At 69.8% G+C, this 56,368-nt stretch carries 53 protein-coding genes, 1 tRNA gene and 2 pseudogenes (1 of these 56 cut by a window edge); 32 read left to right on the top strand and 24 right to left on the bottom strand.

Annotated elements, in window-relative coordinates:
* Window positions 1-182 precede the first annotated feature (182 nt).
* Entirely contained in the window at window positions 183-1,919 is a 1,737-nt protein-coding gene (locus ACLQ25_RS14235; RefSeq protein ID WP_425731349.1) for a metallophosphoesterase family protein, read from the bottom strand.
* 144 nt (window positions 1,920-2,063) lie between these two features.
* On the opposite strand from ACLQ25_RS14235, the gene ACLQ25_RS14240 reads away from it, so the two are divergent.
* Window positions 2,064-2,137, top strand: a tRNA-Thr gene (locus tag ACLQ25_RS14240).
* Between the two features lie 379 nt (window positions 2,138-2,516).
* Here the strand turns inward: ACLQ25_RS14240 and ACLQ25_RS14245 are convergent.
* A pseudogene (locus ACLQ25_RS14245) lies at window positions 2,517-2,651 on the bottom strand (site-specific integrase); the annotation flags it as partial.
* A gap of 657 nt (window positions 2,652-3,308) precedes the next feature.
* Between ACLQ25_RS14245 and ACLQ25_RS14250 the strand changes: the two are divergent.
* Window positions 3,309-6,440 carry an ice-binding family protein gene (locus ACLQ25_RS14250; RefSeq protein ID WP_425731350.1) on the top strand — a complete coding sequence of 1,044 codons (3,132 nt, stop codon included), beginning with the start codon at window positions 3,309-3,311 and terminating at the stop codon, window positions 6,438-6,440.
* Window positions 6,441-7,151: 711 nt separating this feature from the next.
* On the opposite strand, the gene ACLQ25_RS14255 is transcribed toward ACLQ25_RS14250, so the two are convergent.
* On the bottom strand, window positions 7,152-7,607 hold the full coding sequence (locus ACLQ25_RS14255; RefSeq protein ID WP_425731351.1) for a tyrosine-type recombinase/integrase: 456 nt from the start codon (window positions 7,605-7,607) through the stop codon (window positions 7,152-7,154).
* A gap of 620 nt (window positions 7,608-8,227) precedes the next feature.
* On the opposite strand from ACLQ25_RS14255, the gene ACLQ25_RS14260 reads away from it, so the two are divergent.
* On the top strand, window positions 8,228-9,085 hold the full coding sequence (locus ACLQ25_RS14260; protein ID WP_425731352.1) for a hypothetical protein: 858 nt from the start codon (window positions 8,228-8,230) through the stop codon (window positions 9,083-9,085).
* Window positions 9,086-9,407: 322 nt separating this feature from the next.
* Here ACLQ25_RS14260 and ACLQ25_RS14265 read toward each other — a convergent pair whose 3' ends face one another.
* From ACLQ25_RS14265 to ACLQ25_RS14280, 4 genes are all read right to left on the bottom strand, one after another.
* A complete protein-coding gene (locus ACLQ25_RS14265; RefSeq protein ID WP_425731353.1) occupies window positions 9,408-9,596 on the bottom strand; it encodes a DUF397 domain-containing protein in 189 nt (62 codons plus the stop codon).
* 225 nt (window positions 9,597-9,821) lie between these two features.
* Entirely contained in the window at window positions 9,822-10,088 is a 267-nt protein-coding gene (locus ACLQ25_RS14270) for a hypothetical protein (protein ID WP_425731354.1), read from the bottom strand.
* The gene (locus ACLQ25_RS14275) at window positions 10,085-10,267 is read right to left on the bottom strand and encodes a hypothetical protein (protein WP_425731355.1); all 183 of its coding nucleotides are present in this window, start codon (window positions 10,265-10,267) and stop codon (window positions 10,085-10,087) included. The genes ACLQ25_RS14270 and ACLQ25_RS14275 overlap by 4 nt, the downstream gene beginning before the upstream one ends.
* A 148-nt stretch (window positions 10,268-10,415) precedes the next feature.
* Window positions 10,416-11,627, bottom strand: coding sequence for a helix-turn-helix domain-containing protein (locus tag ACLQ25_RS14280; RefSeq protein ID WP_425731356.1), 1,212 nt, complete (start codon window positions 11,625-11,627; stop codon window positions 10,416-10,418).
* Between the two features lie 136 nt (window positions 11,628-11,763).
* Between ACLQ25_RS14280 and ACLQ25_RS14285 the strand changes: the two genes are divergently transcribed.
* The 4 genes from ACLQ25_RS14285 (at window position 11,764) to recD2 (ending at window position 18,948) form a co-directional block, all read left to right on the top strand.
* Window positions 11,764-12,174, top strand: coding sequence for a winged helix-turn-helix domain-containing protein (locus tag ACLQ25_RS14285; RefSeq protein ID WP_425731357.1), 411 nt, complete (start codon window positions 11,764-11,766; stop codon window positions 12,172-12,174).
* A 135-nt stretch (window positions 12,175-12,309) separates the two neighbouring features.
* Window positions 12,310-12,933, top strand: a complete 624-nt coding sequence (locus ACLQ25_RS14290) for a hypothetical protein (RefSeq protein WP_425731358.1) — start codon at window positions 12,310-12,312, stop codon at window positions 12,931-12,933.
* Window positions 12,934-13,319: 386 nt separating this feature from the next.
* Window positions 13,320-16,670 (top strand): DEAD/DEAH box helicase, encoded by a 3,351-nt coding sequence (locus tag ACLQ25_RS14295; RefSeq protein ID WP_425731359.1) that lies wholly within the window; start codon window positions 13,320-13,322, stop codon window positions 16,668-16,670.
* A gap of 73 nt (window positions 16,671-16,743) precedes the next feature.
* Entirely contained in the window at window positions 16,744-18,948 is a 2,205-nt protein-coding gene (gene recD2, locus ACLQ25_RS14300; RefSeq protein WP_425731434.1) for an SF1B family DNA helicase RecD2, read from the top strand.
* Between the two features lie 479 nt (window positions 18,949-19,427).
* Here recD2 and ACLQ25_RS14305 read toward each other — a convergent pair whose 3' ends face one another.
* Window positions 19,428-20,258, bottom strand: coding sequence for an AraC family transcriptional regulator (locus ACLQ25_RS14305; protein WP_425731360.1), 831 nt, complete (start codon window positions 20,256-20,258; stop codon window positions 19,428-19,430).
* 127 nt (window positions 20,259-20,385) lie between these two features.
* Here ACLQ25_RS14305 and ACLQ25_RS14310 point away from each other — a divergent pair, with 127 nt between their 5' ends.
* From ACLQ25_RS14310 to ACLQ25_RS14365, 12 genes are all read left to right on the top strand, one after another.
* On the top strand, window positions 20,386-21,540 hold the full coding sequence (locus ACLQ25_RS14310) for an MFS transporter (RefSeq protein ID WP_425731361.1): 1,155 nt from the start codon (window positions 20,386-20,388) through the stop codon (window positions 21,538-21,540).
* A gap of 18 nt (window positions 21,541-21,558) precedes the next feature.
* Complete coding sequence (gene rarD, locus ACLQ25_RS14315) at window positions 21,559-22,497, top strand: EamA family transporter RarD (protein WP_425731362.1); 939 nt, start codon at window positions 21,559-21,561, stop codon at window positions 22,495-22,497.
* 186 nt (window positions 22,498-22,683) lie between these two features.
* Complete coding sequence (locus ACLQ25_RS14320; RefSeq protein ID WP_425731363.1) at window positions 22,684-23,019, top strand: hypothetical protein; 336 nt, start codon at window positions 22,684-22,686, stop codon at window positions 23,017-23,019.
* Window positions 23,020-23,036: 17 nt separating this feature from the next.
* Window positions 23,037-23,339, top strand: a complete 303-nt coding sequence (locus ACLQ25_RS14325) for a pore-forming ESAT-6 family protein (RefSeq protein WP_355049252.1) — start codon at window positions 23,037-23,039, stop codon at window positions 23,337-23,339.
* 38 nt (window positions 23,340-23,377) lie between these two features.
* Window positions 23,378-23,737, top strand: coding sequence for a DUF6507 family protein (locus ACLQ25_RS14330; protein ID WP_425731364.1), 360 nt, complete (start codon window positions 23,378-23,380; stop codon window positions 23,735-23,737).
* The gene (locus ACLQ25_RS14335) at window positions 23,734-26,106 is read left to right on the top strand and encodes a hypothetical protein (RefSeq protein ID WP_425731365.1); all 2,373 of its coding nucleotides are present in this window, start codon (window positions 23,734-23,736) and stop codon (window positions 26,104-26,106) included. The genes ACLQ25_RS14330 and ACLQ25_RS14335 overlap by 4 nt, the downstream gene beginning before the upstream one ends.
* On the top strand, window positions 26,103-26,792 hold the full coding sequence (locus ACLQ25_RS14340) for a hypothetical protein (RefSeq protein ID WP_425731366.1): 690 nt from the start codon (window positions 26,103-26,105) through the stop codon (window positions 26,790-26,792). Before ACLQ25_RS14335 ends, ACLQ25_RS14340 begins: the two co-directional genes overlap by 4 nt.
* Window positions 26,793-27,002: 210 nt before the next feature.
* A complete protein-coding gene (locus ACLQ25_RS14345) occupies window positions 27,003-27,659 on the top strand; it encodes a hypothetical protein (RefSeq protein WP_425731367.1) in 657 nt (218 codons plus the stop codon).
* A 19-nt stretch (window positions 27,660-27,678) separates the two neighbouring features.
* Window positions 27,679-27,975 (top strand): hypothetical protein, encoded by a 297-nt coding sequence (locus ACLQ25_RS14350; RefSeq protein WP_425731368.1) that lies wholly within the window; start codon window positions 27,679-27,681, stop codon window positions 27,973-27,975.
* A 42-nt stretch (window positions 27,976-28,017) separates the two neighbouring features.
* On the top strand, window positions 28,018-28,368 hold the full coding sequence (locus ACLQ25_RS14355) for a hypothetical protein (RefSeq protein ID WP_425731369.1): 351 nt from the start codon (window positions 28,018-28,020) through the stop codon (window positions 28,366-28,368).
* A gap of 50 nt (window positions 28,369-28,418) precedes the next feature.
* On the top strand, window positions 28,419-29,258 hold the full coding sequence (locus ACLQ25_RS14360; protein WP_425731370.1) for a helix-turn-helix domain-containing protein: 840 nt from the start codon (window positions 28,419-28,421) through the stop codon (window positions 29,256-29,258).
* Window positions 29,259-29,322: 64 nt separating this feature from the next.
* Entirely contained in the window at window positions 29,323-29,904 is a 582-nt protein-coding gene (locus ACLQ25_RS14365; RefSeq protein WP_425731371.1) for a dihydrofolate reductase family protein, read from the top strand.
* Between the two features lie 26 nt (window positions 29,905-29,930).
* Here the strand turns inward: ACLQ25_RS14365 and ACLQ25_RS14370 are convergent, their stop codons facing one another.
* Genes ACLQ25_RS14370 through eccCb form a run of 3 tightly spaced genes read right to left on the bottom strand, consistent with a single transcriptional unit; the run spans window position 29,931 to window position 33,660 of the window.
* Window positions 29,931-30,890, bottom strand: coding sequence for a DUF6177 family protein (locus ACLQ25_RS14370; RefSeq protein WP_425731372.1), 960 nt, complete (start codon window positions 30,888-30,890; stop codon window positions 29,931-29,933).
* Window positions 30,887-31,246, bottom strand: a complete 360-nt coding sequence (locus ACLQ25_RS14375; RefSeq protein ID WP_425731373.1) for a hypothetical protein — start codon at window positions 31,244-31,246, stop codon at window positions 30,887-30,889. The genes ACLQ25_RS14370 and ACLQ25_RS14375 overlap by 4 nt, the downstream gene beginning before the upstream one ends.
* Window positions 31,246-33,660 (bottom strand): type VII secretion protein EccCb, encoded by a 2,415-nt coding sequence (gene eccCb / locus ACLQ25_RS14380; protein ID WP_425731374.1) that lies wholly within the window; start codon window positions 33,658-33,660, stop codon window positions 31,246-31,248. Before eccCb ends, ACLQ25_RS14375 begins: the two co-directional genes overlap by 1 nt.
* Before the next feature lie 16 nt (window positions 33,661-33,676).
* On the opposite strand from eccCb, the gene ACLQ25_RS14385 reads away from it, so the two are divergent.
* Entirely contained in the window at window positions 33,677-33,844 is a 168-nt protein-coding gene (locus ACLQ25_RS14385; RefSeq protein ID WP_425731435.1) for a VOC family protein, read from the top strand.
* Window positions 33,845-33,882: 38 nt separating this feature from the next.
* Window positions 33,883-34,440: a DUF4240 domain-containing protein gene (locus ACLQ25_RS14390; RefSeq protein WP_425731375.1), complete on the top strand. Its 558-nt coding sequence runs from the start codon at window positions 33,883-33,885 to the stop codon at window positions 34,438-34,440.
* A gap of 4 nt (window positions 34,441-34,444) precedes the next feature.
* Here ACLQ25_RS14390 and ACLQ25_RS14395 read toward each other — a convergent pair whose 3' ends face one another.
* Entirely contained in the window at window positions 34,445-35,062 is a 618-nt protein-coding gene (locus tag ACLQ25_RS14395) for a pyridoxamine 5'-phosphate oxidase family protein (protein WP_425731376.1), read from the bottom strand.
* Between the two features lie 165 nt (window positions 35,063-35,227).
* On the opposite strand from ACLQ25_RS14395, the gene ACLQ25_RS14400 reads away from it, so the two are divergent.
* From ACLQ25_RS14400 to ACLQ25_RS14410, 3 genes are read left to right on the top strand one after another with little or no spacing between them, the layout of a single operon-like run.
* Entirely contained in the window at window positions 35,228-35,728 is a 501-nt protein-coding gene (locus ACLQ25_RS14400; RefSeq protein WP_425731377.1) for a DUF2231 domain-containing protein, read from the top strand.
* The gene (locus tag ACLQ25_RS14405; protein ID WP_425731378.1) at window positions 35,725-36,273 is read left to right on the top strand and encodes an Hsp20/alpha crystallin family protein; all 549 of its coding nucleotides are present in this window, start codon (window positions 35,725-35,727) and stop codon (window positions 36,271-36,273) included. Before ACLQ25_RS14400 ends, ACLQ25_RS14405 begins: the two co-directional genes overlap by 4 nt.
* A gap of 8 nt (window positions 36,274-36,281) precedes the next feature.
* Window positions 36,282-37,388, top strand: coding sequence for a glycosyltransferase family 9 protein (locus ACLQ25_RS14410; RefSeq protein ID WP_425731379.1), 1,107 nt, complete (start codon window positions 36,282-36,284; stop codon window positions 37,386-37,388).
* Here ACLQ25_RS14410 and ACLQ25_RS14415 read toward each other — a convergent pair.
* Together ACLQ25_RS14415 and rfaE2 are read right to left on the bottom strand one after the other, a co-directional pair.
* On the bottom strand, window positions 37,378-38,253 hold the full coding sequence (locus ACLQ25_RS14415; protein WP_425731380.1) for a glycosyltransferase: 876 nt from the start codon (window positions 38,251-38,253) through the stop codon (window positions 37,378-37,380). The genes ACLQ25_RS14410 and ACLQ25_RS14415 overlap by 11 nt on opposite strands.
* Window positions 38,250-40,046, bottom strand: coding sequence for a D-glycero-beta-D-manno-heptose 1-phosphate adenylyltransferase (gene rfaE2 / locus ACLQ25_RS14420; RefSeq protein WP_425731381.1), 1,797 nt, complete (start codon window positions 40,044-40,046; stop codon window positions 38,250-38,252). The genes ACLQ25_RS14415 and rfaE2 overlap by 4 nt, the downstream gene beginning before the upstream one ends.
* Window positions 40,047-40,170: 124 nt before the next feature.
* Between rfaE2 and ACLQ25_RS14425 the strand changes: the two genes are divergently transcribed.
* Both ACLQ25_RS14425 and ACLQ25_RS14430 read left to right on the top strand, forming a co-directional pair.
* Window positions 40,171-40,713: a type 1 glutamine amidotransferase domain-containing protein gene (locus tag ACLQ25_RS14425; RefSeq protein WP_425731382.1), complete on the top strand. Its 543-nt coding sequence runs from the start codon at window positions 40,171-40,173 to the stop codon at window positions 40,711-40,713.
* 131 nt (window positions 40,714-40,844) lie between these two features.
* Window positions 40,845-42,521 (top strand): MDR family MFS transporter, encoded by a 1,677-nt coding sequence (locus ACLQ25_RS14430; RefSeq protein ID WP_425731383.1) that lies wholly within the window; start codon window positions 40,845-40,847, stop codon window positions 42,519-42,521.
* 147 nt (window positions 42,522-42,668) lie between these two features.
* Here the strand turns inward: ACLQ25_RS14430 and ACLQ25_RS14435 are convergent, their stop codons facing one another.
* Window positions 42,669-42,869 carry a hypothetical protein gene (locus tag ACLQ25_RS14435; protein WP_425731384.1) on the bottom strand — a complete coding sequence of 67 codons (201 nt, stop codon included), beginning with the start codon at window positions 42,867-42,869 and terminating at the stop codon, window positions 42,669-42,671.
* A 246-nt stretch (window positions 42,870-43,115) separates the two neighbouring features.
* On the opposite strand from ACLQ25_RS14435, the gene ACLQ25_RS14440 reads away from it, so the two are divergent.
* Window positions 43,116-43,340, top strand: coding sequence for a GntR family transcriptional regulator (locus ACLQ25_RS14440; RefSeq protein WP_425731385.1), 225 nt, complete (start codon window positions 43,116-43,118; stop codon window positions 43,338-43,340).
* Window positions 43,341-43,354: 14 nt separating this feature from the next.
* Here ACLQ25_RS14440 and ACLQ25_RS14445 read toward each other — a convergent pair whose 3' ends face one another.
* Window positions 43,355-43,846, bottom strand: a complete 492-nt coding sequence (locus tag ACLQ25_RS14445) for an NUDIX domain-containing protein (RefSeq protein ID WP_357123791.1) — start codon at window positions 43,844-43,846, stop codon at window positions 43,355-43,357.
* Window positions 43,847-43,917: 71 nt separating this feature from the next.
* On the opposite strand from ACLQ25_RS14445, the gene ACLQ25_RS14450 reads away from it, so the two are divergent.
* Window positions 43,918-45,552, top strand: coding sequence for a long-chain fatty acid--CoA ligase (locus ACLQ25_RS14450; protein ID WP_425731436.1), 1,635 nt, complete (start codon window positions 43,918-43,920; stop codon window positions 45,550-45,552).
* Between the two features lie 186 nt (window positions 45,553-45,738).
* Here ACLQ25_RS14450 and ACLQ25_RS14455 read toward each other — a convergent pair whose 3' ends face one another.
* The 6 genes from ACLQ25_RS14455 to ACLQ25_RS14480 all read right to left on the bottom strand — a co-directional run bounded on the left by ACLQ25_RS14455 (window position 45,739) and on the right by ACLQ25_RS14480 (window position 51,091).
* Window positions 45,739-46,761, bottom strand: coding sequence for an NADPH:quinone reductase (locus ACLQ25_RS14455; RefSeq protein ID WP_425731386.1), 1,023 nt, complete (start codon window positions 46,759-46,761; stop codon window positions 45,739-45,741).
* A 73-nt stretch (window positions 46,762-46,834) separates the two neighbouring features.
* A complete protein-coding gene (locus tag ACLQ25_RS14460) occupies window positions 46,835-47,488 on the bottom strand; it encodes an HAD family hydrolase (protein WP_425731387.1) in 654 nt (217 codons plus the stop codon).
* A gap of 32 nt (window positions 47,489-47,520) precedes the next feature.
* Window positions 47,521-48,345 (bottom strand): SCO6745 family protein, encoded by an 825-nt coding sequence (locus ACLQ25_RS14465; protein WP_425731437.1) that lies wholly within the window; start codon window positions 48,343-48,345, stop codon window positions 47,521-47,523.
* A 189-nt stretch (window positions 48,346-48,534) separates the two neighbouring features.
* Complete coding sequence (locus tag ACLQ25_RS14470) at window positions 48,535-49,257, bottom strand: FKBP-type peptidyl-prolyl cis-trans isomerase (RefSeq protein ID WP_425731438.1); 723 nt, start codon at window positions 49,255-49,257, stop codon at window positions 48,535-48,537.
* A gap of 101 nt (window positions 49,258-49,358) precedes the next feature.
* Window positions 49,359-49,997 carry a DUF4241 domain-containing protein gene (locus tag ACLQ25_RS14475; protein ID WP_425731388.1) on the bottom strand — a complete coding sequence of 213 codons (639 nt, stop codon included), beginning with the start codon at window positions 49,995-49,997 and terminating at the stop codon, window positions 49,359-49,361.
* A 71-nt stretch (window positions 49,998-50,068) separates the two neighbouring features.
* Window positions 50,069-51,091: a Ku protein gene (locus ACLQ25_RS14480; RefSeq protein WP_425731389.1), complete on the bottom strand. Its 1,023-nt coding sequence runs from the start codon at window positions 51,089-51,091 to the stop codon at window positions 50,069-50,071.
* 85 nt (window positions 51,092-51,176) lie between these two features.
* On the opposite strand from ACLQ25_RS14480, the gene ligD (ACLQ25_RS14485) reads away from it, so the two are divergent.
* Both ligD (ACLQ25_RS14485) and ligD (ACLQ25_RS14490) read left to right on the top strand, forming a co-directional pair.
* Window positions 51,177-52,118, top strand: coding sequence for a non-homologous end-joining DNA ligase (gene ligD, locus ACLQ25_RS14485; RefSeq protein ID WP_425731390.1), 942 nt, complete (start codon window positions 51,177-51,179; stop codon window positions 52,116-52,118).
* The gene (ligD, locus tag ACLQ25_RS14490) at window positions 52,108-53,019 is read left to right on the top strand and encodes a non-homologous end-joining DNA ligase (RefSeq protein WP_425731391.1); all 912 of its coding nucleotides are present in this window, start codon (window positions 52,108-52,110) and stop codon (window positions 53,017-53,019) included. Before ligD (ACLQ25_RS14485) ends, ligD (ACLQ25_RS14490) begins: the two co-directional genes overlap by 11 nt.
* A gap of 47 nt (window positions 53,020-53,066) precedes the next feature.
* Here ligD (ACLQ25_RS14490) and ACLQ25_RS14495 read toward each other — a convergent pair.
* Window positions 53,067-53,910: pseudogene (locus ACLQ25_RS14495) on the bottom strand (alpha/beta hydrolase).
* Window positions 53,911-54,059: 149 nt separating this feature from the next.
* Between ACLQ25_RS14495 and ACLQ25_RS14500 the strand changes: the two are divergent.
* On the top strand, window positions 54,060-54,578 hold the full coding sequence (locus ACLQ25_RS14500) for a SigE family RNA polymerase sigma factor (RefSeq protein ID WP_425731392.1): 519 nt from the start codon (window positions 54,060-54,062) through the stop codon (window positions 54,576-54,578).
* A gap of 5 nt (window positions 54,579-54,583) precedes the next feature.
* The gene (locus tag ACLQ25_RS14505; protein ID WP_425731393.1) at window positions 54,584-55,468 is read left to right on the top strand and encodes a hypothetical protein; all 885 of its coding nucleotides are present in this window, start codon (window positions 54,584-54,586) and stop codon (window positions 55,466-55,468) included.
* Window positions 55,469-55,526: 58 nt separating this feature from the next.
* Here ACLQ25_RS14505 and ACLQ25_RS14510 read toward each other — a convergent pair whose 3' ends face one another.
* Window positions 55,527-56,368: the 3' portion of an NAD(P)-dependent oxidoreductase gene (locus ACLQ25_RS14510; RefSeq protein ID WP_425731394.1), read on the bottom strand. Its footprint extends 58 nt past the window's final position; only the last 842 of its 900 coding nucleotides appear in the window; its start codon lies beyond the right edge, outside the window; it ends in the stop codon at window positions 55,527-55,529.

A 56,368-nucleotide genomic window follows, 5' to 3' on the forward strand; every position in this document is an offset into this window, starting at 1 on the left:
AACGACGTCAGCGAGCGACCAACACGATTTTCAGCCCGGAACGGGCCACCTCGCCAGAGGCGACAAGGACTAACCCCACCCGCCCCCACCCCCGGGGTGGCCCCGTTGATCATGAAGTTATCGCCATCGCGGTCGGCGTGTCGGAGCAATAACTTCATGATCAACGGGGCTTTGGGGGTCCGTCAGGTGAGGACTACTGGGGGTTCCGTTAGGTGGGGGGTCAGGGGGGTTTTGGGGGTCAGCCAGCTTGCCGTCGGGGACTGGTCGGGGTTGACCTGCCAGTTTCGGGATACCCGGTCGACGCCGATGGCGTACACGGTCAGCGTGCCGTCCGCGTCGATGCGCAGCCGCAGGAACGACTTGGAGTCCTCGATGCCCTGGCCGGCGAACAGTTCGTTGACGTTCACCCCGAAGGCGCCCGCCACCAGCAGGTACGCCGCGACCAGCTGACTCGCCACCAGCCCGATGGCCGGGCCGTACACCACCACGGCGGCGACCGCCGGCAGCGGCCACGGCCAGTCGTAGAACGGCAGCGCCAACCAGACCCAGGTGCCGCCGGCGGCCAGCGCCACATGGGCCACGCCGTGGCCGACGCCGAGGAGCCAGTGCCGGGCGTGCCGCTTTCCGCTGGCGCTGGGCGGCTTGGCGAACAGGATCGCCGCGATCACCGTCACCAGCACCATCAGCACCAGCGGAACGCTGAACAGCCGTTGGTCGCTGCTGTCGCCCCAGTTGGCCGTCGCGCCCGCCATGGCCAGCATCAGCAGGGTGTGCAGGGTGCCCAGCAGAGTCGCGAAGCCCGGGTTGCGGAACGGCAGTCGTCCGAAGATGCCCCAGCCGTAGCGGCGCGAGCGGGCCGCGTCTGGATAGCGGGCCACCAGGTCGTACGGCTGGGTGCGGCTGGCCCGCCGGGCCAGCGTGTCGCGCGGTGGCACCTCGAGGCGCTCGGGCAGCTTGTGTGTGGGGTACAGGTACGCCCCACCACCGCCGCAGGTGATCAACTGTCGGTCGTGCCCGGCATAGCGGGCGTAGTGGTGCAGGTCGCCGGAGAGCAGCAGCCGCACCCGTGCCCCGGTCGGGTCGATGATCGTCCGGACGAAGTAGTCGACCGAGTCGTACGCCGTCGGGTCGTCGGCGGCCTTGACCCACGTCGGCGACGGCGTCGCGATGATCACCTTTGACTCCGGGGTGAGCCGCCGGGCCACCTCGTCGAAGTAGGCCAACTGCGGATCGTCGAGGTACGAGCCGGACTGGTCGTCCACGCCGAGCAGCCACCAGCCGGCCGGCAACTCCACGGCGAAGTACGACCGCGACTGCCCGGTACGCCAGCCGGCGAAGTTACGGTCCCGGGAGCGGACGAACAGCCGCAGGAAAGCGGTCAGGCCGTCGTACCAATCGTGGTTTCCCGGCACGGCGAACAGGGTGGGACGGTCGGGCGGCGTGGCCGGCAGCGCCGCCTGGTAGGGACCCTTGCAGCGGTTCTCGTACTCCGCGTAGGCCGCCGACGGGTAGACCTGGTCGCCGCCCATCACCAGGGTCTGCGCCCGGGGCAGCCGGTGCCCGTCCACGGTCAGCTCCGGCTGCGCCAGCAGGTACGCGACGGAGTAGGTGGCGTGGAAGCCGTCGCCGAGGTCGGCCACATAGTCGAGCCAGAGCCCACCGTCCGGCCCGGCCTGGCGGAAGATGTCGTCGCCGAAAGCGTTCTGCAACTCGCGCTTGTCGAGGTACGCGCCGAAGAGGATCGCCAGCAACGTCCGGATGCCGGTGCTGATCAACAGGAACGGCGCCAGCCACGGCACCGGCTTGCGGGGGGTGAAGCCCAGTTCCAGCGGGTCGGTGGAGCGTGGGCGGCGAGGAGCCGGCTCTCCGTCGGGTTGCGCGTCCGCCGGTGCCTGGTGATCGTCGCGTTCGTCAGTCACCCGCCGCAGCGTAGTACCGGTCTGCGTGCGGTGCTGTCCGGTAATTGGCCGGATGGCGGTGCTTGTCCGTTTGACGGCGGCGGGAGCGTCGGGGGTATCCCGCTCCGCCCAGAGGTACGGGGTGCCGTACACTTGCTGATCGTTGCCGCCTTAGCTCAGTCGGCTAGAGCGACGCACTCGTAATGCGTAGGTCGACGGTTCGATTCCGTCAGGCGGCTCAAGGAGAGGCCCTGACCGGCGGGTTCGCTGGTCAGGGCCTCATTTTCATCGATGGGGTTTTGAATCGCCCCCCGAAAACCCCACCGGCGATCAGGTTCCGCGCACCTGCCAGCGGAGGTGCAGGGTCTACTTGGCCCGGCGCCTCCCACGATCTTGAGGCGTAGGGCCAGTTGTCTCCGGAGCTGTCGCCGCCGCCCAAGCGAAAAGGGGGCACCGAATCCGATGACAGCCCCATCCCTCTCACCCTCGGCGAGGTCCGCTAGTACCTATATCTGTCGGAGGCGGAGGGTTCTTGACCGGCTACTTCTGGCAGTGGTGCTCCGGCAGCTACCAGGCCCACCTGTCGGCGTGCAGGTCCGACTACAGAATCAGGTACGGCGCCTCCTTGTCGATCAGGGTGGCGACGGTCTTGCGGAAGGTGTGCGGGATGACCCATTCGGGGCCGGCGTCGGCGCGGGCTTGAGCCCACTGGCGGCGCACATTCTGCGGTGACAGCCGGCTGCCGTTCCGGGATGGGCCTTGTCCGGCAGGTCGAGCTGCACCTCGTGGGAGAGGGGTGGGTCGATGTCGAAGAAGCCGAACACGACGGCGGGCAGGGTGTACTCCAGGTCTGCTGTCCGCGGGTCCGCCCGGAGCAGGCCGTTGTCGGCGAGTACAGCCAGGTAGTCACGAGAGGGCAGCTCTGCAGCTTCAGCGGCCTGAACTCGTCGACGCAGACCCCCTGCCGTCGGCGGGTGGGTGGTCGTAGAGGTCCAGGATCCGGCGCATCTTCGACGTGATGTCGGGGCCTGTGCTGGCCTTCCACGTCTTCATGGCCTGCCACGAGATTGCGCGTTCGTGCTGGACGCTACGGACGGTCTCAAGGCTGATGGTCGTGACGTGGGTCAGCGCGCCGGCTAGCTCGGAGGTCGCAGCACAACTCGCAGCCTTGGAGAATGCAGGCTAGCCAACCTCAGAGCTTTATGCCAGTTCCATCCATATTATCCGTTTTGCCAGGATACTCTGCGAGCGAGGTGTTTCGGGCGTTCGTCACCCGGCAGGGCGCGAGCTGACAGCTTGTGCGCGCTGCCTCCTGCCGGGGACGGGATCTTGATTGGCGGGGGAAGTTCAGTGTCGGTGATTCGCTTGGCTCGCGCGTGTCGCGTACGCCGTCGTCGTACGGCCTTGGTGATGGCGGGGGCGGTCGCAGCCACGACGATGATGGTCGGGCTCGTCGATTCGCCGGCCTGGGCCCAGACCGCGGTCCCGCTCGGCACCGCCGAGACCTACGGGGTGTTGGCCGGTCAGGCGGTCACCGACGTCCCGCCCCCGGTCGGTCCTTCGACCATCAACGGGGACCTGGGGGTCTGGCCGGGCACGTCGGTCACCGGCGCTCCCGTGGTCAACGGCGCGATCCACGTCGGTGACACCCAGGCGATGCAGGCCCAGTCCGATCTGACCACCGCGTACAACTTCGCGGCGGCGGAGCCCACGACCAGTATCGTGAGCGCCGACCTCGGCGGCCAGACGCTGGTCCCCGGGGTGTACACGTCACCCGCCACCATGTCGCTGACCGGCACCGTCACCCTCGACGGGCAGAACGATCCCGACTCGGTGTTCATCTTCCAGGCGGGATCGTCCCTGATCACGGCCGTCGACAGTCGGGTCAGCCTGATCAACGGCGCCCAGCCGTGCAACGTGTTCTGGCAGGTCAGCAGTTCGGCGACGCTGAACACCCGGACCGTCTTCGTCGGGACCATCCTGGCGTTGCAGTCGGCGACGCTGGGTGAGGGAGCAACCGTCGCCGGGCGGGTCCTGGCCCGCAACGGGGCCGTCACCCTGATCCACAACACGATCACGCGGCCGTTCTGTGCCGCTGCCGTCGCGCCGCCGACCATCGCGAAGGCGTTCGATGACGCGATCATCCCGGCGGGCGGGACGACGGCATTGAGCTTCACCCTGGCCAACCCCAACGTGGGTACGGCGTTGACCGGCGTCACCTTCACCGACGCGCTTCCCGCCGGCCTGGTGGTCGCCACCCCCAACGGCCTGACCGGCTCCTGCGGTGGTGGCACGATCGCGGCGACCGCCGGTGGCGGCAGCATTAGCCTGACCGGCGCGACCCTGCCAGCCGGTGGGAGCTGCACCTTCTCGGTGAACGTCACCGCCACCACCAGCGGCACGAAGGTCAACACCAGCGGCCCGGTGGACTCGACGGAAAGCGGCCCGGGTGCCCCCGCGTCGGCGACCGTCGTGGTCGGTGCGGAGGTCGTCGCCCCGCCCACGATCGCGAAGGCGTTCGATGACGCGATCATCCCGGCGGGCGGGACGACGGCATTGAGCTTCACACTGGCCAACCCCAACGTGGGTACGGCGTTGACCGGCGTCACCTTCACCGACGCGCTTCCCGCCGGCCTGGTGGTCGCCACCCCCAACGGCCTGACCGGCTCCTGCGGTGGTGGCACGATCGCGGCGACCGCCGGTGGCGGCAGCATTAGCCTGACCGGCGCGACCCTGCCAGCCGGTGGGAGCTGCACCTTCTCGGTGAACGTCACCGCCACCACCAGCGGCACGAAGGTCAACACCAGCGGCCCGGTGGACTCGACGGAAAGCGGCCCGGGTGCCCCCGCCTCGGCAAGCGTCACGGTTGCTGCCGCCGTACCGCCGACGATCGCCAAGGCCTTCGGGGCGACGACCATCGCTGCGGACGGGACGACCTCGCTGAGTTTCACCCTCAGCAACCCGAACGTGAGCACGGCGTTGACGGGGGTCGGTTTCACCGACACGTTGCCGGCCGGCCTGGTGGTCGCCACCCCCAACGGTCTGACCGGTTCCTGTGGTGGTGGCACGATCTCGGCGACCGCCGGTGGTGGGAGCATCAGTCTGGCCGGTGCGACGTTGCCGGCTGGCGCAGACTGCACCTTCTCGGTGAACGTGACTGGCACGACCAGTGGGACGAAGGTCAACACCAGCGGTCCGGTGGACTCGAACGAGAGCGGCCCGGGAACCCCCGCCGCAGCGAGCATCACGGTCAGGGTGGCCGCCGCACCGACGTTCACCAAAGCCTTCCAGGATTCCACCATCCCGCTCGACGGGACGACGACGGTGGGCTTCACCCTGACCAACCCCAACACGAACACCACGCTGACCGGTGTCAGCTTCGTCGACAATCTCCCTGCGGGGCTCGTGGTGGCCACGCCCAACGGCGCGCAGACCACCTGCGCCTCCGGCACGATCGTGGCGACTGCCGGTAGCAGCAGCATCAGCCTGTTCGGCGCGACCCTGCCAGCCGGCGCGACCTGCACCGTGTCGGTGAACGTCACCGGTACGACCACTGGGACCAAGGTCAACACGACGCTCCCCGTCACCTCGGTCCAGAGCGGCCCAGGTGCCCCTGCCTCGGCAAGCGTCGCGGTCGGCCCAGCCGTCATCGCAGCGCCGACGATCTCGAAGGCGTTCGGGGACGCGACCATCCCGGCGGGCGGGACCACGTCGCTGAGCTTCACCCTGACCAACCCCAACGTGGGCACCGCGTTGACCGGGGTCACCTTCACCGATGCACTTCCCGCCGGCCTGGTGGTGACCACTCCCAACGGTCTGACCGGAACCTGCGGTGGTGGCACGATCTCGGCGACCGCCGGTGGCAGCAGCATCAGCCTGGCGGATGCGACCCTGCCGGCTGGCGCAGACTGCACCTTCTCGGTGAACGTCACCGGCACCACAAGCGGAACGAAGGTCAACACCAGCGGCCCGGTGGATTCGAACGAGAGCGGCCCGGGCGCCCCCGCCTCGGCGAACCTCATCGTCGGGGCTGTCGCCGCACCGACGATCACCAAGGCCTTCCGGGATGCCACCATCGCCCTCCACGGGACGACGACGCTCAGTTTCACTCTCAGCAACCCCAACGGGAGTGTGCCGCTGACCGGAGTCGGCTTCGTCGACAACCTTCCTGCAGGGCTGGTGGTCGCCACTCCCGCCGCAGCGCAGTCCACCTGCGCTTCCGGCACGGTCACCGCAGCTCCCGGCGGCAGCAGCATCAGCCTGGCCGGGGCGACCCTGTCGCCCGGCGGGACCTGCACGGTGTCGGTGAACGTCACCGGCAAGACCACCGGAAAGAAGGTCAACACCACGGCCGCCACCTCGGTCGAGAGCGGCCCGGGTGCTCCTGCCTCGGCAAGCCTCACGGTCCGTAAGGGCATCCTGCCCGTCACCGGAAGCGACAGCGCGAGCTACGCTACCGTCGCACTGGCCATGATCGGCCTCGGTGCGGTGCTGATCGGGATGAGCTACCGTGCTGCCCGGCGTCGGCGCCACGCAGCCTAGGCACGGGTCCGAGTCACGAGTGCATCATGTCCGTGATCAGAGGCGAGCCTCGTCGACCGGACGCACCGGTGCCACGCCCTGTGCCTGGGCAAGGTCGTCCAGGCTCCCGGCTCGGCAGTGTCGATTCTTCGCAGGCGGGCGACTCTCGCCACCGGCGCCGCAGCCGCAGCGGTGGTGTTCGCCATCGGCGGTACGGTCGCCTTCGTCGCCAGCCACCGGCCTACCTGTCAGCGACACCCGCAGCCGCCCCCAGCAGTGCCGGATCCAGGAACCCGATTGTCCATCGATTGAAACCTACGGGGACCTGGTCGAACTGCCGTCGGACTGGTCCTTCGCGTCCGCAAGGGTGCAGTGCGCGGAGACCTGGGCGGCAGCCGACGTGAAGAGCCCTGACCGCCGGCGGCAGCGGGACATGCATGTTTCCCCGTTTACCCCCCGAAAACCCCTGCGAAGCATCGACCGAAAGTGAGAAGTGCTGACCGGTTGCCGGCTGGATCTGAGCAGGTCAAGGCTCAGATCTGACGATCAATGACAAGCTTCACGCCATCACTTTCGGTAGGCGTAGGTCGACGGTTCGATTCCGTCAGGCGGCTCGGAAGACGAAGCCCCTGGTCAGTTCGCTGACCAGGGGCTTCGTCGTGTCCGGCTGGCGAACGCCGGATCATGCCTATCGGCCGATCTGGATCTGAGGACAAAGCTGAGGACACACCTTCACCCGGCCGCCTTGCGAGCCCGCCGTTCAGCAAGATCCGACACCGGCCTGAACAGGACCCGCTCCGCCGTCTGCGCGGCCTGCCGGCTGAGCTTCTCCGACGGCGTCGCGTACCGGCGCGCCGTCCGAATGTCGGCCCAGCCCATCACCTTCTGGACCGTCGCCGAGTCGTGCCCGGCGTCGAGCAGCATCGTCGCCGCCGAGTGCCGCGCCACGTGCGTGCCGCTGCGCGGCAGACCCGCCATAGCGAGGATCTCGTACCAGTCCTCCAGGTCCCGGCGGGGGTCGATCGGACGGCCGTCCGACTGGCAGAACACCAGCCCGTGATCCCTGTACTCGTCACCCAGCGCCTCGCGGGCCAGGTCCTGCTGCCGCTTGAGCTTGCGTAGCTCGCGGACCAGCGTTCGCGGCAGCGCGACCACATCGGTGGCCACCTCGTCCTCGTCCGGCTCCATCCACGTCTTCGGGCGCGACAGCTGCAGCCCACCCCCCTGGCGCTGGGGGCAGCGGGCGGCGTGCCGGTCACACCCGGCCGGACACGGCTCCGGACAGGCCCGCTGATGCCGCGAGCACCGCTCGCTGCGGACCCGGTCCGGACATCGCCACGCCGGGATGAAGCTGGCCACACACCGAGCGGCCGGCCGGCCAGGGCGAGCCCGGTTGCACCGGTGACACGGCTGTCGAGAACCGCGACTTGCTGCTCGAGTAGCCGGCAGAGCTGGATTCCCGGGTCCGTCTCGTCGACCACGCCCGCCGGGCGGCCGCGCAGGGCAGCCCATGCCGAGCGGACCCGGCCGCCGGTGCGGCGAGCCTGCTCGGTGGCGCGCTGCGCGTGGTAGCCGACCCACGCCTGCCGGGGGCCACGCACGTTGTGCTCGATCGACCACCGCTCGGCCTTCCAGGTGCGGATCGGGAACGCGCGGCGGCGCTTGCGGTCGAACACGGCCCCTGTCTCGTCGACGAGGTCCTTGCGGAGCAGCTGCACGTGCTGGGCGCGGCGGGTGTGTAGGCCCCACAGCCACGGGGACAGCAGTGACGCCATGCCGGAGCCGACCGCGAACGGCGTCGGCGTCCAGTGCTCGGCGTTGAAGTGGGAGTAGTTGAGGGCGGCGACGACGCCGGCGATGAGGTACGCGCGTCGCCGCATCTCGGCTGCGGTGCCGGTCGCGCCGAGCAGCAGGGCGTCGTGGGCGTGCCAGTTGACGTAGAGGGAGATGGACTCGACTGTCGCGGCGCAGACCAGAGCGACGCCGGCGCGGATCAGCGGATGCCAGCTGTCGGGGGTGCGGGTGAACGCGTACGCAGTCTGCCCACCGACGGCGGCCGCGTTGACCAACAGCAGCGGCCCGACCGTGCGGGCGGAGCCTGCGAGGGCGGCGAGCTTGCGCCGGCGGCGGGCCCACACCTTGGCCTTGGTTTTGCGGCGCTTGCGGTCGGCGCGTTCCTGCTCGCGCTCGGCCTCACGGCGGGCGGCCCGGTTCGCGGCCGCCTGGTCGCGAGCGAACTGGTCGTCGAGGCGGCGGGCTTCGTCCGCAGCACGAGCGGCGTCGGCCATCTCGGCGGCGGTGAGCCGCCGACGGAACATGGTCATACGCCCATCTTGGCGCGTCTGGCATTCCTGGCGCAACTGGCGTTACAGTCACGGCATGTCGGTGCGGGTATCTCCGGCGTGTCTGGCGTGAGATCATCCCCAGATGGGACGAGCAGGGGGCGCAGGTTGAGCGGCGGCAGCGTGTGGGTGAGCCCGGCGGAGGCGGCCAAGCTGCTGGAAATCTCGCTGCGTCAGGTGCAGCGGTCCCTGCAGGACGAAGAGCAACGCGCCCACGAGTGGGGTCCGGAGGGGACGGGCTGGCGGTTCAAGCCGCTGTCGACCCGTGGCGCGTACCAGCTGCGGCGTAGCGCGGTGATGCGCAAGGCCGGCGAGCCCGAGTAGTCGTACGGCGAAGCGCCCCCGTTTACCGTGATCCGGTGGTCGGGGGCGCTTCGTCGTGCGGGTCGAGTCTTCGGGTGGCTCGGCCCTTGCCTCGGCGGTAAAGCTGCAGCGGTGTCGGCTCGGTCGGCCACTCGCCGGCTTGCCGTTGCCGGCACTGTGGGCGGGGGCAGTCGCACCACCAGCCAAGGTCCTCGGCGAGGATCCGGTCGCCGCCGCAGTCGTGTAGGGAGTTGGCGAGGATCCGGGGCATGCAGCCCATGCACCGTGATGGGCCTTGCGTGAGGGGCCGACCGGCGGTGGTGTCGATTGGCCCCTCCACCGGTCAGAAGGTCTGGCCGGCCTGAACGCTGGCGACGAACGTCGACCACTCGGCCTCGTCGAAGATCACCTGCTCGGTCGGTCGCTGCGAGTTCCGCACAATCCGGTTGCGGTCGGCGTCGACGCCAACCTCAACGCAGTTGGGGCCGGAGTTGTCGCACCGGTTCGGACGAACGAACGTGAGCTCCTTCAACGTGTTGCTCCTTTCCTGAGCCGGCCGTCGGGTGCGGCCGGTCGTCGGTGAGGGGTGGTCCGAGGTGCCACAGGTCGTGGGCGACCAGCTCGCCGAACGCGTCCGCCCACGACCAGCACCGGCCCCGGGTGCCGCAGCGGGGACAGCGGCCGTTGACGGGCCGGTGCGTGGTGATCGTCTGCCACCAGCGGCGCGCCGACGGGGCCGTGGGCGCGAGGGCGGTGCTCACGGCCGCTCACCGGCGGCGGTGGCGGCCAGGACGTCAACGCCGACCAGAACCTCGTAGCACCACGGGGCGGTGCAGTCCGCCGTGGCCCAGCTGCACTCCACGCCGTGGCCGTGCACCCAGGCGAAACGCGGGTCGTCGGAGTCCTGGATGTTGACGATGACGATGTCGTGGTAGGTCTGGCCCTCGATGCCGGGGCTGGGTTGCCACTCGCGGGGTGCCACCGACACGCGGGTGCCGGGCTCGGGCATGGCCTGGTCGGTCATCGGCCCGGCCGATCGTGGCCGCTGGCGCGGTGGTGCGCCTGCGTGATGAGCCGGGCCTGAGCCAGGAGCAGCCGCTTGGCCCGTTCCTGCTCGGCTTCCTGGATGCGCTGGCCGGTTCCGGGTGGGACGGGCGGCGGGGTCGGGGTGAGCAGCCGCCGCAACCTTCGGACGATGTGCACGGTGTCGCCTCCCTCGCCAGTAAGGCGGTGGCGGCAGAGCGAACAGCCGTCCTACGCCGCGCGACTCCCTGCCGCCACCTTGCGATGACGCTAAGCAACCACGAGGGTGGCAGGGGGTACGCGGCGTACCCAGTGACTCGGTGTACCCCTACTGGTCGGGGGCCGCGATCCGGCGAGCCAGCTCGGCTGCCTCGCCCCGGATCGCCGCCGGAGCCTCTCGGGCTAGCCGGCCGGCCATGTCCTGCGCGGCCGGCGAATACCGGACCGTCTCCGGAGACGTCGCCTCGGCCCGCGTCAGCAGGTGCAGCGTCGCTTCCCGTGCGCCTTCCATGTCTGCGGACCGTGCCAGCTCGACCAGGTGACGGCCGCGGCGCTCGACCGACGGGATCGTCGCTGGATCCAGGGCGTGGGCCCGGCGCTGCGCCTCATCCGGGTCGCCGAGGTCCACGGCGCACATCACCGCGTAGACGTCAACCAGCGGCCGGGACACTCGGGTACGCAGCCCCACGTACCCGTCGGGCAACGCACGCTCGACGACACGACGGGCGGCATCCCAGTCCGACCACGCGCCCTGGTCGCCCGTCCGTGCACGCGTGAGCGCCGAGCACAGGTGCAAGTCGGCCAGCATCTCCGCCCACTCGGTGCCGCCGTCGGCGACTCGGGGCTCGATCAGGGACCGGGCTTCGCCCAGGCGGGCGAGCGCTTCGTCACCGCGGCCGACGGCGCGGAGCAGGTGCGCGGCGTACCAGCTGGACTGAGCGATGGCCAGGGGATCGTCGGCGTCGAGAGCGGCCGCCATCCCGCGGTCGACGGTGAGCCAGCACAGTTCCCGGTCGCCGTGCCACGCCAGGTACGCCTGGGCGAGGTGGTACGCCTGGGCGAGCAATGCCAGCGAGGTCCGACGGTCCCGCCCAGTGTGAAGGCGGGCGGCGCGCTGGGTGGCGTCGAGCAGGCCCGGCAGGATGATCCCCGCCTCGGTGCGCTGGTGCCGGGAGGTGTGCCAGGTCTGCCAGGCGGAATCGACGGCGCCGCGTAGGTACTCGGGTGACTCGGGCTCGCCGGAGATGGTGATGTGCCAGGCGGTCAGCGCCTTTCGGACGTCCTCGACCGCGGGGTGGCTGGGCCGGCCGTCGAGGGACAGCGTGACAGTGGGACCGAATAGGTCGCCGAGGTCGTGGACGCCGAGGTGCGGGGCGATCTTCTGCGCCGTGTTCAGGGTCAGCGACCTGCGCCCGTTCTCGATGAACTTGATGGTGGTCGCACCGAGGCCGGCGAGGCCGGCGAGCTGTTCGCGGGAGAGTCCGACGCCGCGGCGGAGCCGCTCGACGCGTTGACCGGGGGTGGGCTGCTGGTCGACCATGGGGCACCTCGCCGGGTCGGGGGTACAACGTGTACCCACCGTACGCCGGAAGGTCAATGCAGGCGCGGAAGCGCTCACGGTTCGGATAGTCAACTACCTGTCCTGACATGTGTAAGTTGCCGCCTACCCTGCGGCGGTGATCTACCCATCGCAGGAGCCGGTCGGTTACCAGGACTTGGCCGAGCTGCTGCGTGCCCGGATCACGTCTGGGCAGCTCAGGCCGGGTGATCGGCTTCCGTCCGAAAGGGAACTGGCGCAGACGTACGGAGTGGCGCTGATGACCGCCCGCGCGGCGGTGAAGCTGCTGCGCACAGAGGGCCTAGCCGAGGCGGTGCGGGGGCGCGGCGTGGTGGTCCGGACGCCGATTGAGGTCGAGCAGGTGACCGTCGAGGTGGGGGCGTGGGTGTCGGCGCGGAACCCGACGCCGGCGGAGCGGCGGACGTACGGGGTGCCGGAGGGTGTGCCGCTGCTGGTGGTGACGCACCCGGACGGTTTGCAGGATCTGTACGCCGCGCATCGACACAAGCTGACCTTCCGGGTGGGTTGAACCCCCCGTTCGGGTCGTTGATCTACACCGAAGGTGAACGGCCTGTTAACCGTTGACGCGGCAACGTTTCGCCATGTGCAAGATGCGGCGGGTGATCATTGCCTCACCCCCCGTCCCGCCCGCGAGACTCCCACGATGGAAGACACCAGGGGGACCGTAGAACAAAGGTCCGAACCACCCGGGGGAACGTCGCGCGCTGAGCTGGCGTTCTTCGCGATCGGCACCGTCGGGCTGACCGTCGCCGCTGTGCTGTGCCTCGTCGAGCACGTCGCCGGGGCGCCCATACCGCGCGGGGTGTACGCGCTCCTGGCGGCGGCGGGGGTGATCGGCCTGAACGGGTGGATGATCGCCTGGTCGTCCGGACGCGCGGAGCGCCGGGCGATGGCCACGGCGCAGGCCGAGCTGAAGCTGCTGCGCGAGGGGCAGGCGGAGGTGTCCCGGGCGCTGGCGGAGCTGACCAGCGTCGTGGAGGACCTTCGCCGACTGGCACCCCGGCCCGCCGTGGCCGTCGCGTCGTGCCGGTCCGGTGGTCACATGTACCTCGGCGGCCAACTGGAGACCGTCAACTTGCGGTCGCCCGCCGTGGACGGTCCGACGGATCCCTCGGGCGCGGTGTTCGGAAAGGCCCGGGAGGGCGTGACGTGGCTGCCGACACCCGAGACGCTGCGGGCGGCGCGCAACTTGGCGAGCAGGGTGATCGCCACCGAGCAGCATCGGACTGAGGACAATCCTGAGGACACGGGCGGAATGCGAATCTGACGGAAGAGGGCTACACAAACGCCCCCACTGCTGGTGAACGTAGGTCAGTTCGCAGCCGTTCCGACAGGCACCGATCACTCGTAATGCGTAGGTCGACGGTTCGATTCCGTCAGGCGGCTCAGGGTGATGCCCTGACCAGCAGATCTGCTGGTCAGGGCATCAATTTCATCGTTGAAGATTTGAGTCGCCCCCCGAAAACGCCCCTGGTGCCGGCTGAGTGGAGTCAGATCGGGACGTTGTGCGAGCGTGGGTGGCCGGCGGTGACGATGCACCGCGGACGATGCGTGAGGTGCGGACGCAGTTCCGAGTAGGCCATTGGTCACGTCGTCCAGCCGGACCAGAAGTTCCCACCAGCCGGGACCGGACTGTGGTTCCGGTTTTCTCGGATGGGTGATGCCCGGATCGGCAGCGCCTGGTCGCTCGGTAGCGTTGATGTCCGATCACCGATCTGGCGGAGGTTCATTGTGAGGCGGCTGGTGCTGACGGCTGATGAGGCGGCGGTGTGTGAGGCCGTCGGGGTCAGATCGTTTGTGCAGGCGCGTTCACTGGTGGCGAGCGGCGCGCTGGTCGAGGTGAGCTGGGACCCGCGTTCCGGCCGTGGGCGGGCCGCCGTGCAAGGCGAGAGATCTGGTTGGGTGACGGTGTCGGTCGTCGTCGGCGTCGACGGCGCGCTCAAAAGCGTCAGTGGCGCGTGCACGTGCTCGGCAGCTCCCGTGTGCGCGCATCCGGCTGCCTTGGCGTTGATCGCCTGCACCTCCGAGGCGTCCAAGCCGCAGCCGCCGTCGTCGTCATGGGAGTTGGCGTTGACTGACCTGGTCAGCGCCGACAGCCCGGCCGTCGTGCCAGGTTCTCCGGAACTGGCGTTGCAGTTCGAGCTCGAAGACGGCGACGGCCGTGGGAAGTGGCGAATCGGGCTCCGGCCAGTAGTGCCGGGCAAGAGGGGCTGGATCCGTAGCGGTGTCTCGTGGGGGACCCTCGGCTTCGGGTACGTCCCTGATTCACCGCACACGCAGCAACATGTGGATCTCTTGGCGGAGTTGCTCGCGCTGGCGGACAACGAGGGGGGTGACCCGTACGGATACCGCTACTACGGCTCGGGTCAGCGCGTCGTCTACCTGGATGAGTTCCGTAGCCGGCGGGTGTGGGACGTTCTGGCCGAGGCGCGGGAGGCGGGGCTGCCGCTGGTGCAGAGCGGCCGGGCCGCGTCACCGGTTCAGGCATCGGCACGTCCGGTGCGATTTTCGGTGCGGGCCGATCGAGTCGCAGCGGGCCTACGGCTACGTCCGGCGCTGGCCGACGGCACGGAGACGATCGATCCCGAGAAGCTGATCGTGGTCGGGCAGCCGGCGCACGGCGTCGCCTGGTGGGGTACGACGGGGCCAGGTTCCTCGACTGATCCGGGTACTCTGCGGCTCGCGCCCCTGGCGAGACCGTTGAGCGCGCGGGTCACGGAGGCACTGGCTGCTCCAGCGATCGTCGTTCCGGCCGTCGAAGAGCCCCGTTTCCTGCGGCAGTACTATCCGGGGCTCGTCCGTCAGGCCGATGTAGTGCCGGTTGACGAGACGGTGGGTCTGCCTGAGCTCGGGAAGGCGACGCTGACGCTGTCGGTGCGGCCGCTACCGGAACATCGTATGTCGTTGTCCTGGGATTGGGTCACCGTCGTCGGGTTGGGAAACCAGGTGGAGCCACTGCACGCCGGTGTGCACCACGATCCTGACCGGGCCGCGACGCTGCAAGGCATCACCGCTCTGGTGGCGGACCCGGCGTACGGGCTGACCGAGCCGTACCCAGCCGGACGGCGGCTGCTGGAGCATGCTGTTGTTGCCGACGACGCGATGCTGCGGCTCGTACGCGACGTGCTTCCCCGACTCGTCGAGATGGACGGCGTCGACGTGGCCGTCAAGCCGCATGACGACGTTCCGGAGTATGTGGAGACGCAGGAAGCCCCGGTCGTTTCGTTTGCGAGCGCGACCGAAGCCAGCGCCGGCACGCAGGACTGGTTCGACCTGTCCGTCCGGGTCACCGTCGATGCTGAGGAGGTCGGCTTCGAAGGGCTGTTCCTCGCGCTCGCCGCTGAACAGGAGTTCATGATCCTGCCCAGCGGTCGCTATTTCCGGCTTGAGCAGCCAGAGTTCCGGCAGCTGCGCGACCTGATAGCGGAGTCCCGTGAGTTGGAGGACGCCCCGCCCGGTGTGGTGCGGGTCGGACGCTTTCAGGCGGGCCTGTGGCAGGAGCTGTCCGAGTTGGGCGAGGTCACCGGTCAGGCGGCGGTCTGGCAGGAGTCCGTGCGCGCGCTCAGCGACGCGAAGGTTGGTCCCGCCGACCCGCCACCGGTGGGGCTAGACGCTACCCTCCGGCCGTACCAGCTGGAAGGCTTCCGATGGCTCGCCACCCTGCACCGGCATGATCTCGGCGGGGTGCTGGCCGACGACATGGGGCTGGGCAAGACGGTACAGGCGCTGGCTCTGATCTGCCGCGCCGTCGAAGAGACGCCCGTCGGTGCCCCGTTCCTGGTGGTCGCCCCCGCCAGTGTCGTCAGCAACTGGGCTCACGAGGCGGCGCGCTTCGCCCCGCATCTCAGCGTCACCCCCATCGTCCAGACCGGCGCGCGTCGGGCCCGAACGCTGGAACAAGCGGTCACCGGATCGCACATCGTGGTCACGTCCTACACCCTGTTCCGGCTTGAGTACGACGATTACGCCGCGCTGCCGTGGACCGGTCTGATTCTGGACGAGGCGCAGTTCGTCAAGAACCCCCAGTCGCAGACGTACCGATGCGCGAGACAGCTACCAGCCGCCTTCAAGCTCGCGATCACCGGTACGCCGATGGAGAACAACCTGGCTGAGCTCTGGGCCCTGCTCTCCATCACCGCCCCGGGCCTGCTGCCTCGGCTCGACCGTTTCACCGACTATTACCGGCGGCCGATCGAGAAGGACAACGACGAGGCACGGCTTGCGCAACTACGTCGCCGGATCCGCCCGCTCATGCTGCGCCGCCGCAAGGCTGAGGTGGTCACCGAGCTACCGGCAAAGCAGGAGCAGATCATCGAACTGGATCTGAACCCCAAGCATCGCCGGATGTACCAGACCTATCTGCAGCGGGAACGGCAGAAAGTCCTCGGCCTGCTCGGCGACATGCAGAAGAATCGCTTCGAAATCTTCCGCTCGCTGACCCTGCTGCGCCAGGCCAGCCTCGACCTGACCCTGATCGATCCGAAACACCACGCCATCGCGTCGACGAAACTCGACGCGCTCTGCGACCAGGTCACCAATCTCGCCGCCGAGGGGCACCGGGTTCTCATCTTCAGCCAGTTCACCCGTTTCTTGACCACCGCCCGGCAACGCCTTGAGGAGGCCGGCGTCGCCTGCTGCTATCTCGACGGCAAGACACGGCGGCGGGCGGAGGTCATCGCCGACTTCAAGAATGGGACGGCGCCGGCCTTCCTGGTCAGCCTCAAGTCGGGCGGCTTCGGGCTGAACCTGACCGAGGCCGACTACTGCATCCTGCTCGACCCGTGGTGGAACCCGGCGACCGAAGCCCAAGCGGTCGACCGTGTTCACCGCATCGGTCAGACCCGCAAGGTCATGGTGTACCGCCTGGTTGCCAAGGACACCATCGAGGAGAAGGTCATGGCGCTACAAGCCAGGAAGGCCGAGCTGTTCAGCAGCGTCCTCGACGGCGGTCAGTTCGCCTCCGCCGAACTGACCGCCGCTGACATCCGCAGTCTGCTCGACTGACTTTCGACGAGGTCGACCACACGCCGGGAATTGGTATCCAAGCATCACCAACGGCACGATGGTCTGCGTGCCCATGACTGCCTCTTCTCGCCCGTCTCCGCATGTCGTTGAGGCGGTGCTGGAGCGGCTGACGTATGTCAACGAGGACACCGGGTACACCATCGCCCGAGTGGCGACCGGGCGTGGCTCGGATCTGCTGACCGTGGTCGGCGCGCTGCTGGGGGCGCAGCCCGGTGAGAGCCTGCGATTGCAGGGTTGGTGGTCGTCGCATCCCCAGTACGGCCGCCAGTTCGAGGTCGTCTCCTACACCACCGTGCTCCCCGCCACGATCCAGGGCATCCGCCGCTACCTGGGTTCCGGGTTGATCAAGGGCATCGGGCCGGTGTTCGCCGAGCGGATCGTCGAACATTTCGGCCTGGACACGTTGCAGATCATCGAGGACGAGCCGGGCCGGCTGGTGGAAGTGCCGGGCCTCGGCCCGAAACGCACGGCGAAGATCACCGCCGCGTGGGCGGAGCAGAAAGCCATCAAGGAAGTAATGATCTTCCTGCAAGGCGTCGGAGTGTCCACCTCGATCGCGGTACGGATCTACAAGAAGTACGGCGACGCGTCGATCAGCGTCGTGAAGAACGAGCCGTACCGGCTGGCCGCCGACGTGTGGGGCATCGGGTTTAAGACCGCTGACACGATCGCACAGGCGGTTGGGATCCCGCACGACAGCCCGCAGCGGGTCAAGGCCGGGTTGCAGTACACGCTGTCGCAGGCCACCGACAACGGTCACTGCTACCTACCGACCCCACAACTGGTCGCGGACGCGGTGAAGATCCTCGACGTACCCGCTGAGCTCACCATTCGCTGCCTCGACGACCTGATCGGTGAGGACGGCGTCGTCCGCGAGCTGCTACCCGGGGCGGACGGGTCGGTCCCGGCGATCTATCTGGTGCCGTTCCACCGCGCCGAGCAATCGCTGGCCGGATCGGTGTTGCGGCTGCTCGGCGATCGTGCGGACCGGATGGCGCAGTTCACCGATGTCGACTGGGACAAAGCACTGGCTTGGCTGAAGGCACGTACCGGCACCGACCTGGCGCCGGAGCAGCAACAAGCCGTCCGCTTGGCGTTGACGTCGAAAGTCGCCGTCCTGACCGGCGGCCCCGGCTGCGGGAAAAGCTTCACCGTCCGCTCGATCGTCGAACTCGCCGTCGCCAAGAAAGCGAAGATCCTACTCGTCGCACCGACCGGCCGGGCCGCGAAACGGCTCGCTGAACTGACCGGCCAACCAGCAGCGACGGTGCACCGGCTACTGAAACTGCAACCCGGCGGTGAACCCACCTACGACCGAGACACGCCTTTGGATGTCGATCTGCTGGTGGTCGACGAGGCATCGATGCTCGATCTGATCCTGGCCAACAAACTGATCAAGGCCGTCCCACCCGGGGCGCATCTGCTGCTGGTCGGTGATGTCGACCAACTTCCGTCCGTCGGTGCTGGGGAGGTGCTGCGAGATCTACTCGCCGCGAACACGGTTCCCCGGGTCCGGCTGACCCAGGTGTTCCGCCAAGCCGCCGACTCCGGGGTGGTCAGCAACGCCCACCGGATCAACGCCGGCCGACCACCGATCCTGCAGGGCATGAGCGACTTCTTCCTCTTCAGTTGCGACGACACCGAAGCCACCGCCGCTCTCACCGTCGACGTCACGTGCACCCGCATCGCGAGACGGTTCGGGTTGGACCCGCGCCGCGACGTGCAGGTCCTCGCCCCGATGCACCGCGGCCCGGCCGGGGCTGGTGCGCTGAACACTCTATTGCAGCAGCAGCTCACCCCGGCCCGGGAAGGACTGCCGGAACGGCGGGTCGGCGGCCGGGTGTTCCGAATCGGCGACAAGGTCACTCAGATCCGCAACAACTACGACAAGGGCGCCGCCGGGGTGTTCAACGGCACCGTCGGCGTCGTCACCGCCCTGTCCACCGACGAGCAAACCCTGACCGTCCGCACCGACGAAGACGAGATGGTTGAGTACGACTTTGACGAACTCGACGAGCTGGCTCACGCGTATGCGATGACAATCCACCGCTCGCAGGGCTCGGAGTACCCGGCGGTGGTCATCCCGATCACGACCAGCGCGTGGATGATGCTGCAACGCAACCTGCTCTACACCGCCATCACGAGGGCGAAGAAGCTCGTCGTGCTCGTCGGCTCCCGCCGGGCGCTCGCCGCCGCCGTGCGCACCGTCGGCGCCGGCCGCCGCCACACCGCCCTCACCCACCGACTCGAGCCATAGCCGGCCATTAGGTGACGTTCCGATCGCCCACTCGAACGCGAATCCCGATCCCGCGTTTGGTAATCGGTCAGACACGGCGCGCTTCCTGGTTCGGTGGCATGTCGCCGATAGGGCAGCACCCTGCTGGCACCTGGCATGCATCGTGGCCCCCGTATACCCCCCCGAAAACCACCGCCAAGTATCGACCGTCAGTGACAAGCCTTGACCAGTCGCCGGCCGGATCTAACCAGGTCAACGCTCGGATGCGGCGATCAATGGCAAGCTCCGGACCGTGACTTTCGGTAAGCGTAGGTCGACGGTTCGATTCCGTCAGGCGGCTCGGCACGGAAGCCCAGGTCATCGACCTGGGCTTCCGCCGTTTCCGCGCCCATCGCTCGAGCTGCGGGAAGCCCTGACGGCTGGTGTGCGAGGTCGACGGGTCCAGTGTGCTGCCGGCCCCGTCGCGGCGGCCGACCTGACCGCGATCCGGGCCGCGCCGGTCAGCCGGGGGTCGAGGACCATGTCGTGACGGCGGCCGAGAAATTTGACGATTCGCTCAGTTCGCGGGCGGGATAGGAATTGTGCCCCTCTCGGCTCCGGCAATACTCGCCCGGCGTCATCCCAAAGTAGGCCCGGAAAGCCTGAATGAACGCGCTCGGGCCGCTGTAGCCGCTGGCCGTGGCGGTCGTGGTCACCGACTCGCCCTCGGCGATCAACCTGAGCGAGTGATGCAACCGCAGCTGCGTCCGCCAGTGCGGGAACGACATCCCGGTCTGCTCCCGGAACAGCCGGCTGAGGGTCCGCGCGCCGGCTCCCACAGCCGTGCCCAGTTCGCTGAGGGTGCGACGGTCGGTGGGATCCTCAAGCAGGATCTCGGCGACGTCGCGCAGCCGGGAGTCGGCGGGGTAGGGCAGCCGCAGGCGCAACGTGGTCGCCCGTTGTAGCTGGTCGAGAGCCACGCGTTCGAGGTTGTCCCGTTCGCCGTTGGTCAGCTCCTCACCCTCGGTGAGGCTGACGATCACCTCGCGCAGGAGCGGAGAGACGGCCAGGGCCATCGGTTGATCCACGCCCAGCGGGTTCAGGGGGCGGTCGAACATGATCGCGCGCATGTCGGTGGGCCCGTAAGCCCGATGCGCGTGGGCGACACCGGCCGGAACCCATACCGCCCGGTCCGGTGGCACCGTCCACATTCCCGTCGGCGTCGATACTCCCAGCACGCCCTTGCGGGGGCAGACGAGCTGGTGGCGCTCGTGGTTGTGCCAGTCGATCCGGTCGCGGTCGGCCAGGGGCACCCGGGCGGGACCGTCCACGTCGTGGCTGCTTGGCGACATAAGTCGGCAGGATATCGATAGCCGGCAACTGGGATGACAGGGCATTCTTCCTTCGGCCCCCGGAACGGGAGAGTTGATGGTGGACGAGACGAGTCGCCGAGCGAATTCGGCGCATCCTGGTCCAGCGGTGGCGCTGGTCGAGAATGTGGACGAACAGCCGTCGGCGTGGCGGCGGATGCGCCTGTGGGGCGCGGCACACGCGGTCGACGACCTTTACCAGGGTCTGGTGCCGGCCTGCGTGCCGTACTTCGTACTGGACCGCCATTTCAGCTACGTCGCCGCTGGCGGCCTCACGCTCGCCGCGACGCTGGGCAGCTCCATTCCTCAACCATTCATCGGCGTCGCCGTCGACCGCTATCGGCTCGACTGGATGGCTGGTGCGGGAGTGACGCTCGCCGGAGTCGGGCTCGGTCTTTCCGGTCTCGTGCACAGCTACGTGGTGGTCTGGCTGCTGCTCTGCGTGTCGGGAATCGGCGTGGCGATGTTCCATCCGGCCGCGGGAAAGTCGGCTCGGGTGGCGGCGGGCGAGAGCGCCACCGCGATGAGTATCTTCGCCGCTGGGGGCAGCGTCGGATTCTTCCTGGCACCGGTCCTTGCCACTCCCGCACTGATCGCGATGGGCGTCGGAGCGACCGTGCTCTTCATCCCGCCGGCCGTGCTCATGGGCTTCCTGCTGTACCGGAGTCGGCTGCGGCGGCCGGCCGCGCGCAGCGTCACGCGCAACGGCCGTGACCGCTGGATTCCCTTCCTCGTGCTGACCTGCATCGAGACTGTCAGGTCGGTCGCCTTCTTCGGCGCGATCACTTTCATCGAGTTGCTCTGGATACGCCATCTGGGCGCGGGCAAGAGTCTCGCCGGTACGGCGCTGGCGTGCTTCCTGGTCGGCGGGGTGGCCGGAACGCTGCTTGGGGGCCGGATCGCCGACCGCGTCGGGATGGTCCGCACCGTGCAGCTCGGTGCGATCCTCGCCGTTCCCGCCCTCATCGGCCTGCGGCTCACGCCCGGGGAGTACCCGCCGCTCGTCTTCGCCGTGCTGGCCGGCATCGTCCTGAACATTCCGTTCGCCGTACTGGTCAAGCTGGGCCAGGACTATCTGCCGACGCGGCCCGGCACTGCCGCAGGGGTGACCCTCGGGCTCGCCGTGAGCATCGGCGGCCTCCTCGCGCCCGTTCTCGGTGTGGCGGCGGAAACCTGGGGTCCCCAGGCAGTGTTCACCATCCTCTGTCTGATCCCTCTGGTGGCGTTGGCTCTCGGCATGTTCCTCACCGAGCCTGAGCAGTGAAGCGGCACGGAGCACCGGATGGCCCGCATCGCATCTCTGCCGGCGAGGACCGCGCCGGCCGGCGACCGCCGCACCAGCACGGGCGTGCTGGCCGGAACCGCGGCGTACTTCATCTGGGGTCTACTGACTCTCTACTGGCCGCTGCTGGAGCCGGCGCCGGCGTTGGAGATCCTCGCCCACCGCATCGTCTGGTCGCTGGTCTTCGTCGTCATCGTGCTGGCGATCCAGCGCGACCTCACGTGGTTGCGGGTGATACACCGTCAGCCCCGAGTGCTGGCGCTGTTGGCGGGCGCCGGCTGTTTCGTGGGCGCGAACTGGGGCCTCTACATCTGGGCTGTCAACAGCGGGCGAGTGATCGAGGCAGCCCTCGGCTACTACATCAACCCGCTTTTCAGCGCCCTTCTCGGTCTGGTGGTGCTGCGTGAGCGGATGGCGATCGCGCAGTGGGCCGGCGTGGCCCTGGCCACGGCGGGCGTGGTGTGGCTGGGGATCGACGCCGGACGACCGCCGTGGGTGGCGATCGGACTCGCCGCGACCTTCGGAATCTACGGGTTGTTTCGAAAGTGGGTGGCTATGCCGAGTTGGCGGGCTTTGGCGGTGGAGACCGCCGCTCTGGCCGTTCCGGCCGCCACGTACATCACCATTTTGTCGACTACCGGTCAGAGCCACTTCGGGGGCGGCACGGTCCAGTCGGCATTGTTTGTCAGCACCGGCCTGATCACCGCAGTGCCGCTTGTCCTCTTCGGCTTCGCCGCCGTCCGGACGCCGCTGACGGTCCTCGGGATGCTTCAGTTCCTGCTGCCGACCATACAGTTCCTAGTCGGCTACTTCGGACTGCACGAGTCGATCAGTATCGTTGGTCTGGGCGCCTACTCCCTGGTGTGGGCTGGTGCGGCGTTCTTCCTGGTCTCCCACTCCTGGCGGCAGGCCCGCCCTGGGGACCACCGCCAGGCGTAGGCCCTCATCGCCGAAGGGCTGTCCCGCTCGGTACATGTCGGCTTGTCAGCCGCCGGCTCCTCGGACATGCGTCGGCACGGGCGGCGTCGCCAACTGTCAGCCTGCGCGAAATTCATCCACAGCGATGTAGCGTGGATCTCGTAGCATTGATGGCGGACATTCGCTCGAGGAGCGGGGAGTGGTGGCATGAAGTTCGACGTGGGGGCGCAGACGCTCGGCAGTCTGACCAAGCAGACGCAGGGTTCCTCCGATGATCTCGGTTCTCTAATCAAGCAGTTGATCGCTGCGGCGGAGCCGTTGCAGGGCAACTTCAACGGGGCCGGACGGGTGGCATTCGATTCGTTCAAGGCCAACGCCGATTCGATCACCGCCGAACTCAACTCGGCTCTCGGTGCGATTCTGGGCGGCCAGAGTGGAATGGACTCCTCGTTCGGCCAGGGTGACACCGAGATGTCGGACAATGCCAGGTCGTCCGAGGGCACCGCGAACTTCGACGCCGCCAGGTTCTCCAGCAGCCGCTGACACGGGGAGTGACAGTCATGACAGACCGACGCAGTTTCGACACCGGCACCTCGCAGCAGGTCCAAGGTGACCTCGCCGGCATCATCGGTCGGCTCGAGTCGCTGATCTCGCAGCGCAGCTCCGACGTCGCCGCGGCGATGGCCGACTTCCAGGCCGATGGGGTGTCCGAGGAGTACCGGACGGTCGAGGACCGGTGGAACCGGGCAGCGGGCGAGGTCCGCACGATCATCGACCTGGTCAAAACCACCATGACCAAGAACGACGAGACGGCGAACACCACGCTGTCCCGGGCCCGTTCCGCGGTGCAGTCGATCGGTTGAGTCGTTATCCGACGAGTTGTTGACGAGGGAGCACGAGCGTGAGCGCGTGGGATATCTCCCCCGGTGGAGTGCGCGACGTCCTGACTCGTACACATGCCGCGGCCATGCCTTTCGAGGGGCAGATGACGAGCTTGAACTCGGCGTTGGAGGGATCCGCCTCCGAGTCCAGTTCGGAGATCGTGGGCCAGGCGCTTCAGGGCTTCGTCGAGTCGATTCGGACGGATCTCGAGTTCGTGTTCACTCGCACGGGGGCGTGCATGCAGGCAGCGGCGCAGGCGACGAACGCCTACGTCGAAGGTGATCTGGAGATGGCCGCGAACGCGCAGCGCAGCGCCGCGGCGGCACCCGACCCGTCGGCCACGATGCCGGGGCCGGGCCGTGGGGCGGTGCCCCGATGATCAACCCTGGGGAGATTCCGCAGATCCCCGGCAACATGGACACGCTGGCTACCCATGCCCAGACGGTCCGGACCGTCGGCGTGGATTTCGCCAACACCGGCCAGGCGGTCGACAGCACCTGGCAGGGGCTGGCGGCGGTGTACAAGGCACCGGAGGCGGCGCAGCTCTTCGCCGCCACCGGCCCGGTGCGTACGGTGTCGGCCTCGGTGGGCGAGGACATCCAGGCCGTCGGGGCCGCGCTGGCCACGTACGCCACCGAGGTCAAGGAGATCAAGGCTCAACTCGCCGCCTTGAAGGGCCAGGCGGAGGAGTTCGTCGGCTCGGTCAAGGACGACGAGGACTGGCGCGAGGACCAGGGCAAGGTCGACAAGCACAACGGCCTGATCACCGCCGTGAACACGCAGGTGGCCGCGTTCTTCGAGGCGCAGCGCAAGTGCGCCAACACCATCAACGCCCTGTACGGCGGCCGTCAGTACCGGGCCGACAACGCCGACGGCCAGGCCGAAGACGGCGAGTACGGCTTCACCGCCGACACGCTCAACGCCGCCGCCGGTGAGGACGACGCCCTGCCGTGGGGCAGCAACGAGGAGCACGACCGCGGCTTCTGGGGCGACGTGGGGGCGTACTTCGTCGGCATGGGCATCAGTTTCGTCACCATGCTTCAAGACCTGGGCGGGCTGATCGGCCGCGATCCCACCACCGGCGAATGGAGCTGGGGCACCGCCGGTCAGTCGTGGCTGGGGCTCGGCAAGTTCGTGTGGGCGGTCTCCATCTACGTCAACCCGGTGACGATCGTGATCGACCAGACGGTCGGCATGCCGTTCATGGAGCAGCGCGAGGCGGGAAACCTCCTGCTCAACGCGGGCAAGACCATCATCGCGTACGACACGTGGGGCGAGGACAAGTCGAAGGCGGCCGGCATGGCCACCTTCAACATCTTCTCGGCGGTCGTGGGCACCAAGGGTGCCGCCTCCGGGCTGCGCGGTGCGGGCGCGGCGGTCAACACCATTCGCGGCAGCGCCACCGCCGCGCGGGTTAGCGCCGCGCTGGTCCGCACCGGAAACTGGCTCGACAAACTGCCCACCGTGGGCGAGGTGGCCATCAACCTCGCCAGGAAGTTCGACATCAAGATTCCGCAGCTCGGGTTGGTTCCGGCGATCGCCGGCGACGTGCCGATCGGGCGTGGCTTCGAAGTCGAGATGCCCAACGTCCGCGGTGGCGACGCGATGCACATGGACGGGGGCAACGGGCCGGGCGGCCACGTACCTGGCGGGAACACGCCGGGCGGTCACGTCCCAGGCGACCTGACGCCCGGTGGGCATATCCCGGAGGGCAACGCCCCCGGTGGGCACATCCCTGACGGCAATACGCCGGGCGTCAACCTGCCTGAGGGCAATACCCCTGGTGGCAACCTCCCAGAGGGCAACGGGCCGGGTGGCAATCTGCCGGACGGCAACGGGCCTGGTGGCAACGTGCCGGACGGCAACGCCCCCGACGGGAACCCGCCGGGCGGAGGTAACGCCGATCGCGGGCGGGATCTCACGCCGGATGAGCAGCAGCGGTTCGTTGATCAGGCCGAGCGGCTCAATCCGGCAGCGAGGGCCCAGGCGTTGGAGTTGCTCGCCCGCAGCGACCTGCCGGACGGTGTGGCCAACCGCGCCGTCCGGGACTTCGTCGAACTACAGGATTCCGGACGATTGGCAGGCAGTGCGGATCGGCAGGCCCAGGTTCTGCGCGACATGATGGAACAGTTGGGTGGCGACCGTTCCGCGGCAGTGGGAGCGGCCGCTGAGCTACGTGCCGCGAACGAGGTTCTCAACAGCCCCGACCTGATGCCTGGCTCGAAGATCGGTATCAGCGTCAAGAATGAGCTTGTCGATCTCGGCAACGGTAAAGTGGTCAGTACCGGTGACGTCCCCGAGTCGGATCTGGTGTACCAGACCAGGGACGGCAAGGTGCATTTGGACGAGGTCAAGGCGACCGCGCAGACGGTGGCCAATAAGATCAGTGAGAACCCCGATCAGCTGCGCCGGCTGGTTACATGGCGGGGTGAAAATCCCGCAGGACGGGCAGTGAGCTACCGCATCGGGACCGACGAGGGGTTGAAGGGCCTGTTCAGCATGACCAAAACTGAGCCGAAGGCGTATGCGATCGACCGGATTGCCAATGCGGACCTGCCGGTCCAGATTGGTGGACGCACGTTGACTCCGGATCAGCTGCGCCAACTGCGTGAGGCGGCGGAGCAGGCGGCAGCCGATCCAGCGCACCCCATGAAGAGAGGCCAGTCCGGGGCCTGGTTCGACGAGCACATGCCCAACCTCGCTGCGGCACGCGACTTCCTCAGGCCCTATGGAGTTGACTTCCTGTGAGCGAATCTTTGGTACCGCCCGAACTGTTGGCCCTGCCGCCCTCGTGGCAGGCGGCGGAGTCTGGGCGACGTCACCCCGTGATTAGGGACCTGCCGGCCGATCCTGAACACCGGGCGCTGGCGCTCTCGGCCTTGGAAGCGTGTCTTGCCTTTCAAGTGAACTCCGCCGCTCGTTACGGCGACGACCCGAACTGGGGGTTGCCCGAGGCGTTCTCCAACGACGACTGGTTCCTGCTGCAGATTAGGCTCAAACGACGGCTGCCGACCCTCGCCGACGTGACGCGCACGAAGGTGCGTGACTGGCTGCAGGAGGACGACGTGGCGGAGATCCTCGACGTCACGTGGACCGAGCCCTCGGATGAGTTCGTCGAGGCGGTCGGGCAGATGTGGGCGACTTTCATCGTCAATGGCCTGACCGAGGATCTGCTCCGTTGGCTGGAGTTGGTCGCACGGGATCATCTGGATGTCGTAGAGCGCGCCAGGGCGCTCGATCTCCTCAAAACGACCACGCCGCGCCTGCCGTGGGGTTACACGATCGAGACAATTCCGGTAATTCTGAGTCTCGGCGGGTCGGCTGAGCGTCCCTACTTTGACCAGTTGGCGAATGATCCGGACCTACATGAGAAAACCCGCGCCGAGGCAGCAAGCAAGCGGTGGCTTATCGACAGCAAGCGCGCGCGAGCCTAGCGTGTCACTGCTCTTGAGACCCGGGAACCATCGTCAGCCGATGAAGCAGCCACCCCGACAGCCAGTTCATCCCGAAACTACTCAGCTGTCATCCCTCCGCCGAGAATGACCCCCAGCGAAAGCTTCGTCGCGGATAGTTGAGTGAGACAGGTCCCTTATGGAGTTGGTCCAGTGGCTGGTCCCTGGGTTGCCCCCGAAATACTGGCCGCCGTGCCAGTTCCGTGGCGGCTGGCGGATCCCGTCGAACGTGGCAAGGCGACCTCCGAGCTGCCGCCCGACCCGCTGCACCGGGTCGAGGCTCTGACGGCGTTGGAGACCTGCCTCGCGTACCTGGTGGACGTCCGGGACCGTCACGGCGACGAGGCCGACTGGGGGCTTCCGAGGGCGTTCTTCGACGACTACTGGTTCATCCTGTATTCACGGCTCAAGCAGTCGATGCCGACCCTCGCCGACGTCACACCCGAGCGGGTGCGCGACTGGGCCGAGGTGTACCTGGACCCGAAGGACGTCTTCGGCGTCACGTGGACGACGCCACCAGACGAGGTGATCGACAGCATCGGTCGATCGTGGGTCTTCTTCATTCTGCAGGGCGCGACGGAGAGTCTGATCCGCTGGCTCCGCCGGTTGGGGCCTGATCACCTGGACGATGCGGGACGAGCCCGGGTGGTCGACCTGCTCAAGGAGGCCACGCCTCGCCTGCAGTGGCGTCTGACAATCATCACCATTCCAACGATTCTCGATCTCGGCGGCCCGGACGAGAAGGGCTACCTCGACCGCCTAATTAACGATCCGTGTCTCCACAAGAAGACCCGCGCCGAGGCGGAGAGCGTCAGCTCGTTCATCGACCGCCAACCCGAGTCGATCTAGTTATCTCGGGAGGAGGATCGTGAGTGTTTCGAGCTATCTGGTGTGTCCGTCACGCCAGTTGATGATCGGGCTTGGTAAGCGGCTGCGAGAGCAGAGTGGGACGGTCATCGGATTCTCCATCGGCCACCACTTGACCTCCGAAGATCTCCAGCTGTCGCAGGTGCTCTGGAGGTTTCTCGCCGACACCGCCGGTTCCGAACTGGTCGTCAAGTTCAGCGACGACGGGAACTTCGAGGAGATCGCGGGCTATCGCGAGGTCGGCGGCGACGAGTACGGCGACATCACGATCGAGGACTACGCGCGCGGAGGCCTCTAGGGTCGCCCGCGGAGCAGACCGGATTGGCGGGGCAAGGCACCTATGCCGAACTACGTGCAGATCTATTTCGGGTCCATCGAGGACCGCGAGCGGGTGGCCGACCAGGTCAGTTCGGCCCTGGGTATCCCGTTCGAGCCGTCCGACAAGCCGTACGCCGATTACCTGGGCAGGACGGAGGACCTGGCGCTCGACTTCAAGGTGGGGCACGAGCTGGAGGACGACGCGGGGATCCCGTTCGAGGACATGCCGTACGTGCTGACGGTCCGGGACTTTCAGCGAGGCCACATGGACGAGCCGGCTGCGAGAGAGATGTTCGCAGAGTTGCAGAGGCTGGGCTATCGACCGATGTACCTCGTCAGAGGCCTTCAGGAGATTCTCGAGTCCGTCGACTGAATCGACGTGCCGAGGCGGTATGCCGGCGGGGCGTCGGCGATACTTCCGAGATGGAGTACGTGTCCAGGGTGCCGCGACCGCCGCTGGACGCGCTGATCGACGATCTCTATTACCTGGAGGGTTCGTCGCCGTACGCCCGGCTGATGCTGCCGCCGATGCCGGCGGCGCTGCTCATCGTCAACCTCGGGCCACCGTTTCGCATCCGTGCCGGCACCGACATCGAGACGGCCGAGTACGTCGACGGCTGTGTCGTCACCACTCCCACCCGCGCCGTGGAGTTCGGGTACCCACTCCGGACCCGTTCCGTCGGCGTGCACGTCAAGCCGTGGGGACTGGCGCCGTTCCTGCCGATGCCCGCGGTCGAGCTGTGCGACCGGCCGGTGACGTTGGAACAGGTGTGGGGCCGGCCCGCCATTGCCGAGCTGTGCGACCGGCTGGCTACGGCAGACGGACCGCACCGGATGCTGACGCTGCTCGAGGAGGAGCTGATGCGACGGCTGCGCGAGACCAGCGGCCTGGGGTTGGTTCGCCATACGAGCAGTGTCATCGCCGCGACCAGCGGGGCAGTGGCTATCGACGACCTGAGAGTCTCGGCCGGTGTCAGCAGCACGTACCTGGCTCAGCGGTTCAAGGATCACGTCGGCGTTACTCCGAAGCGGCTGGCCCGCACCTACCGCTTCGCCGCCACCGTGCTCACGATCGACCCCGCCGGACCGGTTGACTGGGCCGAGCTCGCCAGCGGCGCTGGCTACTTCGACCAGGCTCACTTCGGCCACGAGTTCCGAGCGTTCACCGGGCTCACACCGACCCGGTACGTCGAAGTCCGGCGGCGGTTTTTGCGTGAGCACCCCGGCCACGTGTTGGACGGTTGGCCGCTGCCGGTCGATTGATTTTCTACAAGAGCGGCAGCTCACGGCACGCTACCTTGGGGCGTCTCAGAGCAGAGGAGAGCCTGTGGGCAAGGTGGTCATGTACGGCTCGGTGTCGGTGGACGGCTTCGTCGCGGACGACAGCGACCAGCCCGGACCGCTCTTCGACTGGCTGTCGAGCGGTGACGTACCGCTGGACGAGAGCGGCATGGTGAAGGTCTCGCAGACGTCCTACGACTACACCCGGCCGTACTGGGACCAGATCGGGGTGACGGTCGTCGGCCGCCACGTCTTCGACCTGACGGACGGCTGGGACGGGAAGCCGCCCAGCGGGATCGACCATGTGGTCGTCGTGACGCACCGGCCGCCGCCCGAGAGCTGGGACCCGGCGGCACCGTTCCACTTCGTCGACGGCGTCGAGACGGCCGTGGCCCGGGCGCAGGAGCTTGCGGGTGACCGCGTGGTCGAGGTCGCCGCTGGCGATGTCGGAGGCCAGGTGCTTGCCGCGGGCCTGATCAACGAGGTACGCATGGACGTCGTACCCGTGGTGCTCGGCTCCGGGAAGCGCTACTTCGGGTCGGTCGACGCGCAGCACCTGCTGGAGGATCCGGACGTGGTGATTCAGGGGAACCGGGTGCTCCACCTGCGCTACCAGGTGCGCCGCTGACCGGTGTTCGTCAGGCGATCGGCGAGTCAGCCGCCCGAACCGCCGTTCAGGCCGTAGCGACGCAGCACCGCGCCGAGCGTCTCGTACGGCGCACCCGGACCGCCGTCCAGTCGGTACCACCACGCGCGTCGGGCTCCCCGCCCGAGGGGGCGACCCACCACCACCTCCTGCTCGGACTCGACGGGGTTTTCGTGGTGGCCGACGAGGATGCCCCACGGCAGCGCCGGCATGCTCGGTCGGCTCGACCGCAGCCCGCCGGATCGGCCCGGATGCACGGTCACGATCATGCTGCGGGCGGTACCCGCCAGCTTCTCGGCGAGACCTTCGAGCGTCGCCGCGTCGACGACCGACAGGGGCGGGCCGGCCAACCGGAGTTGTTCGCGGACGCCGACGTCGACCCGCTCGACCGTCAGGACCCCGAGCGTCGCCGACCCGTCGACGCCGCCGACGACGGTCAGGCTGGTGGGTGCCGGCGCGCGCGTTCGACAGAACGCGGTGAGTTCGTGGCGTGACCACGGTTCGGTGACCGGTTCCGCGACGCCCCAACCGGTCGGCTCTGCGCCGGTGAGGGCGCGGACGGCGGCCTCGGTGCTGGCGCCCAGCCGCAGGGCCTCGGTGGCGGGGTGCATGGTGACGATCTGGATCTCCAGGCCACCCGTCCACGGTGTGTTCGTGGGCAGTGTTCCAGCGGTCTGCGCGGCGTTGGATCTGGCGAAGCGGTGACCGTCCCAGCGCAGCGGCAACCCGGTGAGGCCGTCCCGGTGCTCCTCGCCCGCCCGCACCACCCACTGGCCCTGCGCCTTGGCGAGCATCGTCTCGAGCGGGTACGTGATGACGCCGTCCACTGGCGTGACGACCTGGAGCAGCAGACCGTCGCGTACCGCGTCGACGGCCGCCTGCGCGAGCCACGGTGCCAGGCCGACCACCGGGCGGTCCTGGTGCAGGACGACGGCCCGGTCGGTGATCGTGTCGGTCGCGCCGTTCATCGGCTCTCCCATGTCAGCCCTCCGGTGATCTCGACCAGCGCGGCGGTGAAGCGGCGGGCGACGTCCGCGGCCTGCGGGTCCGCGCCCGGCGTCCGGCTCTCCACCCACCACGCCGGCTCGGGTACGTCGTCGGCCGGGGCGAGGCCCAGGAGCCGCCGAGCCTCCCCGGGTACGCGCACCAGACGCGCGGCCTCGACGCTCAGCAGGAGCCGCCCGTCGACGGGGTCGAACAGTTGCACCAGCCCGACCGCCTGGACGGTGTCCATCTTCAGCTCGGAGCCGGCCGCGAGCAGGGCCCCGAGCATCGCGGCCGCATCGGGCTCGGCGCGACACAGCGCCACCGTGTCGAACGTCATCAGTGCTCCTTCGTCTCGCCGGTGAACGCGGTCTGCACCATGCGGGGACCGTCGCCGGGGCGGATCAGTTGCGCGCGGCCGGTCGGCAGGACCATGGGCCGCACGCCGGAGAACAGTTGGCCCTCCGTCCGGTCGCCCGACATGAGCAGGCTGAGGCAGCCGGCCTCCCGTACGGCCAGCGGGAACGGCTCGAACAGGCCGCGTGAGGCACCCGCCACCCGGCGGGCCATCACGACGTGCAGCCCGGTGTCGCGGCCGGCCGCCACGTGCGGCACCAGCGCGCCGAGCGGCTGTGTGGCCGAAGCGGCCAGGATGTCGTAGTCGTCGATGAGCAGCACGATCCGGGTACGCGCCGCCTCAGGTGACTGCCGTTTCGCCAGCTCGTCGGAGACCGCCTTGGAGAGTTGCTGGGCGAGCGCGGGGTTCGGGGCGTACCCGCCGCAGTAGTGGTCGGGCACCACGTCGGCGAGGGCACGGCGCGGGTCGAACACGGCGAAGACGAGTTCCTCGGAGTCGTACTGGCTCATCAACTCCTCGGCGACCAGCCGCAGCAGGTTCGTCTTGCCCGTCCGGGGGTCCCCGAGCACGAGGAGGTGCTGGTCGCGGCCGAAGAGGTCGACAGCGGCGGTGGAGAAGTCGTGCTCGTAGCGGCCGAAGGGAACCACCCCGTGACCGGAGGGAGCGCCGGCCAGGTCGGCTACGGGAAGCACGGCGGGCAGGACCCGTACCGGCGGCGGCAGCGCGCCCGTCCAGGCCGCCCGTACCGATCGGGCGGCCGCGACCAGACCGGCGACCGCCGGGTCGGCGACCCCGTCCAGTCGGGGAAGCGCCACCTGGGCGAACAACTTCTCGCTGGTCAACGCCCGGCCGGGCTGGTCCGGTGGTACGGCGCGGGCCTGCCGGCCGTCGATGCTGGACTCGGCGGGCTCGGTGAGCCGCAGCTCGACGCGGTTGGCGAAGGCGACCTGCTGGGCGGCGCGGACCTCGTTCCAGCGCCGGGCCGCGCCGACCACGTGGATGCCGTAGCGACCGCCCCGGGCGAGCAGGCCGTGCACCTTGGCTTCGAGACCTTCGAACTCCGCGTTGAGCTGTCCGTAGCCGTCGATCAGCAACACCACGTCGACGCAGCCGACCTCGGCGCGCACGGCTTCGTCGGCGTTTCGCAGGTCCTCGACCGTGTCGAACTGGTGCCGGCTGAAGATGCGCTGCCGGCGGGTGAGCATCGCGTGTACCTCGTCGACGACCCGGCGGACCCGCTCACGGTCCTCACGACCGGCGACGCCGCCGACGTGGGGCAGCTCGGCGAGCCCCGACAGGCCGTTTCCCAGCAGGTCGATGCCGTAGATCCCGACGTCGGTGGGACGGTGGGTGGTGGCCAGGCCGAGGGCGAGGGTCCGCAGCGCCGTCGTCTTGCCGCTGCCGGGTCCGCCCAGGATGAGCAGGTTGCCGCCGCTCCCCGCGAGGTTCAGCACCCAGGGGCCCTGCCACTGGCGGGCCGGGTCGTCGAGTCGGCCCAGCGGAACCGGCAACCCACCGCCGGGCAGCGGGCTCATCCCCAGGCGTACACCGTCCGGGGTGGTGCTCACCCCGCCGCCTATCTCGTCGAGGGTGAGCAGGGACGGCAGGGGCGGTAGCCAGATCGCCGGGACGTGCTGCCCGCTCGCCGCCATCTGCCGTACCACCGTGGACAGCAGGGTCGGTCCCGTGGTACGCCGGGTGGCCGTCGGCTCGTCCGGCGCGCTCTCGTCGACGTCGGCGCGGGCGGTTCCGAACATCGGCATCGGTTTCGCCAGCGGTCCGACGATCGGGGCGAGTTCGGCGTCCGCGCCGTCGTCGAGCGGGCCGGACACGTAGGCAGCCTTGAACCGCTGGTAAATCGACACGTCGACCTTCAGGTACCCGTTTCCGGGCAGCGGCGGCAGGTGAAACGCGTCGACCGTGTCGAGGACGGTGCGTGACTCGATCTCGGTGAGCGTACGCAGGCCGATCCGGTAGGCGAGATAGTTCTCCAGGCCGCGCATCTTGCCCTGCTCGACGCGCTGGCTGGACAGCAGCAGGTGCACGCCGATGGACCGCCCGATCCGACCGATGCGCAGGAACAGGTCGATGAACTCCGACTTGGCGGCGAGCAGCTCACCGAACTCGTCGATGAGCACGAGGAGGTGGGGCAGTGGGGGCAGCTCTTTGCGCTCACCCTGGGCGCGGAGCATGTGGTACTCGGTGATGTCGGTGACCTTGCCGGCGTCGGCGAGCACCTGTTGACGGCGCTGCACCTCGCCGTCGAGGCTCGTGTACATCCGCTCCACCAGTGCCGCGTCGGCGGCGAGGTTGGTGATCAGCCCGGCCAGGTGCGGTAGGTCGCTGAACGGCGCGAAGGTGGCCCCGCCCTTGTAGTCCACGAGGACCATCGCCATCCGCTCCGGCGAGTGCCTGCTCCGCCTCGACGCGGATACCACGGAGGAGGCGGACGCGATCGTCGAGCGGGCGCGTGCCGCCGGCGCCGAGGTGGTCGTCGAACCGATCGCACAGCCCTGGGGGTACTCGGGTGTCTTCGCCGACCCGGACGGTCACCTGTGGATGGTGTCGACCGCTGCGTGACTGGCGGGAGTGTCGGTTATGCGACGTACGGTCCGGGCGTGACTGTGACCACCGATGCCACCGGAACGTTGCCGACCTCTGCCGACGAGGCCCGGCTGTGGGCGCTCATCGAGTCGGCCTGGGCGGAGCTGGGCGCGGAGCCGCAGGCGCTGCGGCGAGCCCTCGTCGAGCGCGATCCGGCCGACGATGACGACGAGCCCGACGAGGATGACCCGTCGTCCGCGATCGACAGGTGGTTGTCCCCCTTCCTGGACCGCCTGGCGCACCTGAGCGCCGAACTGTCCACGCAGGAGCTGACCGATCTCGACCGGGTGGTGGAGCGCAAGCTGCACGACATCGACCGGGAGGACATCCACGAGGTCACCGACGGCTCGGACGACGGCTTTCTCTACTGCCGGGGCTTCATCGTCGCTCTCGGCCGTGACTACTACGAGGCGGTCCGGGCCACACCCGCCCTCGCCGTGCTCGACGCGGAGTGCGAGAGCATGTGCTACTTCTTCGCCCACCTGCACAACGACCGGTTCGGTTCGTGGCCGGAGACCGGCTCCGGCATCTCCCGTGAGTCGTTCGGCAATCCGGCCGGCTGGTCGAGCTGACCGCCTAGACGTAGATCTTCTTGGCGTACTCCGGGCCGTAGTGCCTCTCCAGCTCTTCCAGGCTCTCGACGGGCGCCTCGACCTCCTTGATCAGGCGGGCACGGGTCGGCAGGACGTCGGGCTGCCAGCTCTCGGGCTGCCACAGCGCGGACCGCAGGAACGCCTTCGCGCAGTGGTAGAAGATCTGCTCGATCTCGACCACCACGGCGAGCACCGGCCGGTGGCCCTTGACCACCATGTCGTCGAACCAGGGCGCGTCGCGGACGAGGCGGGCCCGCCCGTTGATGCGCAGCGTGTCGGTGCGGCCCGGGATCAGGAAGAGCAGCCCAACGTGCGGGTTGTCGAGGATGTTCTGGTAGCCGTCCGCGCGCTTGTTGCCCGGACGTTCCGGCAGCACGATTGTCGTGTCGTCGAGCACCAGCGCGAACCCGGCCGGGTCGCCCTTGGGGGAGACGTCGCAGCTTCCGTCCGCGCCGGCCGTCGCCACCAGGCAGAACGGCGCGGCGGCGAGCCACTGGCGGTCGCGTTCGTGCAGGCGGGGGCGGTCCTTGTTGGCGGCCCGAGGGTGTGGTGTCCCGAGCAGCTCGCGTAGTTCCTCGTGTGTGGTGATCTCCACCGTCACGTGATCCTCCCTGAGCCGTTGACCAGGGTGGCGGGCGCGCCACCGTCACCAGCCTAGGCCCGCGTGGCCATCGAGGTTTGCCCCGGACCGCCAGGGGTACGGCCTCACGCGACACGCCCGCCGCACGTACCGTCCGCAGGAGCGCCGACCAGTGGAGGCCGGGACATGGAGAGCCGACTCAAGGTGCTGGGTCACCCAGTCCATCCGATGCTTGTCATGTTCCCGGTCGCGTTGCTGGTCACGGCGGTGCTCTTCGACATCATCGACACGGTCGGCGGGCCCGACTTCCTCGGCGAGGTCGCGTACTGGAACATCACCGTCGGTCTGATCGGCGGCCTGCTCGCCGCGGCGGCCGGCTCGTTCGACCTGCTGGCGATCCCGACCGGCACCCGCGCGAAGAGGGTGGGTCTGCTGCACGCGGGCGCGAACGTCGCGGTGATCCTGCTCTTCGCCGCCGTCTGGGCGGTCCGGCTCAACGCGGACTCGCGGGCCGCCGGCGGCGCGCTGATCGCCATCGAGGTGGTCGCGGTGGCGATCCTCGGCATCAGCGCCTGGCTCGGTGGCGAGCTTGTCGACCGGCTCGGTGTGGGCGTCGACCGCGACGCCGACCTGGACGCGCCCAGCTCACTGCGACCCACGACCCAGCGGATCGGAGACGTGCGATGACCGAGCAGCAGGCCGGTGGTTTCGGTCGGGGATGGCGCAACCGGCAGCAGGGCTGGGACCCGATGGGCGAGTTGCAGTCGCTGCGCGCCGAGCTGAGCCGGTTGGTCGGGGGCCGGGCCGGGGCGTCCGACGTCGAGCTGACCGAGACCGCGGACGGTTGGCAGGTCGTCGTGCGGTTGCCCGGCGTCGCCCCGGAGGAGGTCGCCGTCGAGCTGGACGACCGCGAGTTGTGCGTGCGGGGCCGCTCCGAGGCGGAGGTCAACGCCGACCAGGGCATCCCCGGTGGCTTCGAGACCCGGGGTTTCGAGTACCGCGTCGACCTGCCGTCGCGGGTCGACCCGGAGGGCATCGACGCGGTGATGGACCACGGGCTGCTGCGGGTCCACCTGCCCCGGGCGGCGCGGCCCGCGCCGCGCACCATCACCGTCGGCCGCACCGGGCCGCGCTCCGGCGGCCTGTCCGGGGGTACGCCGGTTCCGGCCGACCCCGCTGCGGACCGGGAGCTGCACCACCCGGACACCGCCGGCGAGATCGACCGGCCGTAGCGGGCCAGGTGGTCACCCCGTCCCTGCTCGGTCCGACGGCCGGGCGAGTCGAAGACGTGCGGCGGATCGCCGTACTCCGCGCCAACGCCCTCGGCGACTTCATCTTCGTCCTCCCGGCGTTGGACGCGCTGCGTGCCGCGTACCCCTCGGCGGAGATCGTGTTGCTCGGAGCGCCGTGGCACGCGAAGCTCTGGCGCGATCGGCCCGGCCCGGTGGACCGGGTGCTGGTGGTGCCGCCGGGGCCGGGCATCCGCGAGCCGGTGGCCGACGAGTCGGCCGCGACGATTGACGACTTCGTGGCGGCGGCCCGGGATGAGGGCTTCGATCTGGCGGTGCAGATACACGGTGGCGGCGCAAACTCCAACCCGTTCGTCAGTCGGCTCGGCGCCCGGGTGACCGTCGGGCTGCGCGCCGAGGACGCGCCGCCGCTGGACCGGTGGGTCCGCTACGTGTACTACCAGCACGAGGTGATCCGCTACCTGGAGACGGTGGCGCTGGTGGGCGCTCCGGCCACCACGATCGTGCCGACGCTGGCGGTCACCGACGCGGACCGGAGCGAGGCGGAGCGGGTGCTCGGCCCGCCGGAGCGACCCCGGGTGGCGTTGCATCCCGGTGCCAGCGACACCCGACGGCGCTGGCCGGCCGAACGGTTCGCCGAGGTGGCGGACGCGCTGCACGACGACGGCTACGAGGTGCTGGTGACCGGTACGCCGGCGGAGCGGGACGTCGTGGACCGGGTGGTCGCGGCGGCCGGGGCGCCGGTCCGGCCGCAGGTGGGCACACTCAGCCTCGGCGGGCTGGCCGGCTGCTACGCCGACTGCGCGCTGGTCGTCTCGAACGACACCGGTCCGCTGCACCTGGCCGCCGCGGTGGGGGCTCCCACGGTGGGCATCTTCTGGGTCGGCAACCTGATCAACACGGCGAACCCGCTGCGCGGCCGGCACCGACCGATCACCTCGTGGATGGTGCACTGCCCGATCTGCGGGGTGGACTGCACGCCCGGCATCTACCCGCACCGGCCGGGCGACGGCGAGTGCCCGCACCGCGACTCGTTCGTCACCGACGTCCCCGTGGCCGAGGTGCGCGAAGCGGCCCGCGAACTGCTCAACCCGTAATCAAGCCCTCGTCGGCGAGGACGACCTCCCACGCCTCCACGTCCCGTTCGGTGACCGTGGTGGGGGTTTCCAGGTGGTAGGCGCCGCTGGGCAGGATGCCCGCCCCGCCGTGCCGGGCCAGCACCGCGAGCTGGGCGGCCACGTCCTCACCCTGGTGTCTCTCCTGCACCCGACGCCAGAAGTCGAACCCGCCCGAGTCGAGGAGCTTGGCCCGGTCGTAGAGCACGCAGCCGCCGATCCAGGACACCTTGTACGCCCGCCACGCGCCCGGCGGCAGCCCCACCCCGGCGGTGACGTGCAGCAGATTGGCCGCCGAGTGGATCCGGGCGCGATCCCACTCGACGCTGCCCGGGCGGATCCGCTCCGGCGCGGGCGGTCCCGCCCACTCCTCGTAGTGCCCGTGCGCGTCCGGACGTACGTCGTCGACGTACGACAGACCGTGCACACCGTTGCCCACGAACCCGCAGCCCAGCTCCTCGATCGCGGCGACCAGCCGGCGCAGCGCCCCCGGCTCCAGCCAGACGTCGTCGTCGAGGTTGAGCACGTACCGGGCGGCCGACGCGTCGAGCAGGTACGCCCGGTGCTCGGCCAGTCCCCGACGTGGCAGCCGGCGGGTCAGCAGCACCGGGTGGCCGGCGTGCCGCAGCGCCCGGACCATGGTGGCCGCGGCCGGGTGGGCGTACGCCGGGTCGCCGTCGGACTGGTCGCTGACCACCACGCCGAAGCCGGGCACCCCCTCCTGCGCGGCGAGCCCGGCCAGGGTGACGGCCAGCTCGGTGGGCCGGTTCCGGGTCGGGATCAGCACGTCGACGAGCCGGTCGACGCGGAACTCCGCCGGCACGCCGAGGGCGAGGGGCCGGTTCACGACGCCTGGGTACGGGTGCTCAACGACGGATCGGAGGCGTACGTCGCCGGGTCCTGACCGTGGGACCGGATCCGTTCGATGATCGCGGAGGTGGACCGGTCCGCCACGTACCCGAGGGTTCGCACCTGACCGCCGAGCCGCCGTACCAGCGGCGCTTCCGGCACCAGCTCGGGCGGATAGTCCCCGCCCTTGACGTAGACGTCCGGCCGGACCGCCTCGATCAGCGCGGCGGGCGAGTCCTCCTCGAAGACCACCACGTGGTCCACGCACGACAGCGCGGCCAGCAGGGCGCCACGGTCCTCGACCGGGTTGACCGGCCGGTCCGGGCCCTTGAGCCGACGTACGCTGCCGTCCGAGTTGACCGCCACGATGAGCAGGTCGCCCAGGGCGCGGGCCTGCTCCAGGTAGCGCACGTGCCCGGGGTGCAGCACGTCGAAGCAGCCGTTGGTGAACACCACCGACCGTCCCGCCTCGCGGTGTTCGGCGACGATCGTGTCCAACTCGTCGGTGCCGACCACGGCCGGGTGCCCGCTGGCTTCCGGCGGCATGTCGAGCGCGGCGAGCAGGTCGTCGCGCAGGCACACGCAGGTGCCGGTGTCGGAGACCGTGATGGTGGCCGCGAGCTGGGCGAGTTGCGCGGCGGTGGGCAGCGGCGCGGCGGCGGCCAGGGCCAGGGTCATCGCCGCCAGGTAGGCGTCTCCCGCTCCCACGGCGTGGCTCGCCGGGACCGGGGTGCTGTGGCTGCGCCGCCGCTCGCCGTCCGCGCCGCCGACCACCGCGCCGTCGGTGTCCAGGGTCACCGCGACCACGTCCGCCCCCGTGTGGGCGTGCAACTCCGCCAGGCGCGACTCGGCCAGCACGGCCCGGTCCACACCCGCTCCGGCCTCGGTGTTCACGGTGACGCCCGTCCCGGTGACGCTGAGACCGTCGCCGGTGAGGGCCACCCGACTCTCGCCCGGCGTGGGTTCGCCGACCGGGCCGGGACGGTCGTCGGCGCGGGCCCCGCCCGGGGCGGCCCCCACGCTCAACTCGGACGGCCCGTCGGCCGGGTCGATGTCGGGGTGCTCCAGGTGCAGGTCGGTACCGGCCGTCGTACGGGTCGCGCCACCGGCACGGGCCAGCAACCGGGTCGCCTCGGCGAAGCTCGGGGTGACCACGGTCGGCGCGAGTCCCCGCCAGTCGGCGAGGTCGTGGGCGTCCAGCGCGACCGTGGCGTACCGCTCGCGGTTCTCGACCAGCCACGCGCGGACCGGCGGGGGCAGCGCCCCCAGGCCGTAGTCGCAGACCACCAGGGTCGGCGCCTCGCCGTCGGCGGCGGCGCGCAGCTCCTCGGTGGCGCAGTCCAGCGCCGTGAGCAGCCGGGTCACGCCGTCCGGGTCGAGCGCGTCGTCGGGGTCACCCGAATCCTCCCGGAGCAGGATCTGGTTGCCGGCCAGCATCCGCCGCTTCACGGGAGTGGGTCGGCCAGGTTGGTTGACGGTACGGTCCCAGACGCCGGCCCGGTCCAGACAGTCGTGCAGTTCGTCCCCGGCGACGTCCGCGCCGACCGGCGCCACCAGCACGGCCCGTCCGCCGAGGGTGGCGACGTTGACGGCGGTGTTCGCGGCCCCACCGGCGGCGGAGATCCGCCGACGCAAAGTCAGGACCGGGGCGGGCGCCTCCCGGCAGAGCCGGTCGGACTCGGCGAACCGCCACTCGTCCAGCATGGCGTCACCGACGATCAGGACCGGACGCCCGAGCCAGCTCTCCACGACGGTGGCGAGCCTGCGCTGTTCCGCTGCTGCTCCTGCCATGCCTCCCCGGGTCCCCAGCGGCCCCCGGGCCAAACCTGGGCCGATGTGACGCCCCTCGTGGGGTGTTTCGGGCGGTAGGGCGCGGGAAGGGAACTGAGTAACCCCGGAGAGGAGTTGTACCGAGATGGCAGCGACATTGCAGGGTAAGAGGATTGCCTTCCTGGCCACGGACGGTGTCGAGGAGGTCGAGTACGTCCAGCCGCGCGAGGCGGTCGAGAACGCCGGCGCGACCGTGGAGCTGGTCTCGCTCAAGCCCGGTTCCATTCAGTCCTTCAACCACCTCGACCAGTCGAAGACGTACGACGTGGACGTCACCGCGGACAAGGCGGACGCCGCCGGGTACGACGCGCTCGTGCTGCCCGGAGGGGTGGCGAACCCGGACTTCCTGCGGTCGGATCCGGACGCGGTGCGGTTCGTGAAGGCGTTCTTCGAGGCTGGCAAGCCGGTCGGGGTGATCTGCCACGGCCCGTGGACGCTGATCGAGGCGGGCGTGGTGCGCGGCCGGAAGATCACCTCGTGGCCCAGCCTGCGCACGGACCTGACCAACGCCGGCGCGACCTGGGTGGACGAGGAGTGCGTAACAGACGGCAACCTAACGAGCAGCAGAAACCCCGACGACCTCCCCGCCTTCTGCGCCCAGATCACCAAATCCTTCGCCGCCTCCTGACCGCCTTCTTCCGCGGTGATCAAGAGGTTTGCGTCATCCCGACCGGCGTGTCGTGACGCAAACCTCTTGATCACCGCGACAAAGGGGTGGGGTTGCGCGCATGTTCTGGGGTGGGCGGGAAAGAGGGCTTGATGACTGCCGACGCCTCCGCTGCACCGGTGTTGAACCGCCAGCAGATCAGGCTGCTCATGCTGGGTCTGATGACCGGCATGCTGCTGGCCGCCCTCGACCAGACCATTGTCGGAACGGCCCTGCCGACGATCGTCGGTGAGCTGGGCGGGATCAACCACTACTCGTGGGTGGTCACCGCGTACCTGCTCGCCTCGACCGCGTCGACGCCCCTGTACGGCAAGATGGCCGACCTGTACGGGCGTCGCCCGGTCTTCCTCTTCTCGATCGGCACGTTCCTGCTCGGGTCGCTGCTGGCCGGGCTGTCGCAGAACATGACCCAGCTGATCATCACGCGCGGTATCCAGGGGCTCGGCGCCGGTGGTCTGCTGACGCTGGCGTTCACGATCATCTCGGACGTGGTCTCACCTCGGGAGAGGGGCCGCTACCAGGGGCTCTTCGGCGCGGTGTTCGGCATCGCGTCGGTGGCGGGGCCGCTGGTCGGTGGGTATTTCGCCGAGACCGACTGGCGGTGGATCTTCTACATCAACGTGCCGCTGGCGATCCTGGCCATCGTGGTCTGCTACCACGTGATGCGGCTGATCCCGTTCGAGCGGCGGGACCACGCGATCGACTGGCTCGGGGCGGGCCTGCTGGTGGCCGGTGTGAGCAGCCTCCTGCTCGCGCTGAGTTGGGGCGGCAATGAGTACCCGTGGGGTTCCGGGCTGATCATCGGTCTCTTCGTCGCCGGTGCGGTGCTGGCCGCCCTGTTCGTGCTCCAGGAGGCGCGGGTCGCCGAGCCGATCCTGCCTCTGCGGCTGTTCCGCAGCGCCACGTTCGCGCTGGCCAACTCGGCCGGCTTCGTGCTCGGTCTGGTGATGTTCGGTTCGATCATCTTCATCCCGCTGTACCTCCAGATCGTCAAGGGCGCCTCGCCGACCCGCAGCGGTCTGCTGATGCTGCCGATGATGGCGGGCATCATCGTCACCTCGATCGTCACCGGTCGGGCGATGAGCCGGATCGGCCGGTACAAGTGGTTCCCGGTGGCCGGGGCGGCGACCCTGCTGGTCGGCATGCTGCTGTTCACCCGGTTGCAGGTGGGTACGTCGCTCTGGGTGGCGTTCGGTTTCATGGTGGTGATCGGCGTCGGCCTCGGTCTGTGCATGCAGTCGCTCGTCCTCGCGGTGCAGAACGCGGTCTCCGTCCGCGACCTGGGCGCCGGTACCTCGTCGGCGACGTTCTTCCGGTCGCTGGGTGGTTCGTTCGGGGTGGCGATCCTCGGCACGGTGCTCTCGTCGCGGCTCAACTCGCAGCTTGCCGACCGGCTGCCCGGTGCGATCGCCCAGCTCCCACCGGACCAGCGGGCCGCGGTGGCGGCGAGCGGCGGCACGAACATCTCGATCAACGACCCCGCGACGATCATGGCGCTGCCCGGTGCCGTACGGGCCGCTATCCAGGCGTCGTTCGTGGAGTCGCTGCACCTGGTCTTCCTGACCGCCGGGCTCGTCGCCATCGTGGCGGTGCTGGTGACCCTGGCGATGCCCAACAGCGAGTTGCGGGGTGCCGGCCCGCAGGGTGCCAAGGGCGGGGCCGACCCGCTCGGCGGTGAGGCTCCCGCACCGGGCGGTAAGCCGCTGACCCGTGAGTCCAAGGAAGAGGCCGCCGCCGACATGAACGCCAAGTCCCAGACGATGATCTGACCACCTTCGGCCGCTTGGCCGAAACTATCCGCGACGGCGGGCATTCCCGAACGAGCGTGATGACTGTGAGGCATAAATATGTCGCACAGTCATCACGCTCGTTGGCATACCCGCGACCTGCCGCGTTCCGCCCAGGTGGATCCGCATCTACTTCTGGAACATCACCGACGCGGCGTCCGCCATCAGGCCGATTGCCCAGTCAAGCTGTGGACAATCGTCGCGGCCCCGGCACTCCAGGCAGCCACCGACTTGCCGGGGTCGGTCGAGCGCCCGGGACCAGTGCGCATCGAGGATCTGCTTCGCCACGAACAGTTCGGTCGCCTTCGAAACCGGCTCGTCGATCGGCATGGTCGGCGCCTTCCGGGTGGACGCGAGTGGTCCGCTCCGGGAGCAGAGCGGTGTCGTAACTCCCGGAGCGGAAGGCGGGATGACTCGGGAGTGCTGAAGTCCAGAAGTCGTCCGCCTACTGTCTCACTGTATCTACTGTCTCACTGTAGTCAAGTTCTCACTGTATCCACTTCGCTGGATCGGCGGGTTGTCTTGGTCGGGTGTGGGCTGGAAGCATGATCTCCGCTGAAGTCCAGGAGAGCCCACATGCCAACCAGGCCACCGCACTATCGCCGAGTCGCCGACAACATTGAGCAGAAGATCAAGTCTGGGGAGTATCCGCCCGGCCACCAGTTGCCGTCGGTCTCCGAGATAGGCGAGATTTACAACGTCGCGCGCTCGACGGCCTACCGTGCCGTCAAGGAACTACACGAGCGGAATTTGGTCTACGGCCAGCAGGGGCAGGGCGTCTTCGTGGCGGACGCGGAGTAAGCAGGCCGACGTCTCTACTTGAGGATCAGCCGGTTCGTCTGCTCGAAGACGTCCAGGTCGGCCAGGGTCTCCAGGACCGACGCGGAGAGTGGGGACGGGAAGCGGTCACGGGCGAAGAAGCCCGCGTCCGTGGTCTCGTCGGTGACCCGGGTCAGTTGCCCGTCCCACTCCTCCACCTTGAACGCGGTGGTGAAGACCTGGTAGGTGTGCCCGTACATGTTGGTGCTGGTCCGGTCCGGGCCGGTGTAGAGCGCGAACGCGCAGACCCGGAGCGCCCGCAGCCCGGTCTCCTCGCGGACCTCGCGTACCGCGCAGTCGGCGATGGATTCGCCCAGCTCCATGGCCCCGGCGGGCATGGCCCACTGGCCGTTGTCGGAGCGTTGGATCAGCAGGATGCGCCCCGCGTTGTCGCTGACCACGGCACGGGCGCCGACGAACATCAGCGTCCGGTCCCCGGCGAGCGCGCGCAACTGCCCCACGTACGAGTCGGCCCAGGAGATGCTCACCTGCGACAATTTACGGGGGTTCCCAACGTGTGACCGTCGACACTAGCTTGTTACCCATGCGTAGCACGATGATGGCCGCTCCCCTGCAGGTCTCCCGCATCCTCGACCACGGCGCGGGGGTGCACGGCACGGCCGAGGTGGTCACCTGGACGGGCGCCGAACCCCGTCGGATGACGTACGCCGAGGTGGGTCGCACGGCGGCCCGGCTGGCGCACGCGCTGCGCGACGAGTGCGGGGTGACCGGCGACGAGCGCGTCGCCACCTTCATGTGGAACAACAACGAGCATCTGGTGGCCTACTTCGCGGTGCCCAGCATGGGCGCGGTGCTGCACACGCTCAACATCCGGCTCTTTCCCGACCAGGTCGTCTACATCGCCAACCACGCGCAGGACCGGGTGGTGCTCGTCGACAGCACGCTCATTCCGCTGCTGGCCCGCGTGATCGGCGAGCTGACCACGGTGCGGCACGTCGTGGTGGTCGGCGGCGGCGACCCGACCCCCCTCACCGCGGCGGCCGGCGAGCGGATCACCGTGCACCACTGGGACGCGCTGCTCGCCGACCGTCCGGACGTGTACGACTGGCCGGAGGTGGACGAGCACGACGCCGCGGCGCTCTGCTACACGTCCGGCACCACCGGCAACCCGAAGGGCGTCGCCTACTCGCACCGGTCGATCTACCTGCACTCGTTGCAGGTCTGCATGCCGGAGGGCTTCGGTCTGGCGCCGACCGACCGGGAGCTGGCCATCGTTCCGATGTTCCACGCCATGTCGTGGGGCCTGCCGTACGCGGCGTTCCTCTCCGGCGCGTCACTGATCATGCCGGACCGGTTCCTCCAGGCCGCGCCGATCGCCGAGATGATCGCCGCCGAGCGGCCGACCCTGGCCGGCGCGGTGCCGACCATCTGGACCGACCTGCTGGCGTACCTGGACGACCACGACGTGGACAGCTCGTCGCTCACCGAGGTGCTCGTCGGCGGCTCGGCCTGCCCGCCGGCGCTCATGCACGCGTTCGACGAGCGGCACAGGATCGACGTCATCCACGCCTGGGGGATGACCGAGATGTCGCCGCTGGGGTCGGTCTCGCGTCCGCCCGCCGGGGTGGCCGGGGACGAGGCGTGGCGCTACCGCTACACGCAGGGTCGCGTGCCTGCGGGCGTGCAGGCGCGGATCGTCGGCCCGTCGGGCGAGCCGCTGCCCGCCGACGGCTCGGCCGTGGGCGAGCTGGAGGTCCGTGGGCCGTGGGTGACCGCACGGTACGTCGGTGACGACGCCCCCGATCCGGAGAAGTTCCGCGACGGTTGGCTACGGACCGGCGACGTCGGCACGCTCTCCCCGGACGGGTACATCACGCTGACCGACCGCGCGAAGGACGTGATCAAGTCCGGCGGCGAGTGGATCTCGTCGGTCGAGCTGGAGAACGCGCTGATGGCCCATCCTGCCGTGCTGGAGGCGTGCGTGGTGGGTGTACCGGACGAGCGGTGGGACGAGCGGCCACTGGCGACCGTGGTGGTCCGTGCGGGCGCCTCGGTGACCGCCGAGGAGCTGCGTGACTTCCTGGCCGGCTCGGTGGCCCGCTGGCAGTTGCCCGAGCGCTGGGCGTTCATCGACACGGTGCCGAAGACCAGCGTGGGCAAGTTCGACAAGAAAGTCGTCCGTTCGCGGTACGCCGAAGGTGACCTGACTGTCCGGGAGCTGACAGCACCGTAACGTTTGACCGGGCACCGTCGCCTATGGGCAGAGGAGTACTCCTGACATTCCTCCCCAGAGGGCGGCCCCGGCGTTCGCACCGCGCCGGGGCCGCCCGCTCCACGCGGGTAACCCCGCACCGTCATTGTTGCGAAAATTGCTCGCCTCTGTCCCGGTGACGGGGAAATCCGGTGCCCGACGACCTGTTCAGGCGTCGCTGGTGGTGATCAGCACCTTGCCGACCGCCGAGTCCTCGACCGCCTGGTGCGCCGCGGCCGTGTCGGCGAGCGGATAGCGGTGCAGCGGCAGACCGGCGTCCGCGCCCACCCGGATGCCGCCCTGGTTGGCGGCCGCCGCGACGTCGACGACACCCTGCGCCTTGGCCGCCTTCGGCTCCGTGTAGACCAGCACGAACTGCCACCGGGCGTTCACCACGTACAGCGGGCGGATCGGGAGCGTCACCTCGGTCCCGCCGTTGTCGGCGTACACGCAGACCGCGCCGCCGTGGCGGACCAGCTGCGCGTCCATCGCCGCGTTCTGTGCCGGGGCGACCTCCACGATCGTGTGGACCCCGTCGGGGGCGATCTTGCCGACCTCTTCGACCACGTCCTGCTCGCGATAGTTGATCACGTACGAGGCGCCGGCCGACGCCGCGAGCTGCGCCTTCTCGGCACTGCTCACCGTGGCGATCACCGTGGCGTCGGCCCAGCGGGCGAGCTGGATCGCCGCGTTGCCGACCGCGCCCGCGCCGCCCTGCACCAGCACGGTGTGGTCGGCCAGCGCGCCGGCGCGTAGCGCGTCGGGCATGAACTCGCCGGCCGTCAGACAGCGGTGCGCGGTGAGGAACGGAATGCCCAGGCTCGCCCCCAGCTCGAACGAGGCGTCGCCCAGCGGCACCGCCTGCCGCACCGGCACCACCGTGTACTCCGCGCTGGTGCCCCACGGCCGCTGCCAGGCCGCCTCCCAGATCCAGACCCGCTCGCCGATCAGCTCGCCGCCGACCCCCTCGCCGACCCCCTCGCCGACCGCCTCGACGACACCCGCGCCGTCCTGCCCCGGGATCTGCCACCCGTCCGGCGCGAACGCCCGGCGCGACTTCCAGTCCGTCGGGTTCACCCCCGAGACCGCCATCCGGACCAGCACCTCGCCCGGCCCCGGCTCGGGCACCGGCCGGTCCACCAGTTCCAGCACCGACGGATCGCCGGTGCGCTCGTACACGATGGCCTTCATCAGTGGTCTCCTCGCTGGCCGGCGCGGCACGCGTTCGGCGTGCCGCCTGCTGCGGTACCCCGCACCGATCCCGTCATGCCAAACCGTCGATCAGCTGCGGGGTCAACTCGCCGATCGACCCGAGCGTCACGGCCGCGAGCGCGGCGGCGTCCGGATCGAGGGGGTACGACGTGTGGGGCACCGCCACCACCCGCATCCCCGCCGCCGCGGCCGACCGTACGCCGTTGGACGAGTCCTCCACGGCCTCACAGCGGGCCGGGTCGACGCCCAGGCGCTGCGCGACGCTCAGGTACACGTCCGGCGCCGGCTTGCCCCGCTCGGTCTCCTCGGTGGACAGGGTCGCGCCGAACGCGTCGGTCAGACCGGTGGCCTCCAGCGCCGCCGCGATCAGCCGGGTCGGCGACGAGCTGGCCAACCCGAGCGGCCACCGCGCGGCCAACCGGCGTACGACGTCGTCCGCACCGTCGATCAACGGCACGTGCTCCCGGTAGCGCTGCGCCATCTCCCGCACCACCTCGTCCGCCACCTGCCCCGCGGTGCGCCGCACACCCAACTCCCCGCTGAGGTAGTGCGCCCACTCGCCGGTGCTCATGCCCATCAGCCGGCGCTGGGTGTCGGGCTGCCAGGTGCCACCGTGTGCCGCCACATACGCCCGCCGGACCTCCTCCCACACCGGTTCGGAATCCACGATCACGCCGTCCAGGTCGAAGACCACCGCATCCACCACGGGCCCATCCTGCCCGACGGCGGGACCCACGGTCAGCCGGCCAGCGCGGGCAGCCCGATCGGGCTGTCGGGCGGGATCACCGTGTGGCAGGACCGGGCCAAGGGTTCCAGCAGCTCACGAAGGCGGTCGGTGTCGCCCGGGCCGAGTGCCTGCCACGGATGCCCGGCAGACCGGTCGGTGGCGTCCTCGATCGCCTGGAATTCGGCGTGGCCGGCGTCGGTGGGGGTGCCGTCCCCGGCCAGCCAGCCGCGTCGCGTCAGCCGCTCGCGGGCGGCCCGCCACTGCTCCTCGGACCAGCCCCGGCCGAGCAGGTTCTGTGCCGACGTGCCCACCGCGACGCGCCAGGCCAGTGTCTCCACCGGGTCCAGGCCGGCAGCCACCAGGGCGGCGATGTGTCCGTCGCCGCGCAGCTCCCGCAGCGTGGTCGCGGCCTGCCAGAGCCGGGCGAGGGGGTACTCCCGGACCGGCAGCGCCGCGTTGGCCGCCCCGAGCACCCGACCGGCGGTCTGCGCCGCCGAGGCGGCCCGCTCCAGCAGGTCGGCGGCCTCGGCCAGGTGCCCCTCGGGCAGCTCGTAGGTCAGCTCCGCGAGGGCCTGCACCGCGCCGGTCAGCCGGGCGCGCAACGCCTCCGGCGGGGTGGCCAGCCGCCACACCGCGGGCAGGGCCCGACTCACCATCGGCGGTGCGAAGCTGAAGAAGGCGGCGATGACCGGAGGGGCCTCGGCGGCGCCCAGCGGCGCGGCCCGACCGGCGAAGTAGCCCCGCCAGTAGCCGCGCAGCCCGACCGCCTCGTACGCGGCGCGGGCCCGAGGGTGGAAGTAGGTGACCGCGTGCACCGGCTCGAAGTACGTCCACATCATCCGGGTGGTACGCCCGAGATCCTCCAGCGCCGTCACAGGTACCTCCACCGTCCCGCGTCCGCGTCGTCACCCCGGACTGCGGTCGCCCGGGGTGACGCCGAACCTACTGCCGGAGGGTGACGGGCAGGAAGCCCCATGTGAACAAAGCCATCGCGCTGGGGCGACAACCGGGGCGATCCGGACGGATCACTGGGCGGCGAGCACGTCCACCACGAAGCGCAGCGGACCGGTCGGACGGCCGCCGGCCTTGGCCTCGTCGTTGCCGTACGCCAGCTCGCCCGGGATGTCGAGCTGCACCCGGCTGCCCACGGTCACGCCGACCAGACCCTGGTCCCAGCCGGGGATGACCTGGCCCACGCCGATCGGGAAGGTGGCCGGCTGGCCGGCGTTCCAGGACGAGTCGAACTCCTTGCCGTCCTTGTAGAAGACGCCCACGTAGTTGGTGGTGATGTTCTGCCCCTTCTTGACCGCCGGGCCGGTGCCCTTGATCATCGGGGTGACCGTGAGCTTCTTCAGCTCGCCCGTGCCCGCCTTCACCGTCGGCTTGGTGCCCAGCGCCGGGTCGGCGCCCGCGGGCAGCTGCGGCGCGGGCGCCGCGGGCGGCGCGGTGGGGGCGTCCGGCGCCGCGGCGGAGGCGGACGGGTTGGCGCCGGAGGCGTTGCTGGGCTTGTCGTCCCGGTTGCTGTCGATCCAGACGAAACCGCCGATGAGCAGCGCCATCACGGCGATACCGGCGAGCCCGCCGGCCCACGCCTGGCGGCGGCGCTTCGCCTCGGCCGCCTTCTGCGCCGCCAACTGGGCAGCCAGCCGCCGCCCCGCCTTCGTCGCCGGGCTCTGGCCCTCCGACCGGTTCTCCTGCGTGCGCTCGCTCACGTCGTCGACTCCCTGCTGCGAAGGTGTGGCCGGCACCCGGTGCCGGGGGGAAAGCCGACGCACACGGTACCCGCCCGGCGGCCCGCCGTGCCGGCCGTGGACGACTCGGATCGCCCAGAAACGCCGTCTGCGGGACGTTACTCCGAGACCACCATGAAGTCGGTCACGAACGAGGTGACCCTCCCGTCGGCGGTCCGCCCGATCCAGGTGCCGTAGCAGCCGTCGCCCCAGCCCGTGGCGACCGTGACGATGTTCGCGCCGGTGGCCTCGTCCAGCACGGCCGTGATCAGCCCCGGAACCGGCGACGAGGGCAGCTCGGCGGGGATGAAGACCTCCTCGATCCGCTCCTCGTCCCAGCTCTCCAGGGCGGCGAGCGCGGTCGGGTCGGCGAGCGTGCCGGCGCCGGCGTCCACGCCGTACCCGAAGTAGTCGTCGTCGCCGAGCGCGGCGACGTCCTGGTCGCCCACCACGGCCTGCTCCCAGCGGGTCGTCGGCTCGGCGCAGATCACCAGTTCCAGCGCGGCCACCCGCCGGTCCACCTCGGCGTCCTCGCGCAGCACCACGGCCACCCAGGCGCGGGCGGGATACCGCCCCGGCGCGACGGTCACCGTGTACGGCTCGGCCTCCGTCACGACCAGCGGATCGCACCCGACGACCCGGCCGGTCGGCAGTACGACGTCGACCAGCGGATGGGCCTCGACGAGGTACGCGCCGTGTTCGTCGGTGAAGCGCGCCCCGGGCGTCAACAACCGGTCCAGGTCAGGGGTGTGCGGCATGAGGGCTCCTCCGGTGGCCGACGGCCGGCGGAGCGTACCCGGTCCGGCGGACACCGTCGGTGCCGCGTACCTCAGGCGCTCTTGCGGGGTGCGGTCTTGCGCGCGGCGGTCTTCTTCGCGGGCTCGGTCTTCTTCGCGGTGGTCTTCTTGGCGGCGGTCTTCTTCGCCGGCTCGGCCGCCTTCTTCTCGGCGGTCTTCTTCGTCGCGGTCTTCTTCGCGGGCGCCTTGGCGGCCTTCTTCTCGGCCGCCTTCTGCGCCGACCGGGCCGACGAGATGGGCGTCGGCTCGCCGCCGCCACCCCGCGCGGGCTGCTCGCCGCGCGCAGCCCGGGCCCGGTCCACCGAGGCCTTCAGCGCGGCCATCAGGTCCACCGCCGCGGCCGGTGCCTCCTCGACCTCCTCCGGCTGGACGACCTCCCGACCCTCCACCTTGGCGTCGATGACCTCCTGCAACGCGGCCCGGTAGTCGTCGGTGAAGACGTCCGGTTCGAACTCACCGGTCATCGAGTCGATCAGGGAGCTGGCCATCGCCAGCTCCGGCGGACGCACCTTGAGGTCCTCGTCGAGGAAACCGAAGTCGGGGGTACGGATCTCGTCCGGCCAGAGCATGGTGTTGAGCAGCAGCACACCTTCGCGGACCCGCAGGGTCGCCAACTGTTCCCGCTGGCGCAGCGCCACCTTGACGATGGCCACCCGCTCCGAGTCGAGAAGCGCGTCCCGCAGCAGCACGTACGGCTTGGTGGCCGTGCCCTCCGGCTCCAGGAAGTACGCCTTGTTGTAGAGGATCGGGTCGACCTGCTCGGCGGGAACGAACTCCAGCACATCGATCGCCCGGGAGCTGGTCAGCGGCAGGTCGGCGAAGTCCTCGTCGGTGAGGATCACCATCTCGCCGCCGCCGATGTCGTAGCCCTTGGCGATGTCGTCGTAGGTGACCTCCTCGCCGCAGACCGAGCAGGTGCGCTTGTAGCGGATGCGACCGCCGTCCTCGCGGTGCACCTGGTGGAACCGGATGTCCTTCTCCTCGGTCGCCGAGTAGAGCTTCACCCCGATCGAGACGAGCCCGAACGACACGGCTCCCTTCCAGATGGCACGCATCCTGCGCTCCCTTCCCCGGTATCGACCATGCTCGCATCCGCAGGAACTCCACGCGAGGTGTTCGGCCTGCTACTACAGTCGGGTCGTGCCCGGCGCGCCGCTCAAGCCGATGCTCGCGATGACCGGGCCGCTCCCGGCGGGTGACGGCTGGGCGTACGAGTTCAAGTGGGACGGGGTCCGGGCGCTCGCCAACATCTCCGGCGGTGCCCAACACCTGTATGCCCGCTCCGGCGTGGAGATCACCGCCGCGTACCCCGAACTGGCCACCCTGTCCGAGCAGGTCGACGACGCGCTGCTCGACGGCGAGGTGGTGCTGCTGGGCGAGGGTGGGCAGCCGTCGTTCACCGCGCTGGCCGAGCGGATGCACGTCCGGGACCGCGCCAAGGCCGCCCGGCTGGCGGCGGTCATGCCGGTGACGTACATGATCTTCGACCTGCTGCGCCTGAACGGCGACGACCTGACCGGCTGGTCGTACGAGCGTCGCCGGGAGGCCCTGGACGCGCTCGCGCTCGGCGGCGCGCGGTGGGCGGTGCCGCCGATGTTCACCGACGGCCCGGCCACCTACGAGGCCGCCGGGGAGCACGGTCTGGAGGGGGTGATGGCCAAGCGGGTGGGCGCCGTCTACCGCCCCGGGGCGCGTTCGCCGGACTGGGTGAAGGTCAAACTGGAGGTGACCGGCGACTTCGTCGTCGGGGGGTGGCGGCCGGGCGCGCGTCGGATCGGCGGGCTGCTGGTCGGGGTGCCCGGCCCGGACGGCCGGCTGACCTACCGTGGTCGGGTCGGTGGCGGCATCGGCGCGGCCATCGAACGGCAGCTCCTCGCCGAGCTGGAGCCGCTGCGTACCGGCGCGTCACCGTTCGCGGCGGGCGTGCCGCGCGAGGATGCCCGGGGGGCCATCTGGGTAGAACCCCGGGTGGTGGTGGAGGTGAAGTACGGCCAGCGCACCCCCGACGGCCGGCTGCGCTTCCCCCGGGTGCTGCGCCTGCGCCCGGACAAGCCGCCGGAGGAGGTCGACGATGCCGGCTGAGAAGCTGCGGGTGGACGTCGAGGGCCGCGCGCTGGAGCTGTCCAACCTGGACAAGGTTCTCTATCCGGCCGTGGGCTTCACCAAGGGCGAGGTGATCGACTACTACACCCGGATCTCGCCGGTGCTGCTGCCGCACCTGGCCGACCGGCCGGTCACCCGCATCCGCTTCCCGAACGGGGTGGATGACAAGTCGTTCTTCGAGAAGAACAAACCGGCCGCGACCCCCGACTGGGTACGCGTCGAGACGTTGCCGGCGCCCGGCTCGACGAAGGGCCGGGAGACCATCGACTACGTCGTCGCCGACGACCTGCCCACCCTGGTCTGGCTGGCCAACCTCGCTGCGTTGGAACTGCACACGCCGCAGTGGAAGGTGGGCGAGCACCCGGACATGATGGTGGTCGACCTGGACCCGGGACCGCCGGCCGGGCTCGCCGAGTGCTGCCCGGTGGCGGTCCTGATGCGCGACCGGCTCGCCGACGACGGCATCGACTCGTACCCGAAGACGTCCGGCAAGAAGGGCATGCAGCTCTGCTGCCCGATCGCCGGCACCCAGTCCGCCGACGACGTCTCCGCCTACGCGCGTCGGATCGCGCAGGAGTTGGAGAAGGCGCACCCGAAGCTGATCGTGTCGAAGATGGCGAAGAACCTGCGCCCGGGCAAGGTCTTCATCGACTGGAGTCAGAACAACGCGGCGAAGACCACCGTCGCGCCGTACTCGCTGCGCGCCCAGCGGACGCCGTCGGTGTCGACGCCGCTGACCTGGGACGAGGTCGAGGCCGGCGCGCGCGGCCGGAAGCCGGCCGTCCGCCAGTTCACCGCCGCCGAGGTCCTGGAGCGGGTCGAGGAGTACGGCGACCTGCTGGCCCCGCTCCTCGACGGTGGCCCGGAACTGCCCGACTGAGATCGGCCCTTCAGGACGTCCGCTGGTGGCAGGTCAACAACGGCAGTTCAGTTTCCGTGCGGCGGCTCGGGCTGTCTGCGGATCAGCGCGCCGAGCTCGTCGAACAACCGGTCCTGGGCGGCCGCCTCTGCCGATTCCGGGTCGGTGTTCTGGATGAAGCCGTGCTCCAGGCCGGCCTCCTGCCAGTGCACCACCCGTGCGCCGGCCTGCGCCAACCGGTGGGCGTAGGCATCGCCCTCATCCCGCAGCGCGTCGTGCTCGGCGGTCACGATGAGCGCATCGGGCAGGCCGTGCAGGTCTGCTGCCAGCAAGGGGCTGGCGGGCGCGCGATCGACAGGTTCGGGCGTCCACTGCGTGACTGCCCAGGCGAGGAAGTCGGCATCCAGCGCGTGACCGTTGCCCTTCTCCACGATGCTGGCCTGCGACAACGTCAGGTCGGTGTTGGGGGCAGATCAGGACCTGAAGGGCGGGCAGGGGATCGCCCGCGTCGCGCAGCCGCAGGCAGGCCATGGTCGCCAGGTAGCCGCCGGCACTGTCCCCGGCAACCGCTGCCGGGCGCGCCCAGCGGAGCACCGACACCACGTCCTCGATGGCCGCAGGGTAGGGATGCTCCGGCGCGCGCCGGTAGTCGACGGCCAACACCTCGACGTCGCAGGCGTCTGCGATGCGGCGACAGGTTCGGTCATGGGTGTCCAGGTCACCCAGGACGAAGGCGCCACCGTGGGCAAAGACAACCAGCGGCCGCGCCCGCTGGGAGGGCCGGTAGTGGCGCAGAACGATCCCGTTCGGTCCACGGAGGTCTTCGACCTTGGTCAACGCGGGCCCTTGGGGACGGTTTGCGGCTCGCCGCCGCGAATCTGCGCGGAGTTTCGACACGTCGGGACGGATCATGGAGCATCTCGCTTCTGCCACGGGCCCATCCCGAAGAGAGTGCGGATGAACATGGGGGCCGGGATGCGGTCAACGATAACGAGGGCTTCGACCGGCCGTTCGCCGCGTGCTCGTGACAACCTTCTTCGGGCCCGCCGCGTGGTAGGGGCGTGACCGACCAACAGAAACCGCTGTCCGCGACGGACCGGTCCTACGTCGCGTTCGTCGAGGTGGCGTGGGAGCGACACATCCGGCTGGCCATGCTGCTCTGCGGCGACCGGTGGCGGGCCGAGGAGTTGCTCCAGGACACCCTGGTCCGGGTCTACGAGCGGTGGCGGCGGCTGTCCCGGCTCGACGACCCGCACGCCTACCTACGCCGGGCGCTGGTCAACAACCACACCTCGATCTGGCGGCGACGCCGGCGCGAGAGCCTCGTCGCGGACGTTCCCGACCGGGCCGCGCCGGGCGACGGCGGCGACCCCGACGCCGACGTCCTGCGCCGGGCACTGCTGGCACTGCCGGCGAAGCAACGCGCGGTCGTGGTGCTGCGCCACTACGAGGACCTGAGCGAGCGCGAGGTCGCCCAGGTGCTGGGTTGCTCGCTGGGCACCGTCAAGAGCCAGAACGCCCGGGCGCTGGGCACGTTGCGACACCTCCTGAACAGATCCTTCGACTCGGTGAGCAGGTGACAGTCATGAACGACATCGACGACCGTCTGGTACGCGGACTACACGACCTGGTGGACGGCGAACCGGAATCCGCCCCGGACGTGCCGGCGCTGCTCGAACGCGGCCGGCGGGGGCGCCGCCGCCGGGCCACCGCCCTGGCCGGTACGACCTGCGCGCTGCTGGCGTTGGGCGTCGGCACCGCCATCACCGTGACGACGAACGCCGTACCCGCGCGTCCCGGCGTCACCGCCCAGGCCGCGCGTCCGGAGCAGGTCTCGCCGGCGCTGCGCCTGGTCTCGGCGGCCACCGCCAGCGAGAACATCAGCTACCGGATGCGCCTCACCAACTCGGGTCCGGGCGGGCTGACGTACGAGGGCGCGTTCGACCCGAGGACCGCCACCGGGTACGTCCGGGTGCCGCACGACGACTCGATCCAGGTCGAACTGCTGATCGACGGCACCCGCTACGAGGGCGCCGAACGGCCGCAGGGCGAGCTGCCGCCCGACAAGGGCCCAGGCGAGACGTACGGCCGCTACGGGCAGTACCCCGGTAGGTACGACCGCCTCTCGCTGCAGGGCGACGGGAACGCCGTGCTGGGCGCCGCCGCACCCGACCCGGCCGCCCTGTTCGCGGCGCTGAAGAGCGCGAACGCGACGGTCACCGAGAACCCGGACGGCTCGCTGCACTTTACGTACACCACAGCGGACCGGGACGGGTCGACCAGCACGGCCGGGGACGTCACGCTGGACCGCGACAGCCGGATCGCGACGGTGGCGCTCACCACCACCTGGCAGTCGACGGCGAAGGGCCGTCTCGACCGGGGAACGATCACCTCGACGCTCGAGCTGTTCGACTACGGCGTCGAGGTGACGGTCGAACGCCCGACCGACATCGTCATGATCGGCAAGTAGGACCGCGCCGCCCGGCGCCCGCCTGATCGAGGGGCGCCGGGCGGTCGGCGCGGCAGCGTCAGATCGTGCCGCCAGCTGGTACCAGCGACTGGGCCAGCCTGGCGTAGCTGTCGCCTCCGTGGCCCGCCGCGATGGCCCGTTCGATGATCGATTGCACGGCTTGTAGCGGCGTGGGGTCCACACCGCGGGCGGCCGCGGCGTCCCGGACGTGGCCGACCGCCGAGCCGGCCGACGCGATGGTGGATATGTCGGCGGCGAAGGCCCCGGATGTGAGTTGGTCGGCGAACCGGTCGGCCATGTCGGGCAACAGGCCACCGATTCCTCGGGCGAAGCGGGCGAACGCGGTCGGGGCGATGCCCTCGGTGATGGCCAGGGCGAAGGCGTGCGCGAGCCCGCCGACGGACATGGTGAACAGGTCGAGCAGCGCCATCTCGTACGCTGCTGCCGTGCCGGCGTCCGCGCCGAGGTAGGCGCTGGATCCACCGAAGCTCTCCAGCCAGGGAAGGCTCTCGTCGAAGAGGGTTCGCGGACCGCTGTAGAGAATCGTCGCGGCTGGTGTCCCGATGGTGGGCGCGGGCGTCAGGATGGCCCCGTCGAGGTATCTGACGCCCTGCTGCGCTGCCCAGCCCGCCATGTCCCGTGCCTCGGCTGCGTGCCCGCTGCTGAGATTGACGAATGTTCCTCTCGGTGGGCGTTCGAGCCCCGACAGCACGGCGCGGACCGCGTCGTAGTTGATGACGCAGGCGATGACGACCGATGCCCGCTGCGCCGCGTCGGCCACCGTCGGAGCGAGCATCGCCCCTTGGGCCACCAAGGCGGTCGCCTTGGCGGGGGAGCGGTTCCAGAGCACGGTGGGGTGGCCGGCGGCGAGCGAGGCGGCGGCCAGCGCCCGGCCCATCG

The sequence above is a fragment of the Micromonospora sp. DT44 genome (assembly GCF_049841635.1).
In the GTDB taxonomy this organism is placed as follows: Bacteria; Actinomycetota; Actinomycetes; order Mycobacteriales; family Micromonosporaceae; genus Micromonospora.

What these genes read in the sequence shown, in the direction of transcription:
- ACLQ25_RS14250 (WP_425731350.1), top strand. Translation starts at nt 3,309, where the DNA reads ATGGCGGGGGCGGTCGCAGCCACGACGATGATGGTCGGGCTCGTCGAT.
- ACLQ25_RS14255 (WP_425731351.1), bottom strand. Translation starts at nt 7,607, where the DNA reads ATGGAGCCGGACGAGGACGAGGTGGCCACCGATGTGGTCGCGCTGCCG.
- ACLQ25_RS14270 (WP_425731354.1), bottom strand. Translation starts at nt 10,088, where the DNA reads ATGACCGACCAGGCCATGCCCGAGCCCGGCACCCGCGTGTCGGTGGCA.
- ACLQ25_RS14280 (WP_425731356.1), bottom strand. Translation starts at nt 11,627, where the DNA reads ATGGTCGACCAGCAGCCCACCCCCGGTCAACGCGTCGAGCGGCTCCGC.
- ACLQ25_RS14290 (WP_425731358.1), top strand. Translation starts at nt 12,310, where the DNA reads ATGGAAGACACCAGGGGGACCGTAGAACAAAGGTCCGAACCACCCGGG.
- ACLQ25_RS14295 (WP_425731359.1), top strand. Translation starts at nt 13,320, where the DNA reads ATGGGTGATGCCCGGATCGGCAGCGCCTGGTCGCTCGGTAGCGTTGAT.
- recD2 (WP_425731434.1), top strand. Translation starts at nt 16,744, where the DNA reads ATGACTGCCTCTTCTCGCCCGTCTCCGCATGTCGTTGAGGCGGTGCTG.
- ACLQ25_RS14305 (WP_425731360.1), bottom strand. Translation starts at nt 20,258, where the DNA reads ATGTCGCCAAGCAGCCACGACGTGGACGGTCCCGCCCGGGTGCCCCTG.
- rarD (WP_425731362.1), top strand. Translation starts at nt 21,559, where the DNA reads ATGGCCCGCATCGCATCTCTGCCGGCGAGGACCGCGCCGGCCGGCGAC.
- ACLQ25_RS14320 (WP_425731363.1), top strand. Translation starts at nt 22,684, where the DNA reads ATGAAGTTCGACGTGGGGGCGCAGACGCTCGGCAGTCTGACCAAGCAG.
- ACLQ25_RS14325 (WP_355049252.1), top strand. Translation starts at nt 23,037, where the DNA reads ATGACAGACCGACGCAGTTTCGACACCGGCACCTCGCAGCAGGTCCAA.
- ACLQ25_RS14335 (WP_425731365.1), top strand. Translation starts at nt 23,734, where the DNA reads ATGATCAACCCTGGGGAGATTCCGCAGATCCCCGGCAACATGGACACG.
- ACLQ25_RS14355 (WP_425731369.1), top strand. Translation starts at nt 28,018, where the DNA reads ATGCCGAACTACGTGCAGATCTATTTCGGGTCCATCGAGGACCGCGAG.
- ACLQ25_RS14360 (WP_425731370.1), top strand. Translation starts at nt 28,419, where the DNA reads ATGGAGTACGTGTCCAGGGTGCCGCGACCGCCGCTGGACGCGCTGATC.
- ACLQ25_RS14370 (WP_425731372.1), bottom strand. Translation starts at nt 30,890, where the DNA reads ATGAACGGCGCGACCGACACGATCACCGACCGGGCCGTCGTCCTGCAC.
- ACLQ25_RS14375 (WP_425731373.1), bottom strand. Translation starts at nt 31,246, where the DNA reads ATGACGTTCGACACGGTGGCGCTGTGTCGCGCCGAGCCCGATGCGGCC.
- eccCb (WP_425731374.1), bottom strand. Translation starts at nt 33,660, where the DNA reads ATGGCGATGGTCCTCGTGGACTACAAGGGCGGGGCCACCTTCGCGCCG.
- ACLQ25_RS14400 (WP_425731377.1), top strand. Translation starts at nt 35,228, where the DNA reads ATGGAGAGCCGACTCAAGGTGCTGGGTCACCCAGTCCATCCGATGCTT.
- ACLQ25_RS14405 (WP_425731378.1), top strand. Translation starts at nt 35,725, where the DNA reads ATGACCGAGCAGCAGGCCGGTGGTTTCGGTCGGGGATGGCGCAACCGG.
- rfaE2 (WP_425731381.1), bottom strand. Translation starts at nt 40,046, where the DNA reads ATGGCAGGAGCAGCAGCGGAACAGCGCAGGCTCGCCACCGTCGTGGAG.
- ACLQ25_RS14425 (WP_425731382.1), top strand. Translation starts at nt 40,171, where the DNA reads ATGGCAGCGACATTGCAGGGTAAGAGGATTGCCTTCCTGGCCACGGAC.
- ACLQ25_RS14430 (WP_425731383.1), top strand. Translation starts at nt 40,845, where the DNA reads ATGACTGCCGACGCCTCCGCTGCACCGGTGTTGAACCGCCAGCAGATC.
- ACLQ25_RS14435 (WP_425731384.1), bottom strand. Translation starts at nt 42,869, where the DNA reads ATGCCGATCGACGAGCCGGTTTCGAAGGCGACCGAACTGTTCGTGGCG.
- ACLQ25_RS14440 (WP_425731385.1), top strand. Translation starts at nt 43,116, where the DNA reads ATGCCAACCAGGCCACCGCACTATCGCCGAGTCGCCGACAACATTGAG.
- ACLQ25_RS14450 (WP_425731436.1), top strand. Translation starts at nt 43,918, where the DNA reads ATGGCCGCTCCCCTGCAGGTCTCCCGCATCCTCGACCACGGCGCGGGG.
- ACLQ25_RS14455 (WP_425731386.1), bottom strand. Translation starts at nt 46,761, where the DNA reads ATGAAGGCCATCGTGTACGAGCGCACCGGCGATCCGTCGGTGCTGGAA.
- ACLQ25_RS14465 (WP_425731437.1), bottom strand. Translation starts at nt 48,345, where the DNA reads ATGTGGACGTACTTCGAGCCGGTGCACGCGGTCACCTACTTCCACCCT.
- ACLQ25_RS14475 (WP_425731388.1), bottom strand. Translation starts at nt 49,997, where the DNA reads ATGCCGCACACCCCTGACCTGGACCGGTTGTTGACGCCCGGGGCGCGC.
- ACLQ25_RS14480 (WP_425731389.1), bottom strand. Translation starts at nt 51,091, where the DNA reads ATGCGTGCCATCTGGAAGGGAGCCGTGTCGTTCGGGCTCGTCTCGATC.
- ligD (WP_425731391.1), top strand. Translation starts at nt 52,108, where the DNA reads ATGCCGGCTGAGAAGCTGCGGGTGGACGTCGAGGGCCGCGCGCTGGAG.
- ACLQ25_RS14505 (WP_425731393.1), top strand. Translation starts at nt 54,584, where the DNA reads ATGAACGACATCGACGACCGTCTGGTACGCGGACTACACGACCTGGTG.